Raw genomic sequence first — 57,054 nt, 5'->3', positions numbered from 1 at the left:
GGGCTGCGCACCGCGATCGTCACCGCGCTCGCCGACAACGAGGTGGGACGGCTGGTCGAGGACTGCATGCTGACCGGCGGGGTCGACACCAGCTACGTGCGGTGGATCCCGTACGACGGTGTCGGCCGGGCCGTCCGCAACGGGCTCAATTTCACCGAGCGTGGTTTCGGCGTACGCGGCGCCGTCGGGGTCTCGGACCGCGGCCACACAGCCGCCTCGCAGTTGCGGGCGCAGGACGTCGACTGGGACCACCTGTTCGGTAAGGACGGGGTCCGCTGGCTGCACACCGGCGGGATCTTCGCCGCGCTGTCGGACACCGCCGCGGAGACGACCCTGGCCGCCGTGCACGCCGCCCGCCGCCACGGCACCGTGGTCTCCTACGACCTCAACTACCGCCCCAGCCTGTGGAAGGCGGTCGGTGGCACCGCCCGGGCGCGGGAGGTGAACGCCGGCATCGCCCCGCACGTCGATGTCATGATCGGCAACGAGGAGGACTTCACCGCCTGCCTCGGCTTCCCGGTGGACGGCGTCGACGAGGGCCTGCGCGAACTGCGGACCGAGTCGTTCGCGCGGATGATCGGCAAGGTGGCCGCCGAATACCCGCGTCTGCGGATCATCGCGACGACCCTGCGGGCGGTGCGCTCGGCGACCCGCAACGACTGGGGTGCCCTCGCCTGGTCGGCCCGGACGGGCGTGCTCGAGGCGACCCACCGCGCCGACCTCGAGATCCTGGACCGGGTCGGCGGTGGGGACTCCTTCGCCGCGGGACTGATCTTCGGGATCCTGGACGGCGCGACCCTGGCCGAGGCGGTCGAGTACGGCGCCGCCCACGGCGCCCTCGCCATGACCACCCCGGGAGACACGTCGATGGCCGGCAAGGCGGAGGTGCTCGCGCTGGCCGCCGGCGGGGGAGCACGGGTCCAGCGCTGAGGCCTGGGCGCCACGCCCGGCGGGGCGTCACCCGAGCAGGGCGTTGATCATGTCGCGGAGGGGGTCGACCAGCTCCTGCTCGCCGGCCGAGTCCAGCGGCTCCATCGCCGCCGTGGACCGGAGCAGGGCGATGCCGAGCGCGGCGGCCAAGGCGATCTGGGCGCGCAGCAGCAGCCGCTCGTCGTCGGGGTCGCCGGGCAGCCGGCCGGCGGTCGCCGCCAGGCGCTCGGCGAAGGAGCGCAGGACGCCGAGCCGGATCTGGTCGGCGCGGGCGTCGCCCGAGGAGCGCAGCAACAGCACCAGCAGGCTGGGGTGCTTGCCGGTGTGCGGCCCGGCGAGCTGCCGGGCGATGGCGTCCGGCACCTGATCGAGGGTCACGTTCGCGGCGACCGTGCGGCCGAGCTCGTCGGCGGCGCCGGTCAGGCAGGCCTTGAACAGGCCCTCCTTGGACGTGAAGTAGCGGTTGATGAGGGCCACGTTGACGCCGGCCTCGTCGGCGATGTCCCGCACGGTGGTGGCCGCATACCCGTCGGCGGCGAAGCGCCGCCGGGCGGCGTCGAGCAGCGACTGCTGGGTGCCGGCCGCGTCCCGGCGCCGCGGGCCGGGTGGGCCGGCCGGGCCGCCGATCACGGGATTCGGAGTACTCGTCGTCATGGCTTCCTTTCGCTCCGCTACCCACCCTAGCGGGCCCGCGAGTGTGACGTAAACAATCGTTGACTTTGCCGCCGGCCCGCCGATACTGGATGAAGTCAGCAAGTGTTTACATCTAGCTTCGGGGTTCTCATGACGCAAACCATCTCCGAGCCGCGCGACGCGGGTTCCGCCTCGGATTCGGGCCGCGGCACTGGCAGCACGCTGCTGGTGCTGTATCTGTCGCTGGGCGGCCTGGCGTTCGCGGTGCTGCAGTCGCTGGTGGCGCCGGCGCTGTCCACGATCGGGCGGGAGCTGGACGCCTCGACCGGGGACGCCAGCTGGGTGATCACGGCGTACCTGTTGTCTGCGTCGGTGCTGACGCCGATCCTCGGCCGGCTCGGTGACATGGTCGGCAAGCGCCGGGTGCTCATCGCGGTGCTGGCCATCCTGGCCGCGGGCACCCTGCTGGCCGCGCTGGCCCCCAACCTGGTCGTGCTGATCGTCGCCCGCGCGCTGCAGGGCGCGGCCGGTGCGATCCTGCCGCTGTCGATCGGCATCGTCCGCGACGAACTGCCGAAGGAGAAGGTCGGCGTCACCGTCGGGCTGCTGTCGGCGATCTTCGGGGTCGGCGCCGGCGTCGGCATCGTGGCCGCGGGCCCGATCGTGGAGCACCTGTCCTGGCACTGGCTGTTCTGGCTGCCGCTGGTCCTGGTCGTCATCGCGCTGCTCGGCACGGTCTTCGGGATGAAGGAGTCGCCGGTGCGCACGCCGGGCCGCCTCGACGTGCTCGGCGCGAGCATCCTGTCGGTCTCGCTGGTGTCACTGCTGCTGGCGATCAGCAAGGGCCAGGCCTGGGGCTGGGGCGAGGCGAAGACCGTCGGCCTGCTCGGGCTCGGCGTCGCCGCGCTGATCGTGTTCGTCCTGGTCGAGCTGCGGGTGAAGGAGCCGCTGATCGACATGCGGCTGATGCGGGTCCGCGGCGTGTGGGCCACCGACCTGGTCGCCCTCATCCTCGGCTTCGCGATGTTCGGCACCTTCCTGCTGGTGCCGACGCTGCTCCAACTGCCGGCCGCGACCGGGTACGGCTTCGGCAAGTCGGTGTCCCAGGCGGGCCTGTTCCTGCTGCCCACCGTCCTGATGATGATCGTGTTCGGCCCGCTGGCCGGGCTGCTGGACCGCCGCTTCGGTCCCAAGGTGCCGATGGTGCTCGGCGCCGTCTCGGTCGTCGTCGCGTTCGCGCTGCCGGCCCTCGGGCACGGCGCGATCTGGCAGGTGCTCGCCTCCGGCGTGCTCACCGGCGCCGGCATCGGCCTGGCGTTCGCGGCGATGTCCAACGCCATCATCGCCACCGTGCCCGCGGCGCAGACCGGTGAGGCCACCGGGGTCAACACCATCGCCCGGACCATCGGCAGCAGCATCGGCACGGCGGTCGTCGCGGCGGTCATCTCCTCGCACACCACGCCGCAGGGCCTGCCCACCGACGACGCTTTCACCTACGGCTTCTGGGTCTGCGCGGGGGTGGCCGTGCTGGCCGTCGTGGCCGCGCTCGCCCTGCCCTCGGCGCGCCGCCGTGGCGTGGCCGGAAGTCTGCCCGGCTGATCGCCTTGGGGGGAGGCCGGCGTCCTTCAGGGCGCCGGCCGCCTGCCATGCCGAAGGGATAAGCTCAATACGTTGGGAGCGCTCCCATTGTGATCGGAGATGACCCGTCGTAGCGTCGCATTGAGGTCCTTCGATCAGAGGTAGGTCATGAAGTCACGACTCGCCACCTTCGCCGCCGCCGTTCTCGCGGCCGCCGCGGCCGTCCTGTTCTCCGTCGGCCCCGCGTACGCCGCGACCGGCCTGCACGTCAGCGGGCGCGACATCGTCGAGTCCGGCGGCCAGACGTTCGTCATGCGGGGCGTCAACCACGAGCACACCTGGTTCGCCAACGAGACCGACTCGTTCGCCGACATCAAGGCGAAGGGCGCCAACACGGTACGGGTCGTGCTCAGCGGCGGGCGCTGGACGGCCAACAGCGCCGCCGACGTGGCCAACGTGATCGCGCTCTGCAAGCAGCACAAGCTCATCTGCGTCCTGGAGGACCACGACACCACCGGGTACGGCGAGGACGGCGCGGCCTACACCCTGGATCAGGCGGTCAACTACTGGATCGGCCTCAAGAGCGTGCTGGTCGGCCAGGAGGACTACATCAGCATCAACATCGGCAACGAGCCGATCGGCAACACCAACGCGGGCCAGTGGACCAGCGCCACGGTCGCGGCGATCCAGAAGATGCGCAGCAACGGATTCCAGCACCTGCTCATGGTCGACGCGCCCAACTGGGGCCAGGACTGGACCTACGTCATGCGGGACAACGCGCAGACCGTGCTTGACGCCGACAGCCAGCACAACACCGTGCTGTCCATCCACATGTACGCGGTGTTCAACACGGCCGCGTCCATCACGTCCTACCTGGACACCTTCCGGAGCAAGGGCTGGCCGCTGGTGATCGGCGAGTTCGGCTGGCAGTTCGGCGCCGGCGAGGTGGACGACCAGACCCTGATGGCCGAGGCGGTCGCCCGCAACCTCGGCTACCTGGGATGGTCGTGGGCCGGCAACAACGATCCGATCCTGGACATGACGGTCAACTTCGATCCGAACCAGCTCACCACCTGGGGCCAGCGGGTCTTCAACGGGCCGAACGGGATCAAGGCCACGGCCAGGGAGGCCGCCATCTTCGGCGGCCCGACCACGCCGCCGACCAGCACCCCGCCGACGACCACCCCGCCCACCACCCCGCCGGCCGGCGGCGGCTGCGTGGCCGCCTACTCGATCGCCGGTCAGTGGACCGGTGGCTTCCAGGGTGAGGTCCGGGTGACCGCCGGGAACGCCGCGGTCGGGAACTGGACCGTCACCCTGGCCTTCCCGAACGGGCAGACGGTGACGCAGGTGTGGAGCGCGACCGTGACCAGCAGCGGATCCACCGTGACCGCCCGCAACGTCGGCTACAACGGCAACCTCGCCGCCGGGGCCAGCGCGACCTTCGGCTTCCTCGGAACGTGGACCGGCACCAACGGCGTACCGGCCGTGACCTGTTCGGCGACCTGAGAGACCAGCCGGGCCTGGCGCCGTCGGGCGCCCGGCCCGGTGCCTCAGGAGCAGTGCTTGTCGACGGGGGACAGCCACTCGCGCAGGGTGGTGCCGAGCGCCTTGTTCACGTCATCGGTCGTCTTGACCTCACTGAACACCTTGGCGTCGGCCGCCTTGGCCTGCAACTGGTCGGCGGTCTTCTTGCCGTCGGTCCGCAGCTCCGGGTCGAGACTGTGCTGGGTGGCCAGCCGGATCGCGCCGGCGAACGCCTTCAGCGACTGCTGCACCTGCTGCTCGAAGGCCTTGTCGTCGCCGGCCTGCTTGCGGGCGTCGGCCAGCTTGGTGAGCGCCTCGGCCAGCGGCGCCATGTTCGTGCCGTACACCTGGCCGAGCGCCTCGCACGAGGATCTGATCGAGGCCTCGGCGGACCGCTGGGCCGCCGGCGGCGCGGTCGCCGAACCGATCCCCACGCCCGGCTCGCCGGGGGCGGGGTTCGTCGCGGTGCCGCACGCTCCCGCCGAGAGCAGCATGCCGCTGATGATGAGTGCCTGCACGGCCTGGCGCATCGGATCCTCCTGCTGAGCGGTCTGTCCGGGGAGCGGGCGGTGGGGGATGGGAGCGCTCCCATAGCCGCTCTGCACCATACGTCGCGGCGTCGTCCCAGTCTAGAGACGTCCTTCGATGCGGTGGGGGTGAGCCGTCGAGTTCCTGGACCGGATCGTGCCCATAATGCGCGTGGCTCCGGGACGGCCGGACCGCACGCGGCGAAAGGTGCATCATGATCCGGCAAGCAGTCTCCACCGAGCACGCCCCGCCCGCGATCGGTCCCTACAGCCAGGCGATCGTCGCCAACGGCTTCGTGTTCTGCTCGGGCACGGCGGGCATCGACCCGGCCACCGGCGTCGCGCCGGACGGCATCGAGGAGCAGACGGAACAGGCGCTGCGCAACCTCGACGCGGTGCTGACCGCCGCCGGCGCGTCGCTGGCGACGCTCGTCAAGACGACCATCTTCTACGCGAACGTGGAAGATTTCGCGGCCATCAACGCCATCTACGCCCGGCACATGCCCGACCCGCCGCCGGCCCGCTCGGCGCCGGCCAACGTCAAGCTGCCCCGCAACCTGCTCATCTCCATCGAGGCGATCGCCGTCCTGGCCTAGACCGTGCTCGGCGCCGGACTGCCGGCCTCGCCGCCGGCCTGACCCGCGCCGGGCCCTCGCGCTGGCCGTGGTGACGATTCCCGATTTACCCGGATTTCACCCACTTCTCGGCGTGGTCCACAGAGGTGGGTCTCGGCATCGCGATGGTCAGTGCGGTGACCGCCTTCGGGGCGGCCTCGTGGCAGGCGAACGCGGCGCCGGCCTCGCCGGACCCGTCGAGCCCGGCGCTCGGCCTTCCCCGGGTCTCCGACTCCGGTCCCGTTCCCGTGCCCGGCGCTCGGCCTTTCCCGGGTCTCCGACCCCGGTCCCGCTCCCGTGCCCGGCGCTCGGCCTTTCCCGGGTCTCCGACCCCGGTCCCGCTCCCGTGCCCGGCGCTCGGCCTTTCCCGGGTCTCCGACCCCGGTCCCGCTCCCGAGCCCGAGTAGAGCGCCGAGATCGACGCCATGCGGAAGCAGCTCCGGCCCTGACCACCGAGCACCGGCGAGTGGCGTTCGTCAGCGGGCCTTGGTCTGCGCTTCGGCACCCTCTCGTTCGGCGATCGCAGTTTGGATGCGACGCAGCGTGCGCAGCGCCTTCTTCGCCGCGGTGCGAACCTCCCCGTCGAACACGGTCACGCCACGGTCGCCGGCCATCAGCCGCTCCAGCGTCGGCACGGCCCGATCATCGCCGGTCGATCCGAGCGCGATGGCAGCCCAGTACCGCTGATCCGGATCCGGGCTGTCGGCCGCGGCCAGCAGCCGGGGCACCACCTCCGGCGTGAACAAGGCCAGCGTGCTGGCGAGAAAGCCGATCCGGGGAAACCGCCGATGCTCGAACTCGTGCCAGAGCGCCTCCAGTGCCGCGTCGCCGCCGATGCGGGCCAGGGCGTCGGCGGTGCGCTGGCGGAGCCAGTCGGCCTGATCGCCGAGCAACGGCCGCAGCGCGGGCACGACCGAGGCGTCGCCGAGGCGGCCGAGCGCGGTCACCGTCTCGCCCCGGACGATCCACTGCGAGTGGTCGAGGAGCGTGACGAGCTGGGGCACGGCGTCCCGGATGTCCATCGCCGCGCAACCCATCGCGGCCCACGCCTGACAGTTGTAGCGGGTGTCGGCGAGCGCGGCGAGCAACGGCTCCCGCAGCCCGGCGTCGGCGAAGACGGCCGCCTGGTTCATCGCCCGCGAATACAACGACCTGTGGAAATCCCGGTAGTCGCGGACGAGCGCGTGCAGCGCCGCGATGGCTGACTCATCACCGTGCGTCCTGGCCCGGTCGAGCAGGAGGTGCACGTGCGCTTCGCGGGTCTCGAGGTCTCCCGATCGAAGGCCTTGCAGGTCAGCGGGATTCACCGCCCGACCATACGCGCCGGCATCCCCACGGCCGGACCCGGCCGTCACGAGCTCACGGACGACGCGTCGGCATAGCCGATGAGGGCGCATTCGATCATGGCGAGGTGAGCTTTGCCGTACATAAACCAGGCCTGACTCGGGCCAGCGGGGGAGCGGTCGCCGATTGGTAGGATGCCCTTCCATCACTCGAGCACCGAAGGTGAGCGACGCGGGCAGGTTTGACGGCATGAAAGGGAATTCGCGGAAGGGGGCAGCGCAGCATGACTTCTGGGAATCTTCCTCCATCGCCGCCCGGAACGCCGCCACCACCACCGCCCCCGGAACCTCGGTGGTTGGCGCGACAATGGGCAAGCCACGGAAATCAGTTGAGCCTGCTGGCGATGATGATCCTCGGCATTGCGGCGTTGATAGGTGTCGGCACGCGGCAGGGGTGGTGGTATGGCGGTTTGGCTGCTCTCGCGGTTGGCATCGGCACCACCGGCGTTCCCATTATTTGGTCATTCCTTGGCTTCGTCCCGTTGAACGATCCTGGTCCCTGGTTCGAGCAGGCTCGCAATCTGGGAACGCACGCACCGAGACTTGAAGCGCACTACAAGCGCATCAAGGGCACCTTGAGGTACTGGAAGAACAAGGCGGCGGCCCATCAGCGGCTGCATCAGGCCCGAGTGATGTGGAGCCTGATCTCTGGCGTCAGCCTTCCCCTGCTGGTGCAGCGGTTCGACAAGAACGCACCCGGAGCCATACTGTTCATGACGGTTTTCACCACATGGACCGGGCTGATCTCGGTGCTGGCCTACACATTGAAGTCAGAGGAAAAATATCAAGGCTTTCGACAGCAGGAGTCGGACTTCTATGATGAGGGCCGGAGACTCCTGGATTTTGCCGATCCCGCCGATCCAAAGTTCGCGGAATCGGTAGACGCGTATATCAGAATCATCGACCAGATACGCAGAGTGGGCCGCCGCGTAGAAACCGGAAGTCCGCCGTCTGCCGTTTAGGCGCTGCTGTCACGTCCAGGTGTGTAGAGCGAAACCACGCGGCCAGGCCGAGCGACGTCCTTCGCCCTCGGCGGTCAAGCGGCGTAGCGGGCGATCATCGTGTGCACCGCTTCCTCGACGGCATGGTCGGTCGACTCGGCGCTCGGGGACCAGCGGGGCAGCAGCAGGCCGGGCCAGAAGACGAAGTTGGAGATCATGCCGAGGAACTGGGTCGCGGCCAGTTCCGGGTCGGGCACCTTCGCTGCTCCGGCGGCGTCCGCGGCGGTCAGGTAACGGGTCACCGAGGCGAAGTACGGCATCTTGCCCCGGCTGAACTGGGCCTCGCCCAGCTCGGGGAAGCGCGGTAGTTCGGCGATGACGATGCGGAACAGGGCCGTCATCCCGGGACGGGTCAGCAACTCGACGTAGCGCCCGCCGATCGCGGTGAGGCCGGCCCGCAGGTCCGACGTCGGCGGCTCCGGACCGCCCTCGTCGTCGATCTGCCAGGACTCGGTGACGATGGCGTCGAAGAGCGCCGCCTTCGTCGGGAACTGCTTGAACAGGGTGGCCTTCGAGACCCCGGCGGCCTCGGCGATCCGCGCGAGCGAGGTGCCGTCATATCCGGCGGCAAGGAACAGGCTGGTCGCCGCCTCCCGGATGGCGGCGCGTTTCTGCTCGGCGACGCGACGGTGGTACGCGGAGGGCTCGCTGCTCATCGGCCCAGTATGCCGGGCGGCGAGGTGAGTCACTTGACTCACTATCGGGACAGCCCTAGTCTCGATGGCGAGGTGAGTCGGTCGGCTCACCACTAGGAAAGGTTGCCCCATGCGTTTCACCGATCAAACGGTTCTGGTCACCGGCGGCACCGGCGGGATGGGGACGAGCCATGCGCGGGCCTACCACGCCGAGGGCGCGCGAGTAGTGATCGGCAGCACCGCCACGGGCCTGGACAGCGCCCACGAGTTCGCTGCTGAGCTGGGCGAACGTGCGCTGGCAGTCCGCCTCGACGTCACCGGCGAGGACGACTGGACGGCCGCGGTCCGGGCCGCCGAGGAGCACTTCGGCCACCTGACGATCCTGGTCAACAACGCCGGCGTGCAGAACCCCGCGCTGACCGTCGAGGCCACCGACCGGAAACTCTGGGAGCGGACCTTCGCCGTCAACGTGACCGGCCAGTTCCTCGGCATCCGGGCGGTCACCCCGGCAATGCGGCGCGCCGGCGGCGGCGTCATCATCAACATCGGATCGACCATGGCGTACGGCGGGACGGCGCTCTATGCCTCCTACGTCGCCAGCAAGTGGGCGCTCCGGGGTCTGACCCGCAGCGCGGCGCTGGAACTCGGCCGCGACAACATCCGGGTCAACGCCATTCACCCCGGCGTCATCGCCACCAAGCTGATCACCGCTCCACCGGCACCGGGCCAGCCGCCGATCGCCGACTTCTACGACCCTTCGCCGTTCGCCGTGCCGCGCCTCGGCGAGCCCGCCGACATCACCGCGGCCCTGCTCTACCTGACCTCACCGGAAGCCTCGTTCGCCACCGGCGCCGAGCTCGTCGTCGACGGCGGCCTCCTGCTCGGCCCGGCCCTGCCCGCCGGCCTCGCCGAGGCGGCGTGAGATGCCCGCGAACGCCGCCATCCGCCGGGCGCTGGACCTGACACCCGAGTCACCGACCAGGGCCCGGACCATCGACATCACCACGACCGGCCGCCGAACCGGTCGCCCACGGCGGATCGAGATCTTCTTCTACCGGGTACGGAAGCGGTTCTACCTCAACAGCGGCCTGCTCCGCCGCCGTCCTGGTATGCGAACCTCCAGGCCAACCCGGAGTTCACAGTGCACCTGAAGAAGTCGACCGTGAATCACGAGCCGTCCGAACGGCCGGGCCAAGCGGCGTCCACCAGGGCAGGGAGGATCTCGGCGGCCGGGCCGGTGAGGTTGACGGTTGCCACCTCGTCGAGTGGGGTCGGCTCCGGGTTGATCTGGATGACATGGCCGCCGAGGCGGGCGGTCACCTGGGGGATCTCGGCGGCCGGATAGACCACGCCGGAGGTGCCGACGGTCAGCAGCACGTCGGCGTTCGCGGCGGCCTCGACCGCCTCCTCGAAGGCGTGGGTGGGCAGTGCCTCGCCGAACCACACAACGCCAGGGCGGACGAGCGCGCCGCACCGGCCGCAGGTCGGCGGCGGCAGGCGGCGACCCTCGCCGAGCGGCTCCTCGGGGTGTTCAGGCAGGTCGCCGGCCGCCAGCCCGCACGCCGAGCAGTGCGGTTCGAACAGACTGCCGTGCAGGTGAATCGGCGACCTGGAGCCGGCCCGTTCGTGCAGGTCGTCGACGTTCTGGGTGACCACGACGCACCGCTCGATGGCCGCGACCGCGCGATGGCCGGCGTTCGGCTCGACTCGCCGGACGGCCGCACGGCGCCACTCGTACCAGCCCCAGACCAGGTCGGGATCGTCCCGGAACGCCTCCGGCGTGGCGAGCTGCCGGGCGTCGAAGCGCGCCCAGAGACCGGTCAGCGCGTCGCGAAATGTGGGAATGCCGCTTTCGGCCGAGATGCCTGCGCCGGTGAAGACCACCACCCGCTCGGCAGCCGCTAGCATCCCCGCGGCCTTGTCCATGCCCGTCATGCGGAGAGTCTGGCAGCCTGCCGAAACGGGCCGCCACGCGATTCCCGAGACACGGTCCGAGGTCGAGCGCCATCAAGTCGGGCGAGAGCGGCCGTTTGGGCGCCGCGGTCGGTGACCCCGACCACCTCATCTGTCTTCCGCAGGACTGTCCGTCGATCGGGTCGGCACCGCCGCGGCTTGGATGTCGACGAGCTCCGTCAGCTGATCCTCCGGAATCCGTAGCGGCGCGAGCAGGTCCTGAACGTACGCTCGACGCTGCTCGCGGGTCATGCCGTTCCGGCGGCTCGCGGTTGACTCCAAATGCTGGCGTATCGCGTCAACACGCTGTTGATGGCCATCCGCGGCGCGCCAAGTCGTCCATCCGGATCCCGGATCAGCGGCTTCGAGCGCGTCGGCCAGGCGGTTCTGAATCGCGGCTATGAAGGGACTTGCGGCGTACTCGCTGGAGATGTCCTCACCCTTGCACTCAAAGAGATACCGGTGCAGAGCAAGGACCTCGTAGTAGCCCTCAACGCGAACCGCTCCGACGTCCATAGGGAAAGTCTGCCGTACCCCGAAGCGGCTCGGTGCGGATACCAAGGGACGCGCTCAACTGCCGCCGACAATGCTCGAACCCATCCGCAGTGCCGGCGACGCTGCGTTGACAGGCCGGAGCGGCCCGAGCGATAGCGCCTGCCAGGGCGGAGTCGATTCCGCCCCCAGCGCGCTCGCCAGAACCGATCGGGCGGCCAAAGTTGATCATCGGCCAGGCCTCCGATGCCCTCGCCGGCTGTCACGCTTCCTGCGTGACCCACGTCGCCCAGGATCCTCGCCTCGCCCGAGCCGCGCCACGACCTGCTCCTGGCCGGAGAGTCCGGGAACCTGTGCTCACACGCCGATCCGGCTGCTAACCCGGAGCACCTGTGGGTGGTCCCGCCATGGTGTACGTGACGCGATGCGCCGTAGGCCGGCACTCTGAGGACAACGTCACGAGCCGGTCCAGCAGCCGGCGGGCGTCCGCATTCTGCCGCATCGCTTCCAGGTCGTCCTGACTGTGGAACCAGCCGATCGAATGGAACACGGTCGGATCGTCGGTGCTCTGCACCAGTGTCAACTCTCCTGGCCGCCCGGGGAGCCGCAGCAGGACCTCCGCCAGCTCCCGCGTCGTGTCCAGGAACGCAGCCTCGTCGCCGGGGCGAACGCGCCACAGCGTCATCGTGCACGGTCGATCCATCGAGCTGCCTCCGGATCCGGTGATCGAGGTCCGGCGGGCGCCGTGCCTCACGGCTGCCAGTCTGCCTCGTCCGGCGGCTGGTCCTGTTCGTCGTCGAGCGCGCTGTCGATTTGTCAGCGGTCGGCGTGCTCCGGACGCTGTGGACCGCGGTCATGCCCTTCGCGGCCTGGGCCCGTCCACCGGGCCTGTTCGCGGTTGATCTTTGCCGCGCAGGTACGGGCCGGCCAGATACAGCGAGACCGCCGTCAGGCCGATGCCGAGATAGACGGGGATCAGGTGCTCGACGCTGGTATAGCCGATGGCGGCGTGCACGACGACGGCCGGGCCGAAGCCGGTGATCGCGGTCAGGGTCAGCGTCCACCAGACCCAGGATTCGCCGCGACGCCATCCCCACACGCTCAGCAGGATGACCGCCACCGCGGCGGAGATCAGCGCGCCTCCGAAGCCGGCACGATCATGGGCGATGAAGGGTATGAGCCTGGGGTTGGCGGCCTCCAGATGGTGCGGGGCGGTGTTCAGGAAGGCGATGTCGGTGTCGACGAACACCGAACTCATGCCGACCGTCGAGATGGTGATGCCGCCGATGAGCATGCCGGCGCCTACGGCGATCATGACGAGTTGCCCGGTCACGGCGCGGAGGCGGACCGGCTCCGGCCCGTCGGGCAGGACGGTCCATCGTGGAGGGCCGGGACGCCGCCGCACCGCCAGGACGAACATCGGGAACAGCGTGACGGTCGCGGCGGCGTGCAAGGGCTCCACGAACCCGAGCTGAGGAAATAGAACAGGGTGGGGAATCCGACGGCGCCCGAGGCCAGGTAGGCGTAGCGGCTCCAGGACCAGCCACGCCGGATGCCGCCCCATGCCAGGCCGGCATAGAGCACCCCGATGGCGACCATGGTTCCGGCCAGCGTGATCCGGTCGTGCTGGACGAAGTGCACCAGGTGCTCGTTGAGGGCGCGCAGGCGATCCCGGTTCCAGCCGAGGTAGTCGGTGTCGTACCAGAGCAGCAGCGGACCCAGGGTGATCGCCGCGGCGACGAGTCCGCCGGCGATCATGCCGAGGCCGACGAGGGCGCCCCACCACCACGCCGGCCACCGGCGCGGGTCGACAGCGGGACGTGACCGGGTTGCCGGCACGGGCGGCATCGCCGCCTCGGCGACCCGGTGGAACCAGCCGGGGCCGGCGGCTACCAGCACCCCGGGCGACGCCAGGACCGTGGTCGCGGGATCGGCCAGTGCCGCCGCGGCATCGGCCACGGACCCGCCGTCCAGGCGGCGAAGGCCAGCCTCCTCACCCAGTATCACCCGATCGGCGATGCCGGCCAGGTCGGCCGCCACCTGCGGGGTGGCGGCGGTCACGACAAGGATGCAGCGACGGCCGGGCGCGATCCGGCGGATCAGCGCGACGTCGGCGGAACCGACCGGCCGTACCTCGACCACGCCCGCGCCCAGAGCCGGCAGGGCGCGGACGGCGTCGTGAGCGACATCGACCGGGACGGTGGCGCCCAGCCTGGCTGTCACCGCCGCCGGGATGTCGAAGCCACCGGACACCGCCGAGACCAGCCGGAAGCCGCCGGGCACGTCGGTCAGCGCGGCCAGCGCCCGCAGAGCCAGACGGTGCGACCGTCGCCGCCCGACGGCCGCGGCCAGCAACGCCCGCAGTGGGTGGTAGGTCCAGTCCGGCATTTGATCATGGTCGCACGCGCTGCCCAGCCGGACGGTGACCGATCACGGCTACCCCGGCCGTGTTCCGCACGCTCCGGGCCGATCTCCTGCGATCTACGGCCCAAGCGACGGGCTCGACCGCCCGGGGCGACTCCGCCAGGGCGATCCGCCCGGCGTCAACCGACTGGCACCGGGCGGATGGCCGGAGAGGTCAGCCGGTGCTGCACACGGTGCCGTTGAGGGCGAACACCTCGGGCAGGACGTTCGGCCCGCTGTAGCCCGCGACGAAGCCGACGCTCGTCGTGCCGCCCGCGGCGAGCGTGGCACCCGCGTCGGCGGTCACCCGGACGTCGCGGGCGGTCTGCGTCCAGGTGGCGCTCCAGCCGCTCTGCACGGTCTGCCACGTGGTCGGCCAGGTGAACGTCAGGGTCCAGCCGGTGACGGGTGCGGGCCCGTTGTTGGTGATGTCGATGGCGCCGACGAAGCCGCTGCCCCAGTCGGTGGTGTCGGTCAGGCGCACCGTGCAGGTGCTGGTCGCCGGTGCGGTCGTGGTGATCGTCAGCGGCAGGGACGACCAGGAGACGCCGCCCGCGGTGTCGCGGGCCAGCACGTTGACGGTGTAGCGGGTGCCCGGGGTGAGGTTGTGCGCGGTGAAGGACGTGCCGGAGGTCTCGCCGAGTTGCTCGCTGGTGACCCCGTTGCTGCGGTAGACCTCGTACTTGGCGATCGGATCGCGGCCTGCCCGCGCCGCCGGCCAGGAGATCGTCGCGGTGCGGTCGGTGACGGCGGTCGCGGTGGGTGCGCCGGGCGCGCCGGGTGCTCCATCGCCGGTTCGGGCCGGGTGCATGGTGAGCAGGGTGAGCGAGTACGGCGGCAGCGTCTGCGCCCCGGTCGTCCCGAGCGCGGCCGTCTCGAGCCCCTCGGCGCCGTTGCGGAAGGAGATCACGGTGGGCGGGCCGGTGGTGGCGGGGCTGTATCCGCGGTAGTCCAGGGTGGCCGCGCGTTCGTTGTCGGGGTCCCGGTTGACGAGCAGCACCTGCAGGTCACCGTTGGGGCGGCGGGCGGCGTGCGCGGTCACCAGCGGATCGTCGGTGCCGGCCCGGACCAGCTGGTCGCCGGGGTGGACGAAGGACTTCATCAGCTTCAGCGCGTGGTACGGGGCGAACGGCGTGTTCAGCGGCGGCTCGCACACCGAGGCGTCGGCCAGGCAGTTGCCGGAGGAGAGCATGCCGTAGTCGCCGTAGTCGCGCTGCCCGGCGACCGTGGAGACGGTGCCGATGCCGTTGTGTACGTTCCACCACTGCACGGTGAAGACGCCGCTCTCCAGCAGGTCGCTGTAGGCGTCGGCGAGGAACAGCGCGCCGGGCTGGGTGTTCTGCCCCACGCCGACGTTGGTCTCGGTCAGGCTGATCGGGATGCGGCCGGCGTCGGGCCCGGCGTACCGGTCGATCTGGCGCCGCAGCAGGTACATGGCGTCGTTGATGTGGCCGGTCCGGGTGAGCGCCTCGGCGGCGGAGCCGCCGCCGGGATACCAGTGCACGTCGGCGAAGTCGATGTGCGCCCCGGCCCGGGTCAGGACCTCCTTGTTCCACGTCCCGGCGTCGCCGGCACCGACCACCCCGTCGGGCCAGTTTCCCGGCATGGTCAGGACCGCGCCGATCTTGATGTCCGGGTCGACCGCCTTCATCGCCTCGGCGAAGGCGACCACGCCCGAGGCGTACGCGGCCGGGCTCTTGTCGGCGTGGTTGTCGGCCTCCCACGGCTCGCCGTAGTGGCCGTTGCCGTAGTTCTCGTTGCCGATCGTCCAGTACTTCGCCCGGTAGCCCTTGTCCTTGGCGTAGCGGACCCAGCCCGCGGCCTCCTCGGCCGTACCCGTGCCGTAGTTGGCGATGATCATCGGCTCGGCGCCGATCCGCTCGACCGAGGCCATGAAGGTGTCGAAGTCGGTGTTCGGGGCGACGTAGCCGCCGGGCGCGGTGTGGTCCCGCCAGTGGTAGATGTCGGCGTACGAGCCGCCGGGGTAGCGGATCATCCGGACGCCCGCGGATTTGAGCAGGTCGGAGGTGGCGTCGGTGCCCAGGTTGGTGTCCCAGATGGCGTCGTTGACGCCCAGCGCGGTGCCGGGGACGGTGGCCAGGCCGGCGCGGGCGTTGACGGTCACGGCGACGGGGGTGGCGGCGGTGGCGGCGGGAATGGCGGTGGGGACGGCGGTGGCGGCGGTGGGTGCGGTGACGCTGCACAGCGCGCAGGCGCCGAGCAGCAGCGCACCCCGCGCGACCCGGTGGAAGATCGCGGACGGCATGGCCTCTCCAATCGAGGAGATCGAGAGCATTGGGAGCGCTCCCATACTCATCGTGCCAGCGAAGAGTGTCAATCTCCCCGGGTGGGTTGCGGGTGCTTCGCCTAATCCTCACAATGTGCCCAGATCGGTCGATCATCCAGGTAGGCCCACCGAAGGGCCCCACGGGTGAACGGGTGATCTGCTTGAAGATGTCGAATCTCAGGGTCGGGGCCAGGCTCGGTGCCGGCTTCCTCGCGGTGATCACGGCCATGGTCGCGCTGACAGTCATCGGCGTCACCGAGGTCCATAAGATCAACGATCGGTTGACCGTCGTCAACGACCTCAACGGCGTGAAACAGCGCTATGCCATCAACTTCCGGGGCAGCGTGCACGACCGGGCGATCGCCGTGCGGGATGTGGTGCTGGCGCGTACCGCCGCGGAGGTGCAGACCGAGGTCGACACCATCGGCAAGCTGACCACGAAGTACGACGAGTCGGCGGTGAAGATGACCGCCATGTTCGCCGGCGACGCGGACGTCACCGCCCAGGAGAAGGCCGCGCTCGCCGAGATCAACCGGATCCAGGCCGCGACGCTCCCGCTGATCACCCAGGTCGTCGACCTGCGCACCGCCGGCGACAACGCGCAAGCGCTGCAGGTGCTCACCACGCAGGCCAAGCCGGCCTTCATCGAGTGGCTCGCCGCCATCAACGTCTTCATCGACCTCGAGGAGGCGATGAACAAGGCCGAGACCGCGAAGGCCCGCGAGATCGCCGACGGCTTCCTGACCACCATGGCCCTCGGCCTGGCGCTGGCCGCCCTGGTCGCGGCCCTGATCGCCTGGTGGGCCACCCGCAGCATCACCCGGCCGCTCGCGGAGGCCGCGAGCGTGCTCGTCGCGGTGGCCGACGGCGACCTGACCCGGCGAGTGGACGCGCGCTCCGGCGACGAGGTCGGTCAGATGGGCCGGTCCGTGAACACCGCCCTGGACGCGATCAGCACGGTCATCACCGAGTTCGGCCACAGCGCCACCGGACTGGCGCAGACCAGCCACCGCATCGGGGCGCTGTCCGGGCAGATCGCCAAGGGCGCGGAGGACTCCTCGGCGCAGGCGAACGTCGTGGCGAGTGCCGCGCAGGAGGTCTCGCGCAACGTGCAGACCGTCGCGGCCGGCTCCGAGGAGATGGGCGCCTCGATCCGCGAGATCTCGCACAACGCCAACGAGGCCGCCACCGTCGCGGCCCGGGCGGTCGACACCGTACGGGCCACCACCGAGACCGTGTCCCGCCTCGGCGAGTCCAGCCGCATGATCGGCGACGTCGTCAAGGCGATCACCAACATCGCCCAGCAGACCAACCTGCTGGCCCTCAACGCCACCATCGAGGCCGCCCGGGCCGGCGAGGCGGGCAAGGGCTTCGCCGTGGTCGCCGGCGAGGTCAAGGAACTGTCCCAGGAGACCGCCCGGGCCACCGAGGACATCTCCCGGCGGGTCGAGGCCATCCAGGCCGACACCACCAGCGCGGTCGCCGCGATCGCCGAGGTCACCCAGGTCATCACCCAGATCAGCGACTACCAGACCACCATCGCCTCGGCCGTCGAGGAGCAGACCGCGACGACCAACGAGATGAACCGCAGCGTCAACGACGCCGCGTCCGGGTCGGGGCAGATCGCGGCGAACATCGGCAACGTGGCCGACGTCGCCCGGAACACGACCGCCTCGGTCGACGAGTCCCGCCGCGCCGCCGACGAACTCGACGAGGTGAGCCGCAAGCTGCAGGCCCTGGTCGGCGGCTTCCGCGTCTGAATCAGCAGGGGCGTCCCGGTGCGAGAGTCCTCGCGCCGGGACGCCCCTTCGCGCGCCGGTTGAAAGAACCGGCCCGGTGCCGGACATGTGCCAGGGTGAACGTGGTGAACACGCAGGCGCGCCGGGCGCGGTTCGAGGAGTTCGCGGCCCCGCTGATCGAGCCGCTGCGGCGGTTCCTGGCGCGCCGGACGGACCCGGAGACCGCTCAGGACGTCCTCTCCGAGACGCTGCTGGTCTGCTGGCGCCGCCTCGACGACGTGCCCGACGACCGGCTGCCGTGGGCGTACGGTGTCGCCCGGCACTGCCTGGCGAACGCCGAGCGGGCCCAGCGCCGCCAGCACCGCCTGCTGGCCCGGATCCGCGCGGTCGATCCGCCCTCGGAGGTGGCCGCCGAGGTCGCCGAGCCGCCCGACGAGCGGCTGCACGCCGCGCTGCGCCGGCTGCGCCCGCTGGACGCCGAGATCGTCCGGCTCTGGGCCTGGGAGGACCTCGGCCCCGCGGAGATCGCCGCGACGACCGGCCTGTCCGCCAACGCCGTCAGCATCCGGCTGCATCGCGCCCGCGGCCGGCTGCGGGAGGAGTTACGAAAGCTCGGCGACGGTGCCGGACATGACGTAGCGGAAGAGGGGAGGCGGCCGTGACCGACGACGACCTGCGCGCCCGGCTGCGGAACGCGGACCCGGCGACCGGCCTGGCGCCGCTGCCCCCGGAACGTGTCACCCGCCTGCTGGAGGACTCCATGACCAACGACCTCGCCCCGTCGACGGCCGTCACCGCCGATCCGGCGGAGCCCTTTTCCCCTGGGCCCGTTTCCTCCAGGGAAGCAGAGCGGCCCGTTTCCTCCGGGGAAGCAGAGCGGCCCGTTTCCCCCGGGGAAGCAGAGCGGCGGCCGGCCCGCGCGTTCCGGAGACTCGCTTTCGCCGCGGCGGGGCTGGTGGTCGGGGTGGCGGCCGTCGCCGTCGGCGCGGCGCTGCGATCGTCGGACGAGCCCGGCCCGGCTGTGCGCCCGGCCATTCTCACGGTGGCCCGTATCGTCGTCGCCGGTGGCGGGGCGGCCAAGTGCGTGCCGCCCAGCGCCGCGACGCTCTCGGCGGCTCCGCTGGCGTTCGCCGGCACCGTCGAGCGGGTCGCCGGCGGCACCGCCGTCCTCACGGTCACCCACCAGTACGCGGGGACGCGTGCGGACGTCGTCGAGGTCGCGCAGAGCGACGGCAACAGTGAGGCGCTGATCGGGGCCACGGCCTTCGAGCCCGGTCGCGCGTATCTCGTCGCGGCGACCGACGGGCGAGCCATGGTCTGCGGCTACAGCGGTCTGGCCACGCCCGAGCTGCAGGCCCTGTACGACGCCGCGTTCTAGGATCCTGGCCGACCGGCGTTCAGCCGCCGGCTGCCCAGTCCGGGTGAGCGCGCAGGAAGGCAGCCACGTCGTCGGTCCTGACCGCATTCAGCAGCTTCATGCTGGTGGCGTTGAGGATTTCGACACTGCCGACGCCCGGGACCGAGCGGCTGTCGAACTTGCCGTCGTTCGTCTTGATCGTCACCAGGTTGTCGACGTTGACACCCCGCATCGCGAATGCCCAGTCCGCCAGGGAGACTCCGCCGTCGTCGACGGTCATCGCCTTGCCGAAGGCTTCGATCAGCCCGGGAAGCTTGGTCGGGGAGTCCAGCCCCTCGTGCTCGGCCTGCTTCAGGATGGCTTTGAGGAGCTGCTGCTGGTGGCGTTGCCGCCCATAGTCGTAGTCGTGGTCGGCCAGCAGATCGCGTTGCCGGGCGAAGTCGAGCGCCTCGGCCGGGGTGAGGCAGTGGTTGCCCTTGGCGTAGAAGTTCGGGGTCACCCCCGGCACCTGGTACGCGATCGAGCCGTCGGGATGCGTCTTGTACGGCACCGCCTTCTTACCCGACGCGGTATGGCCGAGGTGGATCGACGTGGTGTCCTCGTCGACGTACATGCAGACCTGGCCGAGAACCCGCACCACCTGCTCGAAGCCGGCGAAGTCGACGATCGCCCCGGCGTCCGGGGTGATGCCGGTGAGCTGCCTGACGGTCAGCGCCAGCAGCTCGAAACCGTGCGACTGCGCCGCGCTGCCGGTCAGGCCGCGACTGCCGAACGCGTAGGCGGCATTGATCTTGTTCTTCCCGCCCGGGTACGCGACCTTGCCGTTGTCGTACGGCGGAATGGTCACATAGCTGTCACGCGGCAGCGAGACCAGATAGCCCGCCCGGTGATCGGCGGCGATATGGAGCAGGATGATCGAGTCCGAGCGGCTGACCATGGCCGGATTGTCGGGCCGGGTGTCCACACCCACCAGCAGGATGTTCTTCGCACCCGCGATCGAGGCATGGGTACGCGCGGCGCCGGCGCGCAGGCTGCCGAGCAGATCCTTGTGGTGCACCGCGCCCGCCGCCGAGTCGATCAGGGCCCGGGCGGCGACCACCGAGCCGCCCACCGCGATCACCAGGATCGAGCCGACCACGACGCACCAGCGCGCCCACACCGGCGCGCGGGGCTTGCTGGTCCCCGAGTCGAGCTTCACGCCGGCCAACCGCTCCTGGTCGCCGGCATGTCGCTGCCGCCGTCCCGGTGCGCCTTGACGCACAACACCTGGTTGACCCCGATCCGCGCCTGCTCGAACCCCAGCGCCGAGGCTGCCATGTACAACCGCCACACCCGGGCCCGGCCCGCACCGGCCAGCCGCACGGCCGCCGACCATTGCGACTCCAGGTTGGCCACCCAGGCGCGCAGGGTCCGCGCGTAGTGCTCACGCAGGGCCTGCACGTCCCGCACCTCGAACCCGGCCTGTTCCAGCAGCGTCACCGTCGTGCCCAGGGGCACCAGTTCACCGTCCGGGAACACGTACGCGTCGATGAAGGACCGCCGCCTGCGCGCCGCCGGCGGCGCGGGATGGACCGCCGAGATCTGGTGGTTGAGAAGCCGCCCACCGGGCTTGAGCTGCTCGAACAGAATGGCCGCGTATTCCGCGTAGGGCGCCGTGCCGACATGCTCGGCCATGCCCACGCTGGAGATCGCGTCGAACGGGCCGCCGTCGAGGTCGCGATAGTCCTGGACCCGGATCTCGACGTGCGCGGTCAGCCCGGCCTCGGCGACCTGCTTGCGGGCATAGTCGGCCTGCTCGATGGAGAGCGTGATGCCGACGACGTCGACCCCGTACTCCCGGGCCGCGTGCAGGGCGAGGCTGCCCCAGCCGCAGCCGACGTCCAGCAGGCGCATGCCGGGCTTGAGGTCGAGCTTTCGGCAGATCAAGTCGAGCTTGTCGCGCTGCGCGCCGGCCAGGCCGGATCCGGCGTCGTCGCCGGCCCAGTACGCGCAGGAGTAGACCATGCTCGACCCGAGAATGATCTCGTAGAAGGGGTTGCCGACGTCGTAGTGATGGCTGACCGCCTGCTGGTCGCGGCGCGGGCTGTGCCGCGCGCCCCGCATCGCCAGCTCCTCGGGTGGCGGCTTGGGCTGCGGTCCGAGCACGCCGAGCCGGAGCAGGTCGGCGGCGACGGCGCGGTAGGGCAGCCCTCGCACGTCGGCGCCGCGGAAGATCAACGCCGCGAGCCGGCGCAACGCGTCGAAGAGGTCACCCTCCACATCGAGATCGCCCGACACGTACGCCCGCGCGAGCCCGAGTTCGTCGGGCCGCCACATGAGCCGGCGCAGCGCACGCCGGTTGCGGATGATCAGGACCGGCGGGCCCGCGGGTCCGGTCTCGGAGCCGTCCCAGGCGCGAAGACGCACCGGAAGCGGCGCTCGCAGCAGGGTTTCCAGCAGGCCACGCAGCCGGACCGCGGTGGAAGAAGGCATCGAACCTCCCGGGTTCCGCAGAGAAACTTAGTACTACTAACTATCTACCCGGCAATCATCGAGCCGCGAAATCCTCCAGGCGTTTGTGACGCACGAGTCACGGTGGCACATATATTTACGAACGGTCGGTCTTTTTGTATGCTGGGGCCATGACGAGCGACGGCAGGCTGATCCGCGGGGAGCGCACCCGGGCCGCCGTGCTCGATCAGGCCCTGCTGCTGACCACCGTGGCCGGTCTCGACGGCCTGTCGCTGAGCCAGGTCGCCGACGCGCTGGGCGTCAGCAAGTCCGGCCTGTTCGCGCACTGGCGGTCCAAGGAGGCGCTGCAGCTCGCCGTGATCGACCATGCCCGAGCGCAGTGGACCGACCAGGTCATCCGGCCCACCCTCGAGGTGCCGCGCGGGGTCCGCCGGCTGTGGGCGGCGCACGACAGCCGGCTGGCCTTCTACGAGGCCGAGGTGCTGCCCGGCGGCTGCTTCTTCGCCAACGCCAACTTCGAGTTCAACGCGCGGCCCGGGGTGATCCGCGACCGGCTGGCCACCGAGCTGACCGACTGGATGACCTTCCTGACCGGGCTGGCCGCCGACGCGATCGCGCTCGGTGACCTGCGGCCGGAGGCGGATCCCGAGGGGATCGCCTACGAGACCGAGTCCCTGGGGGTCTGCGCCGTGATGCAGGCGCCGGTGCTGGGGCGCGACGTGACCTTCGGCCGCGCCCGCCGAGCCCTGCTCGAACACCTGCGTGCCCTGGCCACCGACCCGACGATCCTTCCGGAGCTGAGATGACCATCGTGACCGAAGCCGTGCCGTACGGGGACGTCGTCCGGATGCCCGTGCACTTCGACGACCTGGACGCCATGGGTGTGCTGCACAACGCCCGCTACGCGGTGCTGATGGAGCGGGCGGTGGTGCTCTGGTGGGCCGAGCGCGGCGTCTCCTTCTCCGGCGGCCGTCCCACCACGCCGGACGCCTTCAACGTGGTCCGCGAATACTCGATCACCTTCCACCGGCCGGTCCGCGGCACCGGCGAGATCGGCGTGCACTTCTGGCTGGAGAGCATGGGTACGACCAGCGCGGACTACCGGTTCCGGGTGACCTCGGCCGACGGCGCGACCGTGTTCGCCGAGGGTCGCCGGGTGAACATCCGGCTGGACCCGGCCACCATGCGCCCGGTCCCCTGGACGGAGCACGGCCGCGCCATCGGAGCCACCCTGCTCCGAAGCTGAGCGAAGCGACTCAGTAGAGGGCGTTGAGCAGGCCGGCGTACCGCTGCTCGACCGCGCGGCGCCGCACCTTCAGCGACGGGGTGAGCTGGCCGTCCTCGACGGCCAGGTGATGGTCGAGGATCAGGAACTTCTTGATCGTCTCCCACGGCGCCAGCGTGGCGTTGAGCTGCTCCACGCTGGCGCCCACGGCCTCGGTCAGCTGCGGTGAGCGGGTGATCTCGGCGTACCCGGCGTCGCCCAGCCCGTGCCGGGCCGCCCAGCCGGCCACGGCGTCCGGGTCGAGGTCGATGAGGGCGCTGATGTACTTGCGGCCGTCGCCGTGCACCACGATCTGGCTCGCCAGCGGGCAGATGCCCTTGAACCGCGCCTCGATCGTCTGGGGCGCGACGTACTTGCCGTTGGAGGTCTTGATCAGGTCCTTCTTGCGGTCGGTGATCCGCAGCGACCCGGCGGCGCTGATCTCGCCGATGTCGCCGGTGCGCAGCCAGCCGTCGGCCAGCGTCTCGGCGGTGGCCTCGGGGGCGTTGTGGTAGCCCCGCATCACTCCCGGTCCCCGCACCAGGATCTCGCCGTCCTCGGCCAGGGCGACGTCGGTCCCGGGCAGCGGCAGGCCCACGGTGCCGTACTCCGGGCGGCCGGGCCGGTTGAAGAACGTGGTGGCGCAGGTCTCGGTGAGGCCGTAGCCCTCCAGCACGGGCAGGCCGACGGCGTCGAACCACTCCGCGATCTCCGTCGACAGCGCGGCCGCCCCGGAGATGAAGAAGCGCAGCCGGCCGCCGAACCTGTCCCGGATCCGGGCGAGCACGAGCCGGTCGGCGATCCGGTGCTGGGCCGCGAGGACCGGGCCCGGGCGCCGGCCCTGCCGGCGCAGCCGGGCGACCCGTACGCCGACGCCGAGGCCCCAGCCGAACAGGCGTGCCCGGACGGGACTGCCGCCGCGCACGGTGCCGAGGACCCCGGCGTACACCTTCTCGAAGATCCGTGGCACCGCCGGGATGATCGTCGGCCGGACCACCGGCAGGCGCTCGACGAGCCGGCCGACGTCGCCGTCCACGGCGAACGCGAAGCCCACCGAGAGCTGGCAGGACAGCAGCGCCTTGCCGAAGGCGTGCGCCAGCGGCAGCCAGAGGTAGCCCAGGTCGTCCGGGTGCAGGAAGCCCATGGCCTGGATCGCCAGCCCCTGGTAGATCCAGCTGTGGTGGGTGACGCGCACGCCCTTGGGCAGCCCGGTCGTGCCGGAGGTGTAGATCAGGGTCGCCAGGTCGTCGGGCCCGATCGCGGCGCACGCCTCGGTCACCGCCGCGGGCTTCGCCGCGAGCAGCTCCCGGCCGCGGGCGCGCAGGGCCGCCAGGGTCAGCACCCGCGGGTCGCCGTCCGGCGGCGTGCCGTCGATGAGCACGGCGTACGCGACGGGGGAGCCCGCGGTGAGCACCTTGCCGAGCTGACCGGCCTGCTCGACCACCGCGAACCGGCTCGCCGAGTCGCCGAGGATGTGCGCGACCTCCGCGGGGGAGCTGGTCGGGTAGACCGTCGTCGTGGCGCCGCCCGCGCACATGACGCCGAAGTCGGCCTCGATCCACTCCGTCCGGGTGCCGGCCAGGATCGCGACCCGTTCCTGCGGGCGCAGCCCGAGATCGAGCAGGCCGGCGGCGATCTCGGTGACCGCCGTCCCGGTCTCGGCCCAGGTCTGCGACTGCCAGCCGCCCCGGCCGTCCAGGCGCCGGTACGCCTCCACCGCGGGCGTCCGGGCGACCCGGTCGAGGAACATCGCGCCGAACGACGTCGGCTCGGCGTGCCGCAGCTCCCGCAGGGCGGTCTCCTCGGCGGCCGGCGCGCGGCAGCTCGTGGTGGGGCTGGTCGGCATGTGCATCCTTCTCTCCGTCGACTGCCATCATCATCCGTTGTCGGCCCGGGAGCGGAAAAACTCACCCCCGGGCCGGCGCGGCCGATGGTGTGACTATGAGGGTCGACATGCGCTCGCCCGCCCGTCGGCCGTCGCCGGCCGCCGTGCTGATCGCCGTCGTCGCCGGCGGCCAGGTCCTGAGCTGGGCCCAGCCCGGCCTCCGGCAGGTCGTGCTCGCCGGGTCGCTGATCCTGCTCAACGCGGTCGCGGTGCCGTACCTGCTGCGGGTCGCCCGGCTCGGCTTCAACGCGCTGTCGTGCCGGCTCGGCGCCGTCGCCCGCGCGTTCGGCGTGCTCCAGGGGGCCGGCCTGCTCCTGGGCACGTTCACCGGTGCCGTCGCGCCGGTCTGGTGGACCGGCACGCTCAGCCACCTGAGCTGCGTGATCCTGCTGGCGGTGGCCACCCTGATCGGGCCCGTGAAGCGGCTCAGCGGCCCGCACCGGCAGGCGTTCATCGCCGAGGTCACCACCGTGCTGGCCGGTGGCTTCATGCTGGTCTGGTATCTCGTGCTCGATCCGCTGGGCCGGGCCGGGGCGCCGAACGCCCGCTGGATCATCCAGATCGGTGTCCCGCTCGCCGACCTGCTGCTGTTGATCGCGGTCACCGCGTTGCTGCTCCGCGGCCTGGTCCGGCGGCTCCTGGACCCCATCACCTTCGTGGTCGCCGGCATGATGGTGCTCGTGGTGGGTGACACCGCCTGGTGGGCCGGCAAGGTGCAGGGCCTGCCCATCGAGAACGCGACGTTCGCCACCACCTGCCTGGTCCTGGCCAATCTGCTGCTGACCCTCGGCCCGGTGCTGTCCGTTTCCGGTGTCCCCAGCATCGTCGACCGGGCCCGCCGGGCGGGGCCGCCCGGCTGGGTCGAGCACCTGCCGCTGGCCTCGCTGGGCCTGGGCGTGGGCCTGGTCCTGGTCATCCTCGCCCGGGAGGGTGCCCTGGCCCGCTGGAGCGGGCTGATCCTCGGCATGACCGTGATGGCCGCCGCGATCGCCTTCCGGCAGTCGTTGTCGCTGCGGATGAGCCGGGCCCAGGTCGCGCAGGACCCGCTCACCGGCCTGGCCAACCGGATCGGACTGCAGAACGCGCTGGCCCACGCGGTGCGCGGGCGCGAGCCGATCGCCGTGCTGGCCATCGACCTCGAGGGCGTCAGGCCCGTCAGCGACGCGTACGGGCCGGCGGCCGGCGAGGCCATGCTGAACGCCTTCGCCGACATCCTGCGCGGCGGCATCCGGACGGACGACGTGCCCGCCCGGATCGGGGTCGACGAGTTCGCCCTGCTGCTGACCGACATCGGCGAGGCCGACCGGGCCGTCACCGTCGCGCAGCGCATCCTCGCCGCGGCCGCCGAGCATCCGGTCGTGCTGGGCGCGGACCGGGTCCCGATCCGGCTCAGCATCGGCGCCGCGGCCGCCGCCGGGCAGGGACAGGACTCGGGCAAGGCCCTGCTGCGCCGCGCCGACATCGCGCTGTACAACGCCAAACGGGCCGGCGCCGGCTCCTTCGTGGTCTACCACCCGTCGATGACGGACCGGCGCACCGAGGAGGCCGCGCTGGCCGAACAGCTGGAGACCGCCCTCGCGGGCCGCCAGTTCGCGGTGGTCTACCAGCCCATCGTCGAGCTGCGCGGCGGCCGGCCGGTCGCCGCCGAGGCGCTGCTTCGCTGGCACCATCCCGAGCTCGGCGACATCCCGCCGGACCGGTTCATCCCGGTCGCCGAGCGGTCCGGCGAGATCGTCACGATCGGGCTGTGGGTGCTGGAGCAGGCCTGCCGGCAGCTGGCCGCGTGGCGGCGGGACGGTCGCGACATCACGATCAGCGTCAACCTGTCGCCCCGGCAGCTGCAGGAGCCGAGCCTCGTGCACGACGTGCTGGGCGTGCTGGAGCGCACCGGCGTGCCGGCGGGCAGCCTGCTGCTGGAGGTGACCGAGTCCGCGACGGTGGACGAGAGGTCGGGCATCGTCGCGCTGCGGGAGCTGCGGTCGCACGGCATCCGCATCGCCGTCGACGACTTCGGCACCGGCTATTCGTCGCTGCAGTATCTGACCCGGCTGCCGGTCGACGTACTCAAGATCGACCGTAGCTTCGTCGCCCAGCTGGACGGCACGCCCGAGGGCTCGGCGATCGTGGAGGCGGTGATCCGGCTCGCCCAGGTGCTGCACCTGACCACCGTGGCCGAGGGCGTGGAGACCGAGGCGCAGGCGGCCGAGCTGCTCGCCCTCGGCTCCGACCGCGGCCAGGGTTACCTCTTCTCCCGGCCGGTCCCGGCCGCCGGCGTCTTCGCCCCGGACCCACGATCCACCGCGCCGGCCGCGTCCCCGACCGGATGATCACCCGGTAGCCGAACCGGCGGGGCGCGGCAGCTCGTGGGTGCGAGGTGGGCCGACCGACTCGCGCAGCACCGGGGTGCAGGGTACGTAGGTCCGGCCCGGCAGGCCGCCGACGTCGCCGGCGAGCAGGTGGCGGACGGCGAGTTCGCCCATCTCGTAGTACGGCAGGCGCACGGTGGCCAGCGGCGGCCGCAGGATCGAGGCCAGCTCCTCCTGGTCGTCGTAGCCGACCACGGAGATGTCCTGCGGGATCCGCAGGCCCCGCTCCAGGATCGCCAGGTATGCCCCGAGCGCCATCCGGTCGTTGCCGCAGAACAGCGCGGTCGGGATGGAGTCTCCGTCAAGCACGGTCTTGGCGAGGTTGTAGCCGGATTCGGTGTGGAAGTCTCCGAACAGGACCGTCGCGTCGGCCTCGGCCACGCCGGCGGCGCGCAGTTCGGCCCGGAAGCCCTTCAGCCGCCGCCTGGTCGCCCAGGAACCCGGCAGCCCGGCGAGGTAGGCGATCCGGCGGTGGCCGGCGTCGAGCAGCATGCGGGTCGCGTCGCGACCGCCCTTCTCCTCGTCCGGCAGCAGGCTGGGCAGCGCATCGCCCACTGTGTAGCAGTTGACCAGGATCGTGGGTATGTCGTTGACATTGGTGGGGGTCAGTATCCGGCGCGTGCCGATGACGGCGACGACGATCGCGTCGACCTGGCGTTCGATCAGGTCGTCGAGGGTGCGGCGCACCTGGCGGATGTCCGGGCTGGTGTGCGCGATCAGCAGCATGCTGTCGTGGTGCCGGGCGTGGTCGTGGGCGCCGGAGATGGTCCGGCCGGCGAACGGCGCCGTCGCCATCTCGTAGCCGAGGAATCCGATCGTCCGGGATCGCCGCAGGGCCAGCGAACGGGCCTGCTGGTTGGGCCGGTAGCCGAGCTCGTCGACCGCGGCGAGCACCCGCGTCTTGGTGTGCTCGGAGATCCCGGTGCCGGGACGGTCGTTGATCACGAACGACACCGTGGTGGGGGAGACGCCCGCGTGCCGGGCGACATCAGCCATCGTCGGACGCCGCTGGGGTTCGCCCACAGATTCCCCATCTCTTCGGAACTCCTGGACTAAACCGCATTAGTCAACCAAAGGTCACGGCTGTGTGTCCAGCTCTTGACAGGCGTGATCCTCATGGGTTGTGATGCTCTTCACAAGCTACTAAAGCGCATCAGTAAAGTGCTTAACCGGCACTGAAGCACTGAAATCGCCCGAGCACCACGTTGCGTGCTCAATTCCCGAGGCCTCGCATTCGCCGCCGTTGGCCGGGCACATCCGCCGATCCTCGCCGTCGGGCGAGAGAGCGAAGAGGTCGTACCAGTGAAGGTCGAAACGGCGGGCCGTGACGCGTTGCTGCACCTGAGTGCCGGCGGCGTGAGCATCGTGGTGGACGTGCGTGGCGGCGGGCTGCCGCGCATCGTGCACTGGGGGGCCGACCTCGGCGCGCTCACGGCCGGCGAACTCGGCGAGCTGGCCACCGCTTCGCTGCCGCCGCTGGTGTCCAGCGTCCCGGACGGTGTCGTCGCGCTCGGGCTGCTGCCGGAGCACTCCCGGGGCTGGCCGGGCACGCCCGGCCTGAGCGGCCATCGTGGCGGGCGGGCGTGGTCGCCGCTGTTCACGGTCACCGACGTGCGACTCGACAGTGCCGAGCTCGGCGGCCATCGGCTGAGCGTCCGTGGCCTCGACGCGGCCGCCGCCCTCGGGATAACCCTGGAGGTCGAGCTGACCGCCGAGGGCGTCGTGCGGCTGCGCGGGACGGTCCGCAACGACGGCGACCAGCCGTTCGTGGTGGACCAGCTCGCCCTCGGGCTGCCGGTCCCCTCGGAGGCGACCGAGCTGCTCGACCTGACCGGGCGCCACCTGCGGGAGCGCCAGCCGCAGCGCCAGCACTTCCACGTCGGGACGCGGCTGCGCGAGGGCCGCCGCGGCCGGACGGGACTGGACGCCAGCCTGGTGATGGTGGCGGGGGCCGCCGGGTTCGGCTTCCGGGCGGGCGAGGTCTGGGGCATGCACGTCGCCTGGAGCGGCAATCATCGCCTCTACGCCGAGCGGATGCCGAGCGACCAGCGGCTGCTCGCCGGCGGCGAGCTGCTGCTGCCCGGTGAGGTGATCCTCGGGCCCGGCCAGACGTACGCGGCACCGTGGCTCTACGCCTCCTACGGGGTCGGCCTCGACGAGATGTCGGCGCGACTGCACCGGATGCTGCGAGCCCGGCCGAACCACCCGCGCACACCCCGGCCGGTCATCCTCAACACCTGGGAGGCGGTGTACTTCGACCACGACCTCGGCAAGCTCACCGCCCTGGCCGACGCGGCCGCCGAGGTCGGCGTCGAGCGGTTCGTTCTCGACGACGGGTGGTTCCGGCATCGCCGCGACGACACCGCGGGGCTCGGCGACTGGTACGTCGACGAGTCGGTCTGGCCGGACGGCCTGCACGATCTGGTCGGCCTGGTGCGGGCCCGGGGCATGCAGTTCGGCCTCTGGGTGGAGCCGGAGATGGTCAACCCCCGGTCCGACCTGGCCCGGGCGCATCCGGAGTGGATCATGGCCGGCGGGGACCGGCTCCCGCCGCCGTGGCGCAGCCAGCAGGTGCTGGACCTGACCCACCCGGGCGCGTTCGACTACCTGCTGGGGCGGCTGGACGCGCTGGTCACCGAGTACGCCATCGACTATCTGAAGTGGGACCACAACCGCGACCTCATCGACGGCGGCCACCAGCCGGGCGGCGAACCGGTGGTGCACGCGCACACCCTCGCGGTCTACCGGCTCATCGACGAACTCCGCGCCCGCCATCCCGGGCTGGAGATCGAGTCCTGTTCCTCCGGCGGTGGCCGGGTCGACCTCGGCATCCTGGAGCGGACCGACCGGGTGTGGGGCAGCGACTGCAACGACGCCCTGGAGCGGCAGTCCATCAACCGGTGGACCCAGCTGCTGCTGCCACCCGAACTCCTCGGCTCGCACGTCGGGCCGGCGCACTCGCACACCACCGGACGCCGCCACGAGCTGGACTTCCGGGCCGGCACCGCGCTGTTCGGCCACTTCGGCCTGGAGCTGGATCTGACCGGCCTGTCGGTCGCCGATCGCAGCCGGCTGGCCGAATGGGTCGCCCTCCACAAGAGACTGCGGGCGCTGCTGCACTCCGGAACCGTGGTGCGGGCCGAGCATCCGGATCCGGCCCTCCTGATCCACGGTGTGGTCGCGCTGGACCGCACCGAGGCGGTCTTCGCCCTGGTGGCGATGGGCACCGGAGTCACCGCACCGCCGGGCCGGATCCGGCTGCCGGGCCTGGACCCCGTCCGGCGCTACCGGGTGCGCCCGCTGCCACCGGGCGATGTGCAGCGCGGCATCAACCACGAGCCGGCGCCCTGGCTGCGCGACGGCGAGGTCACCCTCACCGGGGCCGCGCTGGCCACGGTCGGTGTCCAGGCGCCGGACCTCTATCCCGAAAACCTTTTCCTGCTGCACGTGGCCGAACGCCCCGGAGAGGCTGGCTGATCGATATGGCCGATACCGTCACGATTCCCGTACCCACCGCGAGTTCCACGACGCACGTCAAGCCCAAATCCCGTCGCCTGCGCGGCGGGTGGCGCGAGGCCGGCGTCGCCTGGCTCTTCCTGCTGCCGGCCCTGCTCGGCTTCCTGGTGTTCTTCCTCTATCCGACCCTGCGCGGCTTCTACCTGAGCTTCACCGACTACGACCTGCTCACGGCCCCGCAGTGGGTCGGTCTCAAGAACTTCGAGAAGCTGGTCGGCGACCCGCTCTTCTGGAACTCCCTCAAGGTGACGCTCGAGTACGTCGTCATCAACATCGGCGTGCAGACCTTCGTCGCGCTCGGCCTGGCGCTGCTCATGCACCGCCTCGCCAAGTCGACCGTGATCCGCGGCATCATCCTGCTGCCGTACCTGATCTCCAGCGTCGTCGTCGCGCTGCTGTGGTACTGGATGGCCGACGTCAACCTCGGCGTGATCAACCAGGTGCTCGGCTGGATCGGCGTCGACCCGGTCGCGTTCTTCGGCGAGGGCACGTGGGCGATCCCCACCATCGCGCTGGTCAACGTGTGGAAGTTCATGGGCTACACCGCCCTGCTGATTTTCGCCGGGCTGCAGGCGATCCCGGCCACCCTCTACGAGGCCGCCGACGTCGACGGCGCCAACGAGTGGACGGTCTTCTGGCGCATCACCGTCCCGATGCTGCGGCCGGTGCTCACGCTGGTGCTGATCCTCACGATCATCGGCTCCTGGCAGATCTTCGACACCGTCGCCATCACCACCAAGGGCGGCCCGATCAACTCGACCCGGGTGATCCAGTACTACATCTTCGACCAGGCGTTCTCCCGCTACAACTTCGGCTACGCCTCGGCCATCTCGGTCGTCCTCTTCCTCATTCTCGCCGGTGTGGCCTTCGCCCAGATGAAGCTCACGCGCTCCGACGAATCCGACCTGGCGTAAGGAGTAAGCGCGATGACCGCACCTTTCAAGATCAGAAGGGTATCGATGGGCCGGATGGCGGCCTGGGCAGTGCTGATCCTCTTCATCGTCATCAGCCTCTTCCCGCTGTACTGGATGCTGCGCACCGCCCTGTCGAACAACCGCTCGCTGTTCGCCGACCCGGATTCGTGGCTGCCGGTCGACTTCACCTGGGGCGGGTTCAAGCGGGTCCTCGGCCTCTCCTCGGTCGCCGAGGCCCAGGCCGAGGGCGGCTCCGGCGCCTCGCTGCAGTTCTGGCTCTACCTGCGCAACTCCGTGATCGTCTCGACGTCGATCACGATCGGGCAGGTGTTCTTCAGCGCCATGGCGGCGTACTCCTTCTCGCGGCTGCAGTGGCGCGGCCGCAACGCGGTGTTCTTCCTGTTCCTCACCGCGCTGATGGTGCCGCCGATCTTCACCCTGCTGCCCAACTTCGTCCTGGTGAAGAACCTGGGCCTGCTCAACACCTTCGCGGGCATCATCCTGCCGTTCTTCTTCATGACCCCGTTCGCCGTGTTCTTCCTGCGCCAGTTCTTCCTCGGCATCAGCCGCGAGGTCGAGGAGGCGGCCATCATCGACGGCGCCAGCCATCTGCGGATCTTCTTCCGCATCATCATGCCGATGAGTTCGGCGCCGGTGGCGACGCTGGCCATCCTGACCTTCATCAACGCCTGGAACGAATACTTCTGGCCGTTGCTGGTGGCCCAGAACGACAACGTGCGGGTGCTCACCGTGGCCCTCGGCGTGTTCCGCTCGCAGACCCCGCAGGGCAGCCCGGACTGGGCGGGCCTCATGGCGGCGGCGCTCGTCTCCGCCATCCCGATCGTCGTGCTGTTCATGATCTTCGGCCGCCGGGTCGTCAACTCCATCGGTTTCTCCGGCATCAAATAGCCCCGCCGCACATTCTCGATTCACACAGATTGGAAAGCACGATGAGAAAAAGGTATGCGCTCATCTCCGCGCTCCTGGCCCTGCCATTGGCCGTCTCGGCCTGTTCCGCGGATGCCGCCGAGGACGCCGATTCGGCCTCGGGTGAGGTCAGCTATTGGCTCTGGGATGCCAACCAGCAGCCCGCCTATCAGCAGTGCGCCACCGACTTCACGGCCAAGAATCCCAAGATCACCGTGAAGATCTCCCAGAAGGGCTGGGACGACTACTGGAGCGCGATCACCACGGGCATGGTCTCGGGCACCGCTCCCGACGTGTTCACCGACCACCTGTCCAAGTACACCGACTTCTTCACCAAGCACCAGGTCCTGCCGCTGGACGACCTCGTCGCCCGGGACAACGTCTCGACCGCGAGCTTCGAGGCCGGACTCGCCGAGCTGTGGGTGGGCAGCGACGGAAAGCGCTACGGCCTGCCGAAGGACTGGGACACGGTCGGGGTCTTCCACAACAAGAAGCTCACCGACGCCGCCGGGCTGACCCCCGAGCAGCTCGGCACGCTGGCCTGGAACCCCACCGACGGCGGCACGTACGAGAAGGCGATCGCGCACCTCACCGTCGACAAGAACGGCAAGCGCGGCGACGAGGCCGGCTTCGACAAGGGCAACGTCAAGACCTACGGCCTGTGGATGAACAGCTCCGGCTCCGGCTTCGGCCAGACCGAGTGGAGCATGTACGCCCTCAGCAACGGCTGGACCGCGACGGACAAGAACCCGTGGGGCACCCACTACAACTACGACAGCCCGAAGTTCCAGGAAACCATCAAGTGGTGGAAGAGCCTGATCGACAAGGGCTACATGCCGACGCTGGCGAACTCCACCGGTCTCGACGGCCTGACCCAGCTCGCCGCCGGCAAGGTCGCGCTGGCCACCAACGGCGACTGGAACACCTCGGCCGTCTTCGGTAACAAGAGCGCCACCTTCGAGCCGGCGGTCGCGCCGACCCCGGTCGGCCCCACGGGCAAGCGCGCCTCGGTGTTCAACGGGCTGGCCGACTCGATCTACGCCGGCACCAAGCACAAGGAAGCCGCCTGGCAGTGGGTCAAGTACCTCGCCTCGGCGGACTGCCAGAACGTCGTCGCGGAGAAGGCCGTCGTCTTCCCCGCGATCCCCGCGGCGTCCGAGGTCGCGGCCAAGGCCTTCGCGGCCAAGGGCGCGAACGTCGACGCCTTCACGGTCCACGTCAAGGACAAGACCACCGCGCTGCCCTGGATCACCGCGCACGCCGCGGACATCGACGCCATCATGAAGCCCGCGATGGACGCCGTCATGAGTGGCAAGGCCGAGGTCGACTCGCTGACCAAGGCCAACACGGACATCAACGCGCTGTTCACCGGCTGACCGGCCATCCGCTCCGGTCGTGGCTCCCGGTGGAGCGGGAGCCACGGCCGGGTCAGGCTCCGGGTGTGACCCCGCCGGCGGCGACCGGTGCGGCCGCGTCCGCCCGAAGGTGATCACCCGCGGGCGGCTTCGGCGGCAGCCGCACCACGTCGGCGAGCACGGCGCCGTCGTCGGTCAGCCGGGCCGTGGCGGGGCTGTCGTAGACGATCATGGCGAGCCCGTCGTGCGGCGGCCCGATCAGGCCCATGCCCTCGGCGTGGTCGTCGCCCTCGCCGTACGTGATCTCCAGCTCGCGGGTCAGCGCCGCGCCGCGCACGACGGCCGGCATCGACACCCGGCCGGCGTCGTGCCACCGGTAGATCCGCACCGGGCCGTCCAGGCTCATGGTCGGGCCGGCCAGCACGAGGATGTCGTCGCCGTCCGGGCAGAGGTCGCGCACCCCCAGGCCGTCGAGGTCCAGGACGTGCTTGCGGTACGGCCGGCCGTCCTCGAAGTCCCGCAGCCGGAGCCGGCCCGGGTCGCCGGGCTCCACGAACGGCCGCAGCTCCAGCACGAAGGCCCAGCCGCGCAGCACCGGGCCGCGCAGGCCGAGATACACCCGCTCGCCGTTGACCGCGATGCCCTCGATGTCCAGGCCGTTGTCCTTGCCGGGAATCGCGAGGAACGGCGCCAGGTGCTCGTCGTCGCGCAGCAACGCCCGCAGCCCGTCCCGCCGGTCGAGTTGCGCGGCCCGGTGGCGCACGCCGTCCACGACGACCTCCCGCACCGGGGTGGGCAGGCCGCCGGTCTCGGTGATCGGCAGGCGCAGCAGGATCTGGCGGTTCTCCTGGCCTTCCACCCGGGCGAGCCGCCGCAGCGCCTTGTCGCCGGCGTGCTGCGGTTTGATCCGTTTGCGCCGCAGGCTGTGCGAGCCGACCGCCCAGAGGAAGTGCCCGGTGCGGGCCAGTCCCTCGATATCGGCTTCCTCGTCGGCGTCCACGCCGGGCAGGTCGACGAATTCGGCCAGCCGGAAGGTCTGCTCGTCGGCGTACTCGGTGGGACTCTCCGGGTCGTCGGCCACCAGGCGCTCCACCGTCGCGGTCTCGTCGCCGGCGATCCAGAGCACCCCGCCGTCGACCCGAACCGCGGACAGATTCGTGTGGGTGGCGGCGGCCCGCGAGAGGTGGCCGAAGCGCAACCGGACGGTGCGTTCCAATGTCATGGCGACCATCGTGGCACTGCCACGCCCGCGACGTGGGAGTTCCGGGCCGGTCTGTTCGCCTGGTGAGGCGGCCCGGAGCTCCCCGCGGACCTCGGTCAGCCGACGCCCTGCACGGCGCCCTTCTCCACGTGGACGCCCGCGCCGAAGTCGACCATGGCGTCCTGGCTCAGCCCGATGCCGTCCCAGAACTGGATCAGCACGGAGATGCCCGAGGGCTGCTCCACCCACAGGGTGCGGCCGTCGGTGTTGTCCGGGGCCTTGACGAGCACCCCCTTGCCGTCGCCGACCTTGACGTTCGTGCCGTCCGGCACGTCCTTCTGGTCCTTGGACTGCAGCATCACGGCGATCTTCCCGACATAGCTGCCGGGATCCCGCAGCGGGTCCCTGGACGGGTCGGCCTTCGGCTGCCCGGTCACGCTGTTCGGCGCGAGGACGATGCTGGACGTGTTGTCGGCCTGCACGAACCAGCCGTCCGGGACCTTGTCCAGGCTGAAGCCCTTCGGCTGCTTGCCGGTGTAGGCGACGAGCTTGGTGGCCGCCGCGGCCAAGGCGGGGCGGTCGGCCGGCTGCCCCTGGCCGGTGGTGTCCTTACCGGCGCCGGAGAACGAGAACGCTGCCACGATCGCCGCGACGGCGAAGGCGGAACCGCCGACGGCCAGCGCGGCCCGGCGCCGGCGCGGGGCCGTACCGGTGGACTTGTCGGACTCGTGGTGCAGATCCATGATGGCGTCACTCCTGGAGGGAACGGCCGTGCTTACCGGATCGGCAGGCACGGGCGATCAAGTCGCACCCTCAAGACGGCTGCCGGCACCCCGAGGTTGCATGCCGTGCGTGGCTCCGGCGACCCAGCCCGGGGAAGGGGAGGTGGAGTGCTCTGCTCAGGACCGCAGTCAGCGGTGTGGTCCAACTGGTCACGCCGCTCCGGGGCAGCGTGGCCGGCGCGGGGGCCGGCATGTTGCGGGTCTTGACGGTGTCGGTGGCCACGTGGCCCGCGTTCCGCTTCTGTTTGTCGCGGACCGTGCTCTTGGCCGCCTTCCCGGCCTCGACGGTCGTCGACGTCTCGCCGAGCAGCTCGATGATCACCGAGCCGAGTTCCCGCTTCGACAGGGCCGGCGGGCGCTCCGCCGCCGCCACCGGCGGCAGATCGAGCCGGGTGGTCACCGAGCCGAGGAACTCGAGGCGGTCGTTCTTCTCCAGGTCGAGCCGCATCAGCTCGTACCGGGAGCCGCCCAGGCCCCAGCTCGTCCGGTTCACCAGGTCATAGCCGAGCCGCTCGTACAGCCGGATGGCGTCCTTGTTGGTGATGTCGACGCCGAGCACGACCTGCTTGTGCCCTCTCGCCCGCAACTCGTCGTGGACCGCCGCCAGCAGTTGGGTGCCGATGCCGCGGCAGCGCAGCGAATCCTTCACCCGGACGTGGTACAGCAGCGGGACGTCCGGGAAGTCGAGCCGCACCCGCCTCTCCTGGGCCGGCTCGCCCCACAGCACCAGCACCGCGCCCACCGGTCTGTTCTTCCGGAAGGCGCCCAGGATCAGCCCCTTACCGGCCTTCTGCAGGGCGAGCTTCCGCCGGAAGTACTTCGCGTGGTTGCTGCCCAGCTCCGCCGACAGCGCCGGAAGGTCCGCGTTCGTGAGGGGACGGAAGTCGACGTCCAATGCCTGGCGCACGGCGGGAACTATAGGCATGGTCGGGCTCCTTACCAAGTAGTGCGGGCTTGACACACCGCAGTCCTCCGGAGGAGGCGGGCCTTCCACCGGAGCAGAGGGTGCGCAGGTGACCGCCGCCGGGCAGCGGTCACCTCGCCATCGTCAGGTGAGCAATCTGCTGGCCGCGACGACTATCGCTGTGAGCGGAACACCGAGCAGAACCGCGGCGGCGAGCGCCAGCCTCGCCCCCGCCAGCATGCGAAGTGCGGCCCGGAGGAGGCCCACCGTCAGGTAGGCGAGCCAGACGAACAGCACCACGACGACGATCGCGGCAGTGCGGTTCTGCCCGGTCGTCGCCGAACCGTTGCTCGCGACGACGTCGATAGCGTGCCATAGTTGGGGTTGCACGAGTCTTTCTCCTGTCTACGGGTCGAGACTTTGTGAATGACACCTCCGGCTTCCACCCGGGGGTGTCTCACTTTCTGGCCTGTCCGGCAGGCCTGGTGTCGGCATTCGCGTGATCCCGGCGGTCCGCGTGGCATGGCTTCCCTCCTGATTTCAGTGGTGCCTGAAGGCTTCCTTCCCATCCGCCTGCCTGGACGGTATTCTTCAGTCATCACTGAAGCCAACTGCACCGAGGCTTTCATTCACGATCCTCACGCTGTACCGGGCCGGGATCGGCGACCAGGCGGATTTCAGTCCTGACTGAAATCCGCCGCGGAGGGCGCAGCCGGTGACGCCGACCGAGGAAGCAGCCCGCGAGCTCGCGCAACGTCTGCGGGCCCTCCGCCGTTCGGGCCTGCCCGGCAGGGTGTTGAGCCAGCGCGAGCTGGGCGTCGCCCTGAACGTCGTCATCTCGCTGATCTCGTCCTGGGAGAACGACAAGAAGCCGGTGACGCCGCCGGATGCCCGGATCCAGCACTACGCCCGGTTCTTCGCCTCACCACGCTCGTACAACGATGGCCATCCCCGGCTCCTCGACGACGAGGAGCTCACCGCGGAGGAGCACGTCCGGCGCCTGGAGCGGGAGGCCGAGCTGCTGGCGCTGGCCGCCTCGGCGCGCGGTCAGCTCGCCAGCACGGTCCCGTCGGGATACACCAACGCCCTGCGGGCCTCGGCCGGTGCCAAGCCCTGGCGGTTCGCGATCGGTGAGGCGATCACCGTCGTCCCCTCCGCACTGCCGGCGGAACGGCTCGCCCTGGTGCCGTCCTCCAGCCGGTTCGACCCGGACTACATCGAGTCCTACCGGTACGCCGACCTCGACTCGGTGATCGAGCTGCAGGGTCATCTGCGCGCGGTCAACCCGGACAGCCTCGTGCAGATCAAGCTGTCGACGGAGCTGCTCGACGACGACCGGACGGGTCACCTGGTCCTGCTGGGCGGTGTGGACTGGAACGACATGACCCGGGAGATCCACGATCACCTGGGCGTCCCGGTGCGGCAGACCGGGCGCCCGACGGACGCCGACCGTGGCGCGTTCGAGGTCATCGACGGCCGGGTCTATGAGCCGACCCTGAATCAGGATGACGAGCTGACCCAGGACGTGGCCCATTTCGTCCGGGCGCGAAATCCGTTCAACCGCGAGCGGACATTGACCATATGCAATGCCCTGTATTCCCTGGGGGTGTACGGGATCATTCGGGCCCTGACCGACGCGAGATTCCGGGACCGCAATGCCCAATACCTCGCCCGCCGATTCGGAAACAGCGAGGTCTTCAGTATCCTGTGTCGTGTCCGCATGATTGCCGGCGCCGTCACGGTGCCGGACTGGACCTGGGCCGCCAGTCGGCTACACGAGTGGCCGGAGGACACAGGTGATCCACGCGCGCCATGAGGACCTGTCCGGTCCCGGTGACGCACTCGTATCCACCGTCCACCATGCCTCGCACGACCAACTGATGACCCCGGTCGACACCGACGCCGGTGGCGCCTCCGTCGACGCGATCATCGTGCCGACGATACGGCCGGTCCACTTCCTCGAGGGCTCGCTGAGGTTGGCGAGGGAGCTCGACTGCCCGGTGCTGGCGCTCTGCAGCGGGGAGGTGCTGCCCGCGGCGGCGGTCGGGCTCGCCGAGCGGATCGGCGCCCGGCTCACCGCGGTCGACTGCCGCGGGGCCGCCGCGCCGGTCCGGTTGCGCGCCGGCGCCGTAGCGAAGGGTGTCACGCCCGGGGGCAGATATGTGGATCTCAGCCTCAAGCGCAACGTGGGCCTGCTCACCGCCTGGATGACCAGGAACTGGCGCCGGGTGCTGTTTCTCGACGACGACCTGCGCGACATCGACGTCGGGGGAGTCCGGGCGGCCGCCGCGCAGCTCGACCGGTACACGGGGATCGGGTTGCGGGTCGAGGGACAGCCGGACAACTCCGTGGTCTGTCACGCGTTCCGGGACACCGGCGGGATCCAGTCGACGTTCGTGGGCGGCGGTGCGCTGCTCGTGCCCACCGACCGGGCGCCGTCGCACTTCCCCGACGTGTACAACGAGGACTGGTTCTTCCTGTTGGAGGGGGAGAAGCTGGGCCGGGTCGGCCGGATGGGCTTCAGCAGGCAGGATTTCTACGACCCGTACGACGACCCGGGCCGCGCGCGGGCCCAGGAGTTCGGCGACTGCCTCGCCGAGGGTGTCTTCGCGCTGCTCGACGACGGCGGCTCGGTCAGCGACGCCGCCCTCGGCTACTGGGACCGCTATCTCGACACGCGGCGGTCACTCATCGAGGGCATCGTGGCGAAGCTCCCGCGCATCACGGAGCAGGCGAAACGGGATCGGATGACGGCGGCGCTGGCGGCCGCGGCGGAGACGCTGGCGGGAATCGAGCCTCGTCACTGCATGGCGTTCCTGGACGCGTGGCGAGCCGACCAGGGCCGCTGGTCCGAGGCGCTGACCGGCCTGCCGGCCGGGCTGACCGTGGGCGAGGCGCTCGCCGGCTTCGCGTTCGCCGACGTCATCCAGACCGCCGGCTACCGGGACTGACCCGCGGCGCTCGCGGCTGGTAGTGACCTGGCCGCCGGCCGTTGGCTTGACTGCGGCTCGCGCGCGGGGTGGGCGGCATGGTCCGGCGGGCGAGCCACGATCAGCCGCTGCGCCTGGATGCCGGCGGAGTGCTCCACATCGACCGGGTCCGCGCCGAATGACATGCACGCTTATGGATGCGATATGGCCGGTGACGTGGTAGACCGAGGCGATGACAGCGACACCGGAGTTCGGCCGCGGATCGGGGATGTTCCGCCGTAAGCCGGTCGAGGACATCGCGGACGAGAGTGCGACCGACCTGACCCGCACGCTCGGTCTGTGGCAACTGACCGCCATCGGCGTCGGCGGCATCATCGGCGCCGGCATCTTCGCGCTGGCCGGCGCGGTGGCCCACGAGACGGCCGGGCCGGCGGTGCTGATCTCCTTCCTGCTCGCCGGGGTCGCCAGCGCCGCCGCCGCGCTGTCGTACGCGGAGTTCGCCGGCATGATCCCGAAGGCGGGGTCGGCCTACACCTACGGCTACGTCGTGCTCGGCGAGATCGTCGGCTGGTTCATCGGCTGGGACCTGCTGCTGGAGTACATCGCGATCGTGGCGGTCGTGGCGATCGGCATCTCGGGATACTTCTCCTTCCTGATGGCCGAGATCGGCGTGGACCTGCCGGCCTGGATGCTGGGCGCGCCGGGCACCGGGGACGGGCACGTGGTGGACCTGTTCGCCGTCCTGCTGTGCCTGCTCATCGCGCTCCTGCTGAACCGCGGGATCCGGGCGGCGGCCCGGGTGGAGACCGGCGTGGTCGTGCTCAAGGTGGCCGTCGTGCTGCTGGTCATCGTGGTCGGCTTCTTCCACGTCAAGTCCGCCAACTACCGGCCCTTCTTCCCGTTCGGCGTCGGCGGGGCGATCACCGGCGCGGCCACGGTCTTCTTCGCCGTCTTCGGCTACGACGCGATGAGTACGGCCGCCGAGGAGTCCCGCGACGCGCGCCGGCACCTGCCCCGGGCCATCATCTACTCGCTGGCCGTGTCCATGGTGCTGTACGTGCTCGCCACCCTGGTGCTCACCGGGATGCAGAACTACCGCGAGATCGACCCGGAGAGCGGCTTCTCCACCGCGTTCGCCTCCGTCGGGCTGTCCGGGCTGGCCGACGTCATCGCGGTCGGCGCGATCATCGGCATCCTCACCGTCATGTTCACCTTCATGCTGGGCGTGACCCGCGTCTGGTACGCGATGAGCCGCGACGGCCTGCTGCCGGCCTGGTTCGCCAAGCTGCACCCGGTGCGCCGGGTGCCCAGCCGGGTGACCTGGATCGCCGGCGTGGCCTCGGCGGTCATCGCCGGCTTCCTGCCCATCCGGGAGGCGGCGGAACTGACCAACATCGGCATCCTGCTGGCCTTCGTCGTGGTGTGCGTGGCGGTGATCGTGCTGCGCTACCGGCGCCCGGAGCTGCCCCGGACGTTCCGGCTGCCCGGGATGCCGGTGATCCCGGCGCTCGGCGTGGTGTTCTCGCTCTGGCTGATCACCTTCCTCGCCCCGGCCACCTGGCTGCGCTTCGCGGTCTGGTTCGTGCTGGGCCTGGCCGTCTACCTGGGCTACAGCCGCCGGCACTCGCTGCTGAACTCCTCGGAGCGGGATACGGAGTAGGCCGCGGCGGCCCCGGTCGGATATTCATGCCGGCGGTGCGGCCGGCTCCTCCTACTATCGGGGAATCCTGGAGGAGGACCATTGCCGACCCGCAGCCTGACCCAGACCGAGGCCGAGACCCGCGCCTCGTTGCTCTCGGTCGACCGTTACGACATCGCCGTCGATCTGACCGACCTACCGACCGGGCCGCACGTGCGGTGCCTGTCCATAGTGACCTTCACCTGCCGCCGGCCGGGCGCCGAGACCTTCATCGACTGCGCGGCCGAGGTCGTCAGCGCCACCCTCAACGACCGGCCGCTCGGCCCCGCCGTCGACGGCCGGATCGTCCTCGACGGGCTCGCCGGTGCCAACGTCCTGCGGGTCGAGAGCGTGCAGGCCGACACCACCGACGGCGAGGGCGTGCACAAGGCCGTCGACCCGGCGGACGGCGAGGTGTACGTCTGGATGTCGTTCGAGCCGGACGAGGCCCGGCACGTGTGGGCCTGCTTCGACCAGCCGGACCTGAAGGCGCCGCACGGGTTCACCGTGACCGCACCGGCCGGCTGGACGGTGACCAGCAACTCCGGCGACGCGCGGGTGCACCCGGCGGGCGCGGCGCGCCGCTGGGCCTTCCCCGACACCCCGCCGCTGTCGCCGTACAACACCGTGATCAACGCCGGCCCGCTGTACGAGGTCCGCCGCGAGGCCGACGGCCGTGACCTGGGCCTGTTCGCCCGCCGGTCGCTGGCCTCGGTGCTCGACCGCGACGCCGCGGAGATCTTCACGCTGACCCTGCAGGGCCTCGACTTCTTCGGCCGGGTCTTCGGGATGCCGTTTCCGCAGCGCCGGTACGACCAGGTCTTCATGCCCGAGTTCGGCGGTGCGATGGAGAACTACGGCTGCGTCACCTGGTCGGACGTCTTCCTGCGCCGGGTCACGCCCACGCCGGCCGAGAAGGAACTGCTGGCCAAGGTGCTGCTGCACGAGATGGCGCACATGTGGTTCGGCAACATCGTCACCATGCGGTGGTGGGACGACCTGTGGCTCAACGAGGCCTTCGCCGAATTCGCCTGCAACTGGGCCGCGGTGAGCGCCACCGCGTACACCGACGCGTGGGCGGGGCACCTCGCGGATGAGAAGCTCCTGGCGTACGTCGCGGATCAGAGCCCGATCTCGCATCCGATCAGCCTGCCGATCCGGGACGTCGCGGAGGCCGCGTCGATCTTCGACGCGATCACCTACCCGAAGGGCGCCTCGGTCCTGCAGCAGCTCATGACCTACGTCGGCGAGGACAACTTCGCCGCCGGGATGACCGCCTACTTCGCCCGGTACGCCTGGGGCAACACCACCCTGCAGGACCTGGTGGATGCCCTCGGCGAGGCCGGCGGGCGCGACCTCAACGCCTGGCGGGAGGGCTGGCTGGAGACCGCCGGAACCGACCGGCTCACGCTGGAGACCGGCGACCGCGGCCTGGTGCTGGTGGCCGAGGGCCCCGACGGCCCGCCGCGACCGCAGGTGGTGGGCGTCGGCGCCTACCGCCGGGCCGGTGACCGCCTGGAGCGTACGGACCTGGCGCTGGTCGAGGTGCGGGGCCCGCGCACCCCGGTGGAGCTGCCGGCCGGCGCCGACTTCCTGCTGGTCAACGACGACGACCTGACGTTCGCGACGACCCGGCCGACGGCCGGTGACACGGCGGGGCTGCTGGCCGCGGCGCCCGCCCTGCCGACCGCCATCTCGCGCGGCGTCGCCGTGGCCACGGTCTGGGACATGCTGATCACGGGCGAGCTCACCGCGAGCATGGCGGTGCACTGCGTGCTGGCGGTGCTGCGGGCCGAGTCGTCGGACGTGGTGATCGAGCCGTATCTGACGATGGCGGGGGACATCGCGCAGCTGTGGTCCCCCGACGCCGAGCGGGCCTCGCTCACCGCCGCGGTGGCTGCCGCCTGCCGCGACCTCGCCGGGCAGCCGGGCCGCCGGCAGGTGGCGCTGCGGGAGCTCGCCCGGGTGGCCGGCGACCTGGACGAGGTGGCCTGGCTGCGGGCCGAGTCCGGCGACGACGTGGACCTGCGGTGGCGGGCGCTGGTGCGCAAGGCCGCGCTGGGCGGCGAGACCGCCGGCGAGGTCGCCGGGCTGCTCGCGCGCGACCCCGACCCGGACGCGAAGCCGCGCGCGCTGACCGTGCGCGCCGCCATCCCCGACGCGGGGGAGAAGGCGGCGGTGTGGCAGGAGCTGGCGGTCGACCGTACGGTGCGGATCGGCTCGTTCGGGCAGATCGCCACGGCGTTCTGGGCACCCGGGCAGGACGAGCTGCTGGCCCCGTACGCCGACAAGTACCTGGAGCTGGTGCCCGGCCTGGACCGGGGCGGAATGATCATGGCGATGACGTTCACCAGACGGCTGTTCCCCCGCTTCGGTGTCGACGAGGCCTTCCTCGACCGGGCGCGGGAGGCGGCCGGGCCGGCCGCCCCCGTGGTCCGCAAGACGCTGCTGGCGAAGGCCGATCTGGTCCGCCGGATGCTGCGCTCCCGCGCGACCGGGGCCCGCTGACCGGCGCTGGTCCGGTGGGCGCTACCGCCCCGGGCACCGCGGTGCCCGGGGCGGTGTGGTTCACCGGGAGGCGACGCGCAGCTCCGCGATCGCCGTCCAGGGCCGGCCGGCCACCTCCGACAGCGCCCGGATCCGCAGGTAGCGGCCGTACCTCGCGTTGAAGCACGCGGTCTGCTCGGCGGGTGAGTCGAGCCAGGTGCCAGTCGTCACGGTGGTCCACATCCAGTTGTCACTGGACGCCAGCACCTCGTACTGGGCGATCCTGCCGGCGGAGGAATCCTGCCGCGGCAGATAGAAGACGCAGCTGAGGGCGGCCTCGTGGCCAACGTCGAGCTTGATCTCGTGCGGCGGCGGGGGAGCGGCACCCGTCGACTGCGTGTGCCAGATGGTGGCCCGGTTGCCGTCGTTCACGTTCGCCGCCGCGCCGTTGAGGGCCGTGGTCTCCTCGCTGTCGGCTCCCCGAACCCGCACCGCCGAGCGTGGCACCCGCGGTGCGACGGCGACGTTGAGCTCGGCCACCGACGTCCAGGCCCGTCCGGCCACCTCCGACAGCGCCCGCAGCCGCAGGTACCGCCCGGTCTTCGCCGGGAAGGTGACCGCCTGCTCGGTCGTGGTGCTGGCCCACCGTCCGGTGGCGACCGGGGCGCCCCACGTGACGCCGTCCAGCGAGACGTACACCTCGTACCGGGCGATCCGGCCGTTGGTCGACTCCTGCCGGGGCACGTAGTACAGGCCCGTCACGTCGTAGTTGCCGTCGAAACGCAGCCGGATCTCGTGCGGCGGCCGCGGATCGGCGGTCCGCCACCGGGTGTGCCAGACCGTGGCCTTGTTGCCGTCGAGCACGTTGGCGCCGACCTGGCCGGTCTCCTGGCTGTCGACACCCGCCACGGTCATCTGCGCCTGGCGCAGCCGCTGCCGGACGAAGGTCGCCGTGTAGGTCCGCGCCGCTGTGGGAGCGGCGATGACATGCGTCTGCGCGCCGCCGTCGGACCAGCCGGCGAAGACGTACGGGGTCCGGCCGTAGATCTGCGGGGTGATGCCGCTGACCGTGTTGTCCGAGCCGTGGATGACCGTACGGGTGAACGGCGTGGTCTGGACGGTGCTGCCGACCGCCACCTGGAGCCCGGACGGGTTGCTGGCGAACGTCAGGTCGACGGTGCGCGGATCGATGCGCCGGGTGCTCGTCGTCGACAGCCCGCCCTCGTCGGTGGCGGTCAGCACCAGCTCCAGATACGACGGGTACTCGTGGTCCGGCGCCGGGAACGACGCCCCGGCCACCCCGTTCCACTCCTGCACGGTGTGGACGTGACAACTCGCCACCGCGTAGCAGTGGTACTGCAGCAGCCGCCACCGCAGCTTGGCCGCGGGCAGCGCGCCGTCCTCGGCGTCGGTGGCATGCCCGGCGAAGGTGAGCGTCTGCCCGACCGTGAACGTGGTGCCGCTCGCCGGGCTGTCGATGACCGCCTCCGGCGGGGTGTTGCCGGCCTGGATCGCGACGGTCTGGGTGTCGGCCACGTCGAGGCTGTCCCGCACCCGCAACCGCGCCGTGTACGGCCCGCCTGGCGGGTAGGTGTAGGTCGCCGTCGGGGTCCGGGCGTCCACCGTGCCGTCGTCGGTGAAGTCCCACTCGTATTTCAGCAGCCCGGCGTCGGCCGGGTCCGGGTCGGTGGAGGAGCTCGCGTCGAACGAGACGGTCAGCGGGGCGGCGCCGGTGGTCGGTGCCGCGACGAGGACCGCGTTCGGCGGCTGGTTGCCGGCGAAGTAGCGCACCCTTCGGACGGTGCCGCCGGCATCGACGTAGTACAGCTCCCCGCCGGGACCGATCGCCAGGTCGACCGGGTTCGCCGCACCGGCGGCGAAGGTGATGCGGTTCGCCGCGACGGGCACGCCGCCGGGCGCGGCCGGCTGCATCGCCCAGATGCAGTCGCGGGTGTAGTCGGCGAAGAACACCGCTCCCCGGTACGCGGCCGGATAGTCGCCGCCCGAGTTCGGGTAGAACGCCATGCCGGACACGCTGGAACCCCCGGTCGGGCAGGTCTCGCCGGCGACCACCTTGCCCGAGTGCGGGTACGTGTAGTGCGGCGCGGTCTGCCCGCCGGCGGTGTAGAGGCTCTCGCACAGGCTGAGGTTGGCGCCGTCGTAGCCGCCCTGCCGGCCGGTGCCCTCGAAGCACGGCCAGCCGAAGTTGGCGACCGCGGCGGTCGGGCTGGTCAGGCGGTTGACCTCCTCCCAGGTGTTCCAGCCGACGTCGCCGATCCACACCTCGCTGGTGCCGGGCCGCATCGCGAACCGGTACGGGTTGCGCAGGCCCTGCGCGACGATCCGCCGGGTGTTCGGGTCCGCCGACGCGGCGGCCGGGTTGCCGGCCGCGGCCGCGCCGGTCAGCGGGTCGAGCCGCAGGATCGCGCCGTCGAGCCCGGCCGGGTCGCCCGTGGAGCGGACGTCCTGGGAGCGCAGCGCCCCGCCCTGCGCGGTGGGCGGCGTCATCGTGCCGCCGGGCGGGTCGGCGCACGGGTTGGCCGGCGACCCGAGCTGGCCGTAGTCGACGACGCCGTAGCTGGCGCCGTCGCCGGCGCTGACGTAGAGCATGCGGTCCGCGCCGAAGTGCAGGTCGCCGATCGAATGCGAGGGGAACTGCTGACACCAGTCGTGCAGCAGCACCTGCTCGGTGCCGCTCATGACGTCGCCCGTCGCCAGCAGCCGGGACAGCCGGCCGGTGACGATGCACCGGCCGCCGTTGGCGCCGCCGACGGCGCTGCAGTTGTCGTTCCACACCGGCGCGGTCTGACCCGGTGGCGCGTCGTAGGTGTAGAGCACATAGACATATGGCTGGGTCGGGAAGTCGGGATGCAGCGCGAGCCCGAGCAGTCCGCGATCATTCTGGTTGTGCACATTCGCCGACAAATCGGCGAAAAGCGTGGGTGTCGGATCGGCGATCGAGTCGAACACCTTGATCCGGCCCGCCTTCTCCGCCACGAAGACCCGGCCGTCGGCGGCGAACTCGATGTTCATCGGCTGATTGAGCCCGGTCAGGACGGTCTGTTCCCGAAATCCGGCGGGTAATACGGCCGCCGCCGCGGATGCCGCCGAATTGATCACCGCCAGCATGGTCGCTACCAGGACGGCCACGGCGACCGAGGCAGTTCGGCGCTGAAAGGACATGGTCGGCCTCCCCCGTCAAGGCGATGTCACAGGCGCGAATGACACCATGTCCTGAATGGATTCGGGGAATGGTTCACGATCGGTTCCGCCAACCGTTTCTTCCGACTCTTCAGCCCAAACGGGAAAGGGGGGCGGCAGGTCGGCGGGCCGGTCCGGGGTGTGACCGTTAACAGTTGTCTATGCCTGATGATCGAATGATCTGAATGGGCGGCGCGTGCCGATGAGATCCTTTTTGCGGCGCCATTCCCGGATCGACCATGTGCCGTTTCGGGGTAGGGCGGCGCGCGACACAAGTGTCCTTTATGGTCGGCGCGGGCCGGTGGATCGTGCTCCGGCTTGGCGCCGGCCTTTCCGCGGCGACCGGTCCGGTCTCGGCGGCTCACCCAGAGGTGGTCGAACCGCGCCGGCGCTGAACAGCCGATGCCGCCCGCCCGACGTGCGGCGCGGGCGGCGGGAGTGCCGGGTGGTTCAGGGCAGCTGTTGGATGCGGATCAGGTTGCCCGCGGGGTCGCGGAAGGCGCAGTCGCGGACCCCGTACGGCTGGTCGGTCGGCTCCTGGACGACGTCGGCGTCGCCGGCCTGGAGCCGCTCGAAGGTGCCGTCGAGGTCCTTGGTGGCCAGGTTGATGCCGGCGTACGTGCCCTTGGCCATCATCTCGGTGATGGTGCGGCGCTCGTCGTCGGTGATGCCCGGGTCGGCGGCCGGTGGGTGCAGCACGATGGAGGTGTGGGGCTGGCCGGCGGGGCCGACGGTGATCCAGCGCATCCCCTGGTAGCCGACGTCGCCGCGGACCTCGAAGCCGAGGGTGTCGCGGTAGAAGGCCAGGGCGGCGTCCGGGTCGTCGTGTGGCAGGTAGCTCGAGTGAATGATGACGTCCATGGCGATCAGGCTAGTTGCGGCTCGGCGGCCGGTGCTTCTCGATTCCTGATCGGTCGGGTCACCTTCTGCGCCACGCACGGGAGCATCCCCGCCGTCGCGAGCGCCGCCTGGCGGCGGTAGACGCTGGGTGGCACGCCGACCAGCTCGGTGAAGCGGGTGCTGAACGTGCCCAGCGACGAGCAGCCGACCGTGAAACAGACATCGGTGACGCTGAGGTCGCCGCGGCGCAACAGGGCCATCGCACGCTCGATGCGGCGCGTCATCAGGTAGCCGTACGGCGATTCGCCGTACGCGAGGCGGAACTCGCGGCTGAGGTGGCCGGCCGACATGTGCGCGCCGCGGGCCAGGGCCTCGACGTCCAGCGGCTGGGCGTGCTCCCGGTCGATCCGGTCGCGGACCCGGCGCAGGCGGGCGAGCTCCCGGAAGCGCTCCGCCTCAGTGGATCTGCTGGTCACCTACCGAATCCTGCCACGCCGCGCCGGAGGTGCCCAGCCCCGGCGAGGCTGTCGCCTTCAGCCGTCTTCTGGCGGCCGTCATGCTCGGGCGAAACCGTCGCCGCCTGCCAGGAGGTGCCGGTGGCCCGGAAGGTCCAGCAGGAACGGCGTGACCACCGGTCTGCCCGACCACTCCGCCTCGCGGACGTGCTGACCGGATCGGAACAACGAACACTCAGCCCGTCGTGCACGGGGAGCCGTTGAGGGCGAAGGCCGCGGGCCTGGGGTTCGACCCGGTGTGGGTGCCGTTCATGCCGAAGGTCACCGACGCGCCCGGCGCCACCGCGGCGTTCCACCCGAGGTTGGTGACGGTCACCTGCGCCCCGGCCTGGGTGGCGGCGGCCGACCAGGCCTGGGTGATCCGCTGCCCGGCGGTGTAGGCGTAGGTCAGCGACCAGCCGTTGAGGGCCGCCGTGCCGGTGTTGGTCACGGTGACGGTGGCCGTGAAGCCGTCGCCCCAGTCGTTGGTGCCGTAGGCGACCCGGCACGGCCCGCCCGGCCCGGTGCTCGGCGTGACCGACGGCGTGACCGAAGCGGACGGCGACACCGAGGCCGACGGGGACGCCGGGACCGACGGCGACGGTGACGGCCCGCTGCCCGGCTCGTCGCCCCACACCCGGGTGGTGCCCTCGTAGAGCGGGATGCCCGGGTTCGCGCCGGCCGCCGCCCGGTACGACGGGTCGTCGGCCGGGTCCCAGGTGCCGCCCTCGACCACACCGATCTTGAGCTGCACCTCCATCCGGTGCGCCGACTGCCCGGCCGGTGCGATGGGATAGCCGGAGCAGTCGACCTCGACGTACCAGAGGTCGCCGGCATACTGCCGGGCGGCCGTCGGCCCGGGGCACCCCTGGGTGTACGGCGTGCTCACGGTCAGCGCCGCGTCCCCGTCGCGGGTGAAGTAGTAGCGGAACCTCGCCGCGGTCAGGGCGCGCGCCGGGAACGCCGACTTGTTGTAGACGATCACCTTGACGCCGGTCGCGCGGGCCTCGTTCTGCATGACCGTGCTCTCCACCGACAGTTCCGCCAGGTCGGGCTGCTCGGCCTGGGGGAAGTTCGCCGCCGGCACGCCGCCGTACTCGCCGTAGAGCCGGGCCGCCGCCGAGGTGAAGCCGGCGTTGTAGTCGGTGGCGACCTCGTTCATCACGTAGTCGCCGCGGCTGTCGGTGTACGCGTCGTCGGGCGCCGAGGGCCCGCCGACGAGGGCGCCGTACAGGACGTGCCGGGTCTGCTCGGGCACCTGCTGGCTGTCCCACCAGGAGCCGTGCGCGGTGCGGTGGTGCGGGTTCTTCGGCGAGTTGCTCCCGAATCCGATCACGTAGCTGGACCGGCGCGGGTTGTCGCCCAGCGCATAGTTGATCTGCTTGACCGCGAAGTCGTGGTAGCGGGTCTTGCGGGCCGCGTCGTCGAGGTGGTCGCTGTGCACGAGCGCGACGAAGGCGGTGTTGGCCGCGTACCGCAGCGCGCCCCAGGTGTCCACGACGACCATGCCGCCGGGGGAGGTGCGGACCTTCTCGCCGTTGACCCCGACGGTGAACCAGTCGAGCCAGCGGTTGGCGTCGTCGCGGTACTTCTGCTCGCCGGTCAGCTGGGCCAGCAGCACGTAGGTCCCGTACTGCTTGTTGTCCCAGGAGATCGTCCACTTGTACATCTTGGTGCTGGTCTGGTTCTCGTTGCCCTGCGCGTCGTACCCGGCCTCGGCCTTGGCCAGATAGCCGGCGTCGCCGGTGGCGCGGTGCAGCCAGATCGCGCCCCACACCAGCTCGTCGGCGTAGCCGCTCCAGGACCGGTAGAACGAGGTCGCGTCGGTGATGCACTCGTGGTAGTTCCGCCGGACCGTGTCGGCGAAGGTGTAGAGCTGCTTGGCGTGGGTGAGCAGCGTGTCCGCGTATCCCGGGTCGGTCGCCCGGAAGACCATCGAGCTGGCGGCCATCGCGGCCGCCGTCTCCGCCGCCAGCTCGGTGCCACCACAGCTGGCATCGATCCGGTACGCGGGCCGCGCCATCGGCAGCACCTCGGCGGGCCCCCACCACTTGTGGTCGGCGTCGCCGTTGCCGACCTGCCCGTAGAGCACGTTCGGGGCGGGGTGGGCCTTGATGAAGTAGTCGTTGGGCACCCGCAGGTTGTTCAGCAGGTGGGTGAGCTGGCCGGCGGCCGCGTAGGCGGCGCGGTTCTCCACGGCTCCCCAGGCGAGCATGGTCGTGCTGAACGCCATCGGCAGCCCGAACTTGACGTGGTCGCCGGCGTCGAACCAGCCGCCGGTCAGGTCGAGGCCGGCGTCGGCGCCGTCGCGCAGCGCCGAGTCGCCGCGCCAGGACACCCGGTTCCAGGCCGGCTTGCGGCCGGCGACCTGGGCCTCGTAGAAGAACAGCGATTTCTGCAGCGCCTCGCCGTAGCTGTAGGCGGGAGCCGCGGCGGCCCCGGAGGGAGCGGCGAGGGCGAAGCCGACGGCGCCGAGCAGCAGGACGACCAGGGACATCAGCAGGTAACGGCGTGAGGTGGACAACGGTGGCTCCTGTCCCGGGCGCTGGGAGCGCTCCCAATATCGCTGTCCCTCGATTTAACAGGCTGATGACGAACCTGTGAAGGGCCGGTTTCGCATTGCAGTCGCATTGCCAACCGCGTACGGTGGATCCGTTGCGGTCGGATGGCGAAGACGGGGGCCCCGATGTCTGTGATCGCGCTGTCCGAGGTCCACGCCGGTCTGCACGCGCTGGTGGGCGGCAAGGCGGCCGGCCTGGGCGAGCTGATCCGCCACGGCGAGCGGGTGCCGCCCGGCTTCTGCGTCACCACCGAGGCGCACCGCCTCGGCGTCGTCCCGGCGGCGGAGATCGTCGCCGCCTACGACAAGCTCGGGGCCGGCCCGGTGGCGGTGCGGTCCAGCGCCACCGCCGAGGACCTGCCGGACGCGAGCTTCGCCGGGCAGCACGACACCGTCCTGCGGGTCACCGGCGCCGATGACCTGCTCGCCGCGGTCGCCACCTGCTGGGCGTCGCTGCACAGCGCGCGGGCGGTCGCCTATCGCGAGGCACACGGCATCTCCTCCGACGCGGTGCTGATGGGGGTCGTCGTGCAGCGGATGGTCGACGCCGAGGTGTCCGGGGTGCTGTTCACCGCGAATCCGCTGACCGGCAGCCGGGCCGAGATGATGGTCGACGCGGCGCCGGGCCTCGGCACCGCCGTGGTCGACGGCGCCACCGAGGTGGATCACTACGTGCTCGGCGAGACGCCGCCGGTCGCCGCCGGGTGCGTGCCCCCGGAGCTGCTGGCCCGGCTGCGGACCGTGGGGGAGCGGCTCCAGGACCGCGCCGGCGGCCCGCAGGACGTGGAGTGGGCGGTCGACGGCTCGGGCACGCTGTGGCTGCTGCAGTCGCGGCCGATCACCACGCTGTTCCCGGCGCCGCCGCCGGCCGCCGGGCCCGGGCCCGGGCCCCGGGTGTACGTCGAGTTCGGGCACGTGCAGGGCATGCTGCAGCCGGTGACGCCGATGGGCCTGTCCACCCTCAAGGCGCAGATCGCGGGGATGCTGGCGGCGCTCGGCATCCGGGCCGAGATCGTCGACATCGGCGGGCGCCTCTACGGCGACCTCACCGAGCAGGCGCGTCACCCGGCCGCCCGCAAGCGGCTGATCAAGGCGATGGCGGTCGACTTCGGCCCCCGCGCCCAGGCGGCCATGGCGCACGTGCTGGCAGATCCGCGGTTCGCCCCGCGGAAGGGTGCCGCCCCCGGTGCGGCCGTGCCGTCGCTGGGCACGGCCGTCCGCGCGGTGACCGGGATCGTCCGCAGCCTGGCCCGTCCCGAGGCGGCGCGGGCGCGGGTGGGCCGGGCCGTCGACCGGATGCGGCTCGCCGCGGCTCCGCCCGTCGACCCGCGCACGGCCGCGGACCGGATGCGGTTCCTGCGGGCGCCGGGCACGGCGGCCGGCGCCGACGACATCACCTGGCCGATCGTGGCCGGCATGCTCGCCGCCGCCCTGCCGCAGCAACTGCTCAAGGGCATCGCCACCGCCGACGAGATCCACGCCGTCCTGGCCGGGATGCCGCACAACGTCACCATCGAGATGGACCTGGCGCTCTGGCGGCTCGCGAGCGGCGCCGGGGAGCACCGCGACCTGCTGCTCGGCACGCCGCCGAACGAGCTCGCCGCCCGCTACCGGGCCGGCGCGCTGCCGGAGTTCGGCCTGGCGGCCTTCCTCGACGCCTACGGCCACCGCGGCGTCGCCGAGGTCGACCTCGGCGTGCCGCGCTGGGCCGAGGACCCGGCGCCGGTCTTCGCCATGATCGCCAACTACCTGCGGGTCACCGACCCCGAGCAGGCCCCCGACCGGCGTTTCGCCCGGGCCGCCGCGACGGCCGAGGCCGCCCTGGCCGACCTGACCGCGCGGGCCCGCCGCCGCCGGCCGGTGCGCGGCCGGCTCGCCGGGTTCCTGCTGCGCCGCGCCCGGTCCCTGGCCGGCCTGCGCGAGACCGGCAAGTTCGCCGGCCTGTATCCGCTCCAGGAGATGCGCCGGCAACTGCTGCTCCTCGGCGCCGACCTCACCGCCGCCGGGCGCCTCGACGAGCCGGGCGACATCATGTTCGTGACCCTCGACGAGGCGGACACCGACGCCGACCTGCGGGACATCGTCGCCGCCCGGCGGCTCGTGCACCGGCGGGAGTCGCGCCGCCGCACGGTGCCGGTCGCCCTGCTGTCGGACGGCACCGACGTCGAGGCCCTGCTCACCGCGCCGCCCGGCGCCGACGACGCGTTGCGTGGTGTCGGTGCGTCGCCGGGCCGGGTGACCGGGCCGCTGCATACTGGGCTGGCCGGGGCTGGTGGTGCGTTGCGTGGTGTGGGTGCGTCGCCGGGCCGGGTGGCCGGGCCGTTGCTCACTGGGCTGGCCGGGGCTGGTGGCGCGTTGCGTGGTGTGGGTGCGTCGCCGGGCCGGGTGACCGGGCCGGCCCGGGTTGTCCGGGACCCGGGCACCGCCTACCTCGAACCGGGCGACATCCTGGTGGCGGCGACCACGGACCCCGGCTGGACGCCGCTGTTCCTCACCGCCGCCGCGCTGGTGACCGAGACCGGCGCCATCATGGCCCACGGGCCCACGGTGGCCCGCGAGTACGGCCTGCCCGCGGTGATCTGCGTGCCCGGCGCCACCGACAAGATCACGACGGGGCAGCTCATCACCGTGGACGGCGCCGCCGGGACGGTGACCCTGGAGCCCTGACGCCCCGGACCGGTGACTACGGCTGCGCCCACTTCGGCAGCCAGACCTGCTCCCCGGGTGGGTCCGCCCGCCGGGAGCCGAGGAAGTCGCGAAGGCCGCCGAGCCCGGGGTGCGGGTTGTCGTCGCGCCAGATCAGCGACATCGGGTAGATCGGTGCCGGGTCGCGCACCGGTATGCGCCGCAGGTCGTAGCTGTCCGGCCAGAGGTATCGCGAGCGTTCGCCGACCAGCGTCGCCAGCTCCGCGGAGTCGGCGATCTCGGCCATCAGCGCCTCGTTGCCGAACACCGGCCCGACCAGGTCGATGGTGAGGCCGAACGCGGCGGCGAGGTCGTCGTAGTAGGCGGACCATTCGGTGCCGGCGGCCATGCCGGGCATCCAGATGCGGTGCTCGGCGAGCTGGGCGGGCGTGACGGCGCGGGCGCCGGCGAGCGCGTGGCGTGGCCCGACGAGGATCTCGTGGTGCTCGTCGATCACGCGGGCGGTCCTGATCGCGCCGGGCAGCCGGCGCGCGGGAACGGTGACGGCGTGGAAGGTGGCGTCGACCGTCCCCGCCTCGACGGCGGCGGTCGCGGCGTGGAAGTCGGCGTCGAGGGTCACGACGTCCAGCTCGATCCGCGGCTGCGTACGGTGGAAATCCTGCAACAGCACGGCCGGCGCGATCCGTCGACTGTGGACGTCGACGCGCAGGGCGCGCCGGCCGGGGCGCACGGAAGCGTCGGCGCGCGCTGCCACCCGGAGCAGCTCCCGGGCGTGCGGCAGGAACGCCTGGCCGTCGATCGTGAGCCGGGCGCCGCGGGCCGTGCGGGTGAACAGCCGCACCTCCAGGTCCTTCTCCAGCGCGGCGATGCGCTTGGAGACGGCCTGCTGGGTGATCGACAGCGCGGCCGCGGCGTCCTGGAACTGGCCGGCATCCGCGGCGGCGACGAAGGTACGGACGGCGTCGAGATCCATGGGTCAGACCCTACGCACACAACGGCCGGTTGTGACTCGCCGTCGGTTTGGTTGTTTGATCCGTGGTGGCAGCGCCTGCTTTGCTCTCCGCGGTCAACGACGGGTTGTGCGATGCGGGAGGTGAGGGCTTGGCGGCGAGACGATCCCTGGGCCGGCGGTTCGGCTGGCTGTGGGCGGCGTACGCGGTCAGCGCCTATGGCTCCGGGCTGGGGTTCGGCGCCCTGCCGCTGATCGCCGTGCTGGTGCTGGGTGCCAGCCCGGCTCAGGTGTCCGCGTTGTCGGCGGTGGGGCCGGCCGTGGGTGCGCTGATCGCCTTGCCGCTGGGGCCGTGGGTGGAGTTCCACCGCAAGCGCCCGGTGATGATCGCGATGGACCTGGCCCGGTTCGCGGTCCTGCTGACGGTCCCCGTCGCGTACGCCCTGGGCCGGCTCGGTTTCGCGCAGTTGCTGGCCGTCTCGGCCGTGGTCGCCACCGCCAAGATCGCCTTCGGCGCGGCCGCCGGCGCCTACCTCAAGGCCCTCGTCCGGCCGGCGGACCTGCTCGTGGCCAACGCGCGGTTCGAGTCGACGACGTGGAGCTCCATCGCGGTAGGGCCGCCGCTGGGCGGGGCGGCGGTCGGCCTGTTCGGGCCGGTCGCCACCATCGTGGCCGACGCGCTCAGCTATCTGCTCTCCGCGCTGGGCATCGCGGCGATTCGCGGCCGTGAGGAGCACCCGCGGCGCACCGGCGAGCGCCGGGTCCGGGCCGGCGAGCTGCTCGACGGCTGGCGGCACCTGCTGAGCCATCCCGGCCTGCGGGCGCTCTACCTCAACCAGCTGCTCGTCGCCGGACTGATCATGGCCACCGAGCCGCTGCTGGCCGTGCTGCTGCTCGGCGAGCTCGGCTTCCCGCCCTGGCAGTACGGCCTCGCCTTCGCGGCGCCCTGCCTCGGCGGGTTCATCGGCTCCCGGCTGGCACCCCGGGTCGTGGCCCGGTACGGCCGGCACCGCATCCTCCGCACCGTCGGCACACTGCGCGCGATCTGGCTGATCGGCCTCGCCTTCGTGCAGCCCGGCGCCGCCGGCCTGGCGACCGTGATCGCGGTGGAACTCGCGATCATCATCAGCATGAGCCTGTACAACCCGGTGCTCGCGACCTATCGACTGGAACACACCCCCGGCGACCGCATCGCCCGCACCCTGTCGGCCTGGTCGATCAGCAGCAGCGCGGCCATCGCCGTCCTCAGCGCGCTGGGCGGGCTGCTCGCCGAGGCCACCAGCCCGCGCACGGCCCTCACGGTCGCGGGACTGCTCATCCTCACCAGCCCGCTGCTGCTACCGAGCCGCCGAGCCGAGCCGCCGACGCAGCCGCTGCCCGCCGCCGCCGACGCCACCACCGACGCCGCCGGCACAGATCTCAGGTAAGCGCTTGCCTGGATCGATGATTGTTGATTTGATGGCGGCCATGACGCTTGATCGCAGGTTGCTGCTGCGCGCCGCCCTCGGTGGCGCCGTCGCGGGTGGGTTGGGGTTCGCCGGGCCGGCCGCGGCGGGCGGTGACGACCGCTCCGCGCGACGACGGACGATCTATGTGGCCGGTGACTCGACGGCGGCGACGTACGCCGTGGCGGACGTCCCCCGGGCCGGCTGGGGGCAGGCGCTGCCGGCCTTCCTGCGGCCCGAGATCCGCGTGGTCAACGAGGCGCTCTCCGGGGCCAGCTCGAAGAGCTTCGCCGACCTGGGCCGGCTCGACCGCATCCTCGCCGCGATCCGCCCCGGCGACCTGCTGCTGGTCTCCTTCGGCCACAACGACGAGAAGGTCGCGGACCCGGCCCGCTACACCGAGCCCTGGACGACGTTCCAGGAATACCTGCGGCTCTATCTGGACGGAGCGCGGGCCCGGCGGGCCCGGCCGGTGCTGGTGACGCCGGTCGAGCGGCGACGGTTCACCGCCGACGGCACGCCGTACCTGTCGCACGGCGAATATCCGGACGCGATGCGCGCGCTGGCCGCGGACACCGGCACGCCGCTGATCGACCTCACCGCGTCGTCGTTCGCGTTGTGGGGCGCGCTCGGGGCGGCGGCGACCAAGAGCCACTTCCTCTGGCTCGACGCCGGCGAGTCGCCGAACTATCCCGCCGGGGTGGCCGACAACACCCACTTCCAGGCGCACGGGGCGATCGAGGTGGCCCGGCTCGTGGTGTCGGCGGGCCGGATGCTGCCGGGCCGGGACGGGCGGGCCCTGTGCGACCCGACCATCCCGGACGACGTCCTGGTCTGGCCGGCGACCCGGCCGGCGGAGAGCTGACCGGACAGAACAGCGGCACCGCACCCTGGAGCTGGTGCGGTGCCGCCTTCTGTCTGGGTTACTTGGTCAGGGCGACCCGGTAGGTGCGCTTCTGCGTACCGTCCTCACTGGTGATCGTGATGGTCGCCGTGCGGTTGCGTGCGGTCGGCTGAGTCACCACGACCGTGGCGTACGGGTCGGTGGCCACCGCCGCGACCACCGGCAGCTTTCCGCGGACCCGCACCGAGTACGACGTGCGGCTCGGGATGAATCCGGGAATCGGCACGCCGGAGAGCGTGATGCCCTCGGCGTTCGCGTCCGACGACGTGCTCGGGCCCGCGGTGTAGACCTCGATCTCGCTGGCCGTCATGTGCTGGCTCGGCGGGGCGGTGAGGA

General features: G+C 71.3%; 48 protein-coding genes (2 of these 48 running past the window's edge). 24 read left to right on the top strand and 24 right to left on the bottom strand.

Annotated elements, in window-relative coordinates; all coding sequences use genetic code 11:
- Positions 1-930: the 3' portion of a sugar kinase gene (locus DMB66_RS01710; RefSeq protein WP_125802187.1), read on the top strand. 174 nt of this gene lie to the left of the window's left edge; only the last 930 of its 1,104 coding nucleotides appear in the window; its start codon lies off the left edge, out of view; the stop codon is at positions 928-930.
- A 27-nt stretch (positions 931-957) separates the two neighbouring features.
- On the opposite strand, the gene DMB66_RS01705 is transcribed toward DMB66_RS01710, so the two are convergent.
- The gene (locus tag DMB66_RS01705; RefSeq protein ID WP_199751739.1) at positions 958-1,584 is read right to left on the bottom strand and encodes a TetR/AcrR family transcriptional regulator; all 627 of its coding nucleotides are present in this window, start codon (positions 1,582-1,584) and stop codon (positions 958-960) included.
- A 129-nt stretch (positions 1,585-1,713) separates the two neighbouring features.
- On the opposite strand from DMB66_RS01705, the gene DMB66_RS01700 reads away from it, so the two are divergent.
- On the top strand, positions 1,714-3,162 hold the full coding sequence (locus DMB66_RS01700) for an MFS transporter (protein WP_125802186.1): 1,449 nt from the start codon (positions 1,714-1,716) through the stop codon (positions 3,160-3,162).
- 147 nt (positions 3,163-3,309) lie between these two features.
- Positions 3,310-4,650, top strand: coding sequence for a cellulase family glycosylhydrolase (locus DMB66_RS01695; RefSeq protein WP_125802185.1), 1,341 nt, complete (start codon positions 3,310-3,312; stop codon positions 4,648-4,650).
- Between the two features lie 44 nt (positions 4,651-4,694).
- Here DMB66_RS01695 and DMB66_RS01690 read toward each other — a convergent pair whose 3' ends face one another.
- Positions 4,695-5,198, bottom strand: coding sequence for a hypothetical protein (locus DMB66_RS01690; RefSeq protein WP_125802184.1), 504 nt, complete (start codon positions 5,196-5,198; stop codon positions 4,695-4,697).
- Positions 5,199-5,410: 212 nt separating this feature from the next.
- Between DMB66_RS01690 and DMB66_RS01685 the strand changes: the two genes are divergently transcribed.
- Positions 5,411-5,791: a Rid family detoxifying hydrolase gene (locus DMB66_RS01685; RefSeq protein ID WP_125802183.1), complete on the top strand. Its 381-nt coding sequence runs from the start codon at positions 5,411-5,413 to the stop codon at positions 5,789-5,791.
- Positions 5,792-6,285: 494 nt separating this feature from the next.
- On the opposite strand, the gene DMB66_RS01675 is transcribed toward DMB66_RS01685, so the two are convergent.
- Entirely contained in the window at positions 6,286-7,116 is an 831-nt protein-coding gene (locus DMB66_RS01675) for a HEAT repeat domain-containing protein (RefSeq protein WP_158647108.1), read from the bottom strand.
- Between the two features lie 365 nt (positions 7,117-7,481).
- Here DMB66_RS01675 and DMB66_RS01670 point away from each other — a divergent pair, with 365 nt between their 5' ends.
- Entirely contained in the window at positions 7,482-8,114 is a 633-nt protein-coding gene (locus DMB66_RS01670) for a hypothetical protein (RefSeq protein ID WP_125802181.1), read from the top strand.
- A 74-nt stretch (positions 8,115-8,188) separates the two neighbouring features.
- On the opposite strand, the gene DMB66_RS01665 is transcribed toward DMB66_RS01670, so the two are convergent.
- A complete protein-coding gene (locus DMB66_RS01665; protein WP_125802180.1) occupies positions 8,189-8,809 on the bottom strand; it encodes a TetR/AcrR family transcriptional regulator in 621 nt (206 codons plus the stop codon).
- A 109-nt stretch (positions 8,810-8,918) separates the two neighbouring features.
- On the opposite strand from DMB66_RS01665, the gene DMB66_RS01660 reads away from it, so the two are divergent.
- Positions 8,919-9,710: a glucose 1-dehydrogenase gene (locus DMB66_RS01660; RefSeq protein WP_125802179.1), complete on the top strand. Its 792-nt coding sequence runs from the start codon at positions 8,919-8,921 to the stop codon at positions 9,708-9,710.
- A 1-nt stretch (position 9,711) separates the two neighbouring features.
- Positions 9,712-9,939, top strand: a complete 228-nt coding sequence (locus DMB66_RS01655) for a hypothetical protein (RefSeq protein WP_199751736.1) — start codon at positions 9,712-9,714, stop codon at positions 9,937-9,939.
- 16 nt (positions 9,940-9,955) lie between these two features.
- Here DMB66_RS01655 and DMB66_RS01650 read toward each other — a convergent pair whose 3' ends face one another.
- The 6 genes from DMB66_RS01650 to DMB66_RS01630 form a co-directional block, all read right to left on the bottom strand.
- Positions 9,956-10,723, bottom strand: coding sequence for an NAD-dependent deacylase (locus DMB66_RS01650; protein WP_125802178.1), 768 nt, complete (start codon positions 10,721-10,723; stop codon positions 9,956-9,958).
- A 126-nt stretch (positions 10,724-10,849) separates the two neighbouring features.
- The gene (locus DMB66_RS01645) at positions 10,850-11,257 is read right to left on the bottom strand and encodes a hypothetical protein (RefSeq protein WP_233624224.1); all 408 of its coding nucleotides are present in this window, start codon (positions 11,255-11,257) and stop codon (positions 10,850-10,852) included.
- A 352-nt stretch (positions 11,258-11,609) separates the two neighbouring features.
- Positions 11,610-11,918, bottom strand: coding sequence for an antibiotic biosynthesis monooxygenase family protein (locus DMB66_RS01640; protein WP_158647107.1), 309 nt, complete (start codon positions 11,916-11,918; stop codon positions 11,610-11,612).
- A 168-nt stretch (positions 11,919-12,086) separates the two neighbouring features.
- Complete coding sequence (locus tag DMB66_RS62370; protein WP_199751733.1) at positions 12,087-12,566, bottom strand: hypothetical protein; 480 nt, start codon at positions 12,564-12,566, stop codon at positions 12,087-12,089.
- Positions 12,563-13,621, bottom strand: coding sequence for a hypothetical protein (locus DMB66_RS01635; protein ID WP_199751730.1), 1,059 nt, complete (start codon positions 13,619-13,621; stop codon positions 12,563-12,565). Before DMB66_RS01635 ends, DMB66_RS62370 begins: the two co-directional genes overlap by 4 nt.
- A gap of 190 nt (positions 13,622-13,811) precedes the next feature.
- The gene (locus DMB66_RS01630) at positions 13,812-15,902 is read right to left on the bottom strand and encodes a cellulose binding domain-containing protein (RefSeq protein ID WP_125802176.1); all 2,091 of its coding nucleotides are present in this window, start codon (positions 15,900-15,902) and stop codon (positions 13,812-13,814) included.
- Between the two features lie 188 nt (positions 15,903-16,090).
- On the opposite strand from DMB66_RS01630, the gene DMB66_RS01625 reads away from it, so the two are divergent.
- From DMB66_RS01625 to DMB66_RS01615, 3 genes are all read left to right on the top strand, one after another.
- Positions 16,091-17,683 (top strand): methyl-accepting chemotaxis protein, encoded by a 1,593-nt coding sequence (locus DMB66_RS01625; protein WP_158647106.1) that lies wholly within the window; start codon positions 16,091-16,093, stop codon positions 17,681-17,683.
- Positions 17,684-17,787: 104 nt separating this feature from the next.
- Entirely contained in the window at positions 17,788-18,324 is a 537-nt protein-coding gene (locus tag DMB66_RS01620) for an RNA polymerase sigma factor (protein ID WP_125802175.1), read from the top strand.
- Positions 18,321-19,040, top strand: coding sequence for a hypothetical protein (locus tag DMB66_RS01615; protein ID WP_125802174.1), 720 nt, complete (start codon positions 18,321-18,323; stop codon positions 19,038-19,040). The genes DMB66_RS01620 and DMB66_RS01615 overlap by 4 nt, the downstream gene beginning before the upstream one ends.
- A gap of 19 nt (positions 19,041-19,059) precedes the next feature.
- Here DMB66_RS01615 and DMB66_RS01610 read toward each other — a convergent pair whose 3' ends face one another.
- Both DMB66_RS01610 and DMB66_RS01605 read right to left on the bottom strand, forming a co-directional pair.
- Positions 19,060-20,217: an LCP family protein gene (locus DMB66_RS01610; RefSeq protein WP_125802173.1), complete on the bottom strand. Its 1,158-nt coding sequence runs from the start codon at positions 20,215-20,217 to the stop codon at positions 19,060-19,062.
- The gene (locus DMB66_RS01605) at positions 20,214-21,491 is read right to left on the bottom strand and encodes a cyclopropane-fatty-acyl-phospholipid synthase family protein (protein ID WP_125802172.1); all 1,278 of its coding nucleotides are present in this window, start codon (positions 21,489-21,491) and stop codon (positions 20,214-20,216) included. The genes DMB66_RS01610 and DMB66_RS01605 overlap by 4 nt, the downstream gene beginning before the upstream one ends.
- Positions 21,492-21,640: 149 nt before the next feature.
- Here DMB66_RS01605 and DMB66_RS01600 point away from each other — a divergent pair, with 149 nt between their 5' ends.
- Entirely contained in the window at positions 21,641-22,276 is a 636-nt protein-coding gene (locus DMB66_RS01600; RefSeq protein ID WP_125802171.1) for a TetR/AcrR family transcriptional regulator, read from the top strand.
- Positions 22,273-22,716: a thioesterase family protein gene (locus DMB66_RS01595; protein WP_125802170.1), complete on the top strand. Its 444-nt coding sequence runs from the start codon at positions 22,273-22,275 to the stop codon at positions 22,714-22,716. Before DMB66_RS01600 ends, DMB66_RS01595 begins: the two co-directional genes overlap by 4 nt.
- A gap of 10 nt (positions 22,717-22,726) precedes the next feature.
- On the opposite strand, the gene DMB66_RS01590 is transcribed toward DMB66_RS01595, so the two are convergent.
- On the bottom strand, positions 22,727-24,580 hold the full coding sequence (locus DMB66_RS01590) for a long-chain fatty acid--CoA ligase (protein WP_233624223.1): 1,854 nt from the start codon (positions 24,578-24,580) through the stop codon (positions 22,727-22,729).
- Positions 24,581-24,675: 95 nt separating this feature from the next.
- Between DMB66_RS01590 and DMB66_RS01585 the strand changes: the two genes are divergently transcribed.
- The gene (locus DMB66_RS01585; RefSeq protein WP_199751727.1) at positions 24,676-26,946 is read left to right on the top strand and encodes a bifunctional diguanylate cyclase/phosphodiesterase; all 2,271 of its coding nucleotides are present in this window, start codon (positions 24,676-24,678) and stop codon (positions 26,944-26,946) included.
- On the opposite strand, the gene DMB66_RS01580 is transcribed toward DMB66_RS01585, so the two are convergent.
- Positions 26,947-27,981 (bottom strand): LacI family DNA-binding transcriptional regulator, encoded by a 1,035-nt coding sequence (locus tag DMB66_RS01580; protein ID WP_125802169.1) that lies wholly within the window; start codon positions 27,979-27,981, stop codon positions 26,947-26,949.
- 306 nt (positions 27,982-28,287) lie between these two features.
- Here DMB66_RS01580 and DMB66_RS01575 point away from each other — a divergent pair, with 306 nt between their 5' ends.
- Genes DMB66_RS01575 through DMB66_RS01560 form a run of 4 tightly spaced genes read left to right on the top strand, consistent with a single transcriptional unit; the run spans position 28,288 to position 33,718 of the window.
- The gene (locus tag DMB66_RS01575; RefSeq protein WP_233624222.1) at positions 28,288-30,462 is read left to right on the top strand and encodes an alpha-galactosidase; all 2,175 of its coding nucleotides are present in this window, start codon (positions 28,288-28,290) and stop codon (positions 30,460-30,462) included.
- Positions 30,463-30,467: 5 nt separating this feature from the next.
- Positions 30,468-31,415 (top strand): carbohydrate ABC transporter permease, encoded by a 948-nt coding sequence (locus DMB66_RS01570; RefSeq protein ID WP_125802168.1) that lies wholly within the window; start codon positions 30,468-30,470, stop codon positions 31,413-31,415.
- 12 nt (positions 31,416-31,427) lie between these two features.
- Positions 31,428-32,324: a carbohydrate ABC transporter permease gene (locus DMB66_RS01565; protein ID WP_233624221.1), complete on the top strand. Its 897-nt coding sequence runs from the start codon at positions 31,428-31,430 to the stop codon at positions 32,322-32,324.
- A 41-nt stretch (positions 32,325-32,365) separates the two neighbouring features.
- Positions 32,366-33,718, top strand: coding sequence for a sugar ABC transporter substrate-binding protein (locus DMB66_RS01560; protein ID WP_125802167.1), 1,353 nt, complete (start codon positions 32,366-32,368; stop codon positions 33,716-33,718).
- 52 nt (positions 33,719-33,770) lie between these two features.
- On the opposite strand, the gene DMB66_RS01555 is transcribed toward DMB66_RS01560, so the two are convergent.
- From DMB66_RS01555 to DMB66_RS01540, 4 genes are all read right to left on the bottom strand, one after another.
- Complete coding sequence (locus DMB66_RS01555) at positions 33,771-34,919, bottom strand: DUF3616 domain-containing protein (protein WP_125802166.1); 1,149 nt, start codon at positions 34,917-34,919, stop codon at positions 33,771-33,773.
- A gap of 95 nt (positions 34,920-35,014) precedes the next feature.
- A complete protein-coding gene (locus tag DMB66_RS01550) occupies positions 35,015-35,641 on the bottom strand; it encodes a hypothetical protein (RefSeq protein WP_125802165.1) in 627 nt (208 codons plus the stop codon).
- A 70-nt stretch (positions 35,642-35,711) separates the two neighbouring features.
- Positions 35,712-36,605, bottom strand: a complete 894-nt coding sequence (locus DMB66_RS01545; protein ID WP_125802164.1) for a GNAT family N-acetyltransferase — start codon at positions 36,603-36,605, stop codon at positions 35,712-35,714.
- 123 nt (positions 36,606-36,728) lie between these two features.
- Positions 36,729-36,974 (bottom strand): hypothetical protein, encoded by a 246-nt coding sequence (locus DMB66_RS01540; protein WP_125802163.1) that lies wholly within the window; start codon positions 36,972-36,974, stop codon positions 36,729-36,731.
- A 325-nt stretch (positions 36,975-37,299) separates the two neighbouring features.
- Here DMB66_RS01540 and DMB66_RS01535 point away from each other — a divergent pair, with 325 nt between their 5' ends.
- From DMB66_RS01535 to pepN, 4 genes are all read left to right on the top strand, one after another.
- Complete coding sequence (locus DMB66_RS01535) at positions 37,300-38,400, top strand: helix-turn-helix transcriptional regulator (RefSeq protein ID WP_125802162.1); 1,101 nt, start codon at positions 37,300-37,302, stop codon at positions 38,398-38,400.
- A gap of 64 nt (positions 38,401-38,464) precedes the next feature.
- On the top strand, positions 38,465-39,535 hold the full coding sequence (locus DMB66_RS01530) for a hypothetical protein (protein WP_125802161.1): 1,071 nt from the start codon (positions 38,465-38,467) through the stop codon (positions 39,533-39,535).
- A 211-nt stretch (positions 39,536-39,746) separates the two neighbouring features.
- Complete coding sequence (locus tag DMB66_RS01525; RefSeq protein ID WP_125802160.1) at positions 39,747-41,174, top strand: amino acid permease; 1,428 nt, start codon at positions 39,747-39,749, stop codon at positions 41,172-41,174.
- An 81-nt stretch (positions 41,175-41,255) separates the two neighbouring features.
- Entirely contained in the window at positions 41,256-43,700 is a 2,445-nt protein-coding gene (gene pepN, locus DMB66_RS01520; protein WP_125802159.1) for an aminopeptidase N, read from the top strand.
- Positions 43,701-43,760: 60 nt separating this feature from the next.
- Here the strand turns inward: pepN and DMB66_RS01515 are convergent, their stop codons facing one another.
- The 4 genes from DMB66_RS01515 to DMB66_RS01500 form a co-directional block, all read right to left on the bottom strand.
- Entirely contained in the window at positions 43,761-46,862 is a 3,102-nt protein-coding gene (locus tag DMB66_RS01515; protein WP_125802158.1) for a discoidin domain-containing protein, read from the bottom strand.
- Between the two features lie 468 nt (positions 46,863-47,330).
- Entirely contained in the window at positions 47,331-47,741 is a 411-nt protein-coding gene (locus DMB66_RS01510; RefSeq protein WP_125802157.1) for a VOC family protein, read from the bottom strand.
- 5 nt (positions 47,742-47,746) lie between these two features.
- Positions 47,747-48,196, bottom strand: a complete 450-nt coding sequence (locus DMB66_RS01505) for a helix-turn-helix transcriptional regulator (protein ID WP_125802156.1) — start codon at positions 48,194-48,196, stop codon at positions 47,747-47,749.
- A 214-nt stretch (positions 48,197-48,410) separates the two neighbouring features.
- Complete coding sequence (locus tag DMB66_RS01500) at positions 48,411-50,711, bottom strand: glycoside hydrolase family 9 protein (RefSeq protein ID WP_125802324.1); 2,301 nt, start codon at positions 50,709-50,711, stop codon at positions 48,411-48,413.
- A 189-nt stretch (positions 50,712-50,900) separates the two neighbouring features.
- On the opposite strand from DMB66_RS01500, the gene DMB66_RS01495 reads away from it, so the two are divergent.
- Positions 50,901-53,441, top strand: a complete 2,541-nt coding sequence (locus DMB66_RS01495; RefSeq protein ID WP_125802155.1) for a PEP/pyruvate-binding domain-containing protein — start codon at positions 50,901-50,903, stop codon at positions 53,439-53,441.
- Between the two features lie 16 nt (positions 53,442-53,457).
- On the opposite strand, the gene DMB66_RS01490 is transcribed toward DMB66_RS01495, so the two are convergent.
- A complete protein-coding gene (locus DMB66_RS01490) occupies positions 53,458-54,393 on the bottom strand; it encodes a LysR family transcriptional regulator (RefSeq protein WP_125802154.1) in 936 nt (311 codons plus the stop codon).
- 128 nt (positions 54,394-54,521) lie between these two features.
- Between DMB66_RS01490 and DMB66_RS01485 the strand changes: the two genes are divergently transcribed.
- Together DMB66_RS01485 and DMB66_RS01480 are read left to right on the top strand one after the other, a co-directional pair.
- The gene (locus DMB66_RS01485) at positions 54,522-55,796 is read left to right on the top strand and encodes an MFS transporter (protein ID WP_233624220.1); all 1,275 of its coding nucleotides are present in this window, start codon (positions 54,522-54,524) and stop codon (positions 55,794-55,796) included.
- Positions 55,797-55,836: 40 nt separating this feature from the next.
- Positions 55,837-56,679: a rhamnogalacturonan acetylesterase gene (locus DMB66_RS01480; protein WP_233624219.1), complete on the top strand. Its 843-nt coding sequence runs from the start codon at positions 55,837-55,839 to the stop codon at positions 56,677-56,679.
- Positions 56,680-56,737: 58 nt separating this feature from the next.
- Here DMB66_RS01480 and DMB66_RS01475 read toward each other — a convergent pair whose 3' ends face one another.
- Positions 56,738-57,054, bottom strand: the final stretch of a protein-coding gene (locus tag DMB66_RS01475; protein WP_125802153.1) for a glycoside hydrolase. The gene runs 2,914 nt beyond the window's last position; only the last 317 of its 3,231 coding nucleotides appear in the window; its start codon lies beyond the right edge, outside the window; its stop codon occupies positions 56,738-56,740.

It is taken from the genome of Actinoplanes sp. ATCC 53533 (assembly GCF_003947245.1).
The sequence above is the reverse complement of the archived record's forward strand: the minus strand, read 5'-3'. Positions and strand labels throughout refer to the sequence as shown.

Bases quoted from the DNA above. Each gene is read 5' to 3' on its own strand.
- DMB66_RS01580 (WP_125802169.1), bottom strand. From the start codon at position 27,981: ATGGCTGATGTCGCCCGGCACGCGGGCGTCTCCCCCACCACGGTGTCG.
- DMB66_RS01495 (WP_125802155.1), top strand. From the start codon at position 50,901: ATGTCTGTGATCGCGCTGTCCGAGGTCCACGCCGGTCTGCACGCGCTG.
- DMB66_RS01650 (WP_125802178.1), bottom strand. From the start codon at position 10,723: ATGACGGGCATGGACAAGGCCGCGGGGATGCTAGCGGCTGCCGAGCGG.
- DMB66_RS01490 (WP_125802154.1), bottom strand. From the start codon at position 54,393: ATGGATCTCGACGCCGTCCGTACCTTCGTCGCCGCCGCGGATGCCGGC.
- DMB66_RS01665 (WP_125802180.1), bottom strand. From the start codon at position 8,809: ATGAGCAGCGAGCCCTCCGCGTACCACCGTCGCGTCGCCGAGCAGAAA.
- DMB66_RS01480 (WP_233624219.1), top strand. From the start codon at position 55,837: ATGACGCTTGATCGCAGGTTGCTGCTGCGCGCCGCCCTCGGTGGCGCC.
- DMB66_RS01545 (WP_125802164.1), bottom strand. From the start codon at position 36,605: ATGCCTATAGTTCCCGCCGTGCGCCAGGCATTGGACGTCGACTTCCGT.
- DMB66_RS01660 (WP_125802179.1), top strand. From the start codon at position 8,919: ATGCGTTTCACCGATCAAACGGTTCTGGTCACCGGCGGCACCGGCGGG.
- DMB66_RS01565 (WP_233624221.1), top strand. From the start codon at position 31,428: ATGACCGCACCTTTCAAGATCAGAAGGGTATCGATGGGCCGGATGGCG.
- DMB66_RS01570 (WP_125802168.1), top strand. From the start codon at position 30,468: ATGGCCGATACCGTCACGATTCCCGTACCCACCGCGAGTTCCACGACG.
- DMB66_RS01705 (WP_199751739.1), bottom strand. From the start codon at position 1,584: ATGACGACGAGTACTCCGAATCCCGTGATCGGCGGCCCGGCCGGCCCA.
- DMB66_RS01555 (WP_125802166.1), bottom strand. From the start codon at position 34,919: ATGACATTGGAACGCACCGTCCGGTTGCGCTTCGGCCACCTCTCGCGG.
- DMB66_RS01695 (WP_125802185.1), top strand. From the start codon at position 3,310: ATGAAGTCACGACTCGCCACCTTCGCCGCCGCCGTTCTCGCGGCCGCC.
- DMB66_RS01525 (WP_125802160.1), top strand. From the start codon at position 39,747: ATGACAGCGACACCGGAGTTCGGCCGCGGATCGGGGATGTTCCGCCGT.
- DMB66_RS01700 (WP_125802186.1), top strand. From the start codon at position 1,714: ATGACGCAAACCATCTCCGAGCCGCGCGACGCGGGTTCCGCCTCGGAT.
- DMB66_RS01515 (WP_125802158.1), bottom strand. From the start codon at position 46,862: ATGTCCTTTCAGCGCCGAACTGCCTCGGTCGCCGTGGCCGTCCTGGTA.
- DMB66_RS01500 (WP_125802324.1), bottom strand. From the start codon at position 50,711: ATGTCCCTGGTCGTCCTGCTGCTCGGCGCCGTCGGCTTCGCCCTCGCC.
- DMB66_RS01655 (WP_199751736.1), top strand. From the start codon at position 9,712: ATGCCCGCGAACGCCGCCATCCGCCGGGCGCTGGACCTGACACCCGAG.
- DMB66_RS01625 (WP_158647106.1), top strand. From the start codon at position 16,091: ATGTCGAATCTCAGGGTCGGGGCCAGGCTCGGTGCCGGCTTCCTCGCG.
- DMB66_RS01595 (WP_125802170.1), top strand. From the start codon at position 22,273: ATGACCATCGTGACCGAAGCCGTGCCGTACGGGGACGTCGTCCGGATG.
- DMB66_RS01510 (WP_125802157.1), bottom strand. From the start codon at position 47,741: ATGGACGTCATCATTCACTCGAGCTACCTGCCACACGACGACCCGGAC.
- DMB66_RS01635 (WP_199751730.1), bottom strand. From the start codon at position 13,621: ATGCCGGACTGGACCTACCACCCACTGCGGGCGTTGCTGGCCGCGGCC.
- DMB66_RS01590 (WP_233624223.1), bottom strand. From the start codon at position 24,580: ATGCCGACCAGCCCCACCACGAGCTGCCGCGCGCCGGCCGCCGAGGAG.
- DMB66_RS01600 (WP_125802171.1), top strand. From the start codon at position 21,641: ATGACGAGCGACGGCAGGCTGATCCGCGGGGAGCGCACCCGGGCCGCC.
- DMB66_RS01605 (WP_125802172.1), bottom strand. From the start codon at position 21,491: ATGCCTTCTTCCACCGCGGTCCGGCTGCGTGGCCTGCTGGAAACCCTG.
- DMB66_RS01640 (WP_158647107.1), bottom strand. From the start codon at position 11,918: ATGACGCTGTGGCGCGTTCGCCCCGGCGACGAGGCTGCGTTCCTGGAC.
- DMB66_RS01585 (WP_199751727.1), top strand. From the start codon at position 24,676: ATGAGGGTCGACATGCGCTCGCCCGCCCGTCGGCCGTCGCCGGCCGCC.
- DMB66_RS01560 (WP_125802167.1), top strand. From the start codon at position 32,366: ATGAGAAAAAGGTATGCGCTCATCTCCGCGCTCCTGGCCCTGCCATTG.
- DMB66_RS01550 (WP_125802165.1), bottom strand. From the start codon at position 35,641: ATGGATCTGCACCACGAGTCCGACAAGTCCACCGGTACGGCCCCGCGC.
- DMB66_RS01645 (WP_233624224.1), bottom strand. From the start codon at position 11,257: ATGGACGTCGGAGCGGTTCGCGTTGAGGGCTACTACGAGGTCCTTGCT.
- DMB66_RS01690 (WP_125802184.1), bottom strand. From the start codon at position 5,198: ATGCGCCAGGCCGTGCAGGCACTCATCATCAGCGGCATGCTGCTCTCG.
- DMB66_RS01685 (WP_125802183.1), top strand. From the start codon at position 5,411: ATGATCCGGCAAGCAGTCTCCACCGAGCACGCCCCGCCCGCGATCGGT.
- DMB66_RS01630 (WP_125802176.1), bottom strand. From the start codon at position 15,902: ATGCCGTCCGCGATCTTCCACCGGGTCGCGCGGGGTGCGCTGCTGCTC.
- DMB66_RS01530 (WP_125802161.1), top strand. From the start codon at position 38,465: ATGACCCCGGTCGACACCGACGCCGGTGGCGCCTCCGTCGACGCGATC.